The 56790-nt window shown below is 68.9% G+C and carries 46 protein-coding genes and 14 pseudogenes (2 of these 60 only partly in view); 33 read left to right on the top strand and 27 right to left on the bottom strand.

Annotation, left to right across the window (positions count from 1 at the left end; all coding sequences use genetic code 11):
• The 3 genes and pseudogenes from OG819_RS51270 to OG819_RS51260 all read right to left on the bottom strand — a co-directional run.
• Positions 1–59, bottom strand: a pseudogene (locus OG819_RS51270) (IS5/IS1182 family transposase); its annotated part reaches 160 nt to the left of the window's first position; the annotation flags it as partial.
• A 189-nt stretch (positions 60–248) separates the two neighbouring features.
• A complete protein-coding gene (locus tag OG819_RS51265) occupies positions 249–596 on the bottom strand; it encodes a hypothetical protein (protein ID WP_266656781.1) in 348 nt (115 codons plus the stop codon).
• On the bottom strand, positions 587–784 hold the full coding sequence (locus OG819_RS51260) for a helix-turn-helix domain-containing protein (RefSeq protein ID WP_266656779.1): 198 nt from the start codon (positions 782–784) through the stop codon (positions 587–589). Before OG819_RS51260 ends, OG819_RS51265 begins: the two co-directional genes overlap by 10 nt.
• A gap of 485 nt (positions 785–1269) precedes the next feature.
• Between OG819_RS51260 and OG819_RS51255 the strand changes: the two genes are divergently transcribed.
• A complete protein-coding gene (locus tag OG819_RS51255) occupies positions 1270–4647 on the top strand; it encodes a S8 family serine peptidase (protein WP_266656777.1) in 3378 nt (1125 codons plus the stop codon).
• 144 nt (positions 4648–4791) lie between these two features.
• Here the strand turns inward: OG819_RS51255 and OG819_RS51250 are convergent, their stop codons facing one another.
• Positions 4792–5790, bottom strand: a complete 999-nt coding sequence (locus tag OG819_RS51250; protein ID WP_266656775.1) for a helix-turn-helix domain-containing protein — start codon at positions 5788–5790, stop codon at positions 4792–4794.
• Positions 5791–5988: 198 nt separating this feature from the next.
• Entirely contained in the window at positions 5989–6468 is a 480-nt protein-coding gene (locus tag OG819_RS51245) for a helix-turn-helix domain-containing protein (RefSeq protein ID WP_266656773.1), read from the bottom strand.
• Between the two features lie 59 nt (positions 6469–6527).
• Between OG819_RS51245 and OG819_RS51240 the strand changes: the two genes are divergently transcribed.
• The 3 genes and pseudogenes from OG819_RS51240 (at position 6528) to OG819_RS51230 (ending at position 9598) form a co-directional block, all read left to right on the top strand.
• Positions 6528–7991, top strand: a complete 1464-nt coding sequence (locus OG819_RS51240; protein WP_266656771.1) for an MFS transporter — start codon at positions 6528–6530, stop codon at positions 7989–7991.
• A 52-nt stretch (positions 7992–8043) separates the two neighbouring features.
• A pseudogene (locus tag OG819_RS51235) lies at positions 8044–9279 on the top strand (SMI1/KNR4 family protein); the annotation flags it as partial.
• A gap of 55 nt (positions 9280–9334) precedes the next feature.
• Entirely contained in the window at positions 9335–9598 is a 264-nt protein-coding gene (locus OG819_RS51230; protein WP_323139483.1) for a beta-propeller fold lactonase family protein, read from the top strand.
• 145 nt (positions 9599–9743) lie between these two features.
• Here the strand turns inward: OG819_RS51230 and OG819_RS51225 are convergent, their stop codons facing one another.
• Positions 9744–10067 (bottom strand): hypothetical protein, encoded by a 324-nt coding sequence (locus OG819_RS51225; RefSeq protein ID WP_266656769.1) that lies wholly within the window; start codon positions 10065–10067, stop codon positions 9744–9746.
• Between the two features lie 232 nt (positions 10068–10299).
• Here OG819_RS51225 and OG819_RS51220 point away from each other — a divergent pair, with 232 nt between their 5' ends.
• Entirely contained in the window at positions 10300–11520 is a 1221-nt protein-coding gene (locus OG819_RS51220; RefSeq protein ID WP_266656767.1) for a metallophosphoesterase, read from the top strand.
• A gap of 106 nt (positions 11521–11626) precedes the next feature.
• Here the strand turns inward: OG819_RS51220 and OG819_RS51215 are convergent.
• Positions 11627–12106, bottom strand: a pseudogene (locus OG819_RS51215) (ISAzo13 family transposase); the annotation flags it as partial.
• Between the two features lie 882 nt (positions 12107–12988).
• On the opposite strand from OG819_RS51215, the gene OG819_RS51210 reads away from it, so the two are divergent.
• From OG819_RS51210 to OG819_RS51200, 3 genes and pseudogenes are all read left to right on the top strand, one after another.
• The gene (locus OG819_RS51210) at positions 12989–16702 is read left to right on the top strand and encodes a S8 family serine peptidase (protein ID WP_266656765.1); all 3714 of its coding nucleotides are present in this window, start codon (positions 12989–12991) and stop codon (positions 16700–16702) included.
• 92 nt (positions 16703–16794) lie between these two features.
• A pseudogene (locus tag OG819_RS51205) lies at positions 16795–16956 on the top strand (DUF488 domain-containing protein); the annotation flags it as partial.
• A 23-nt stretch (positions 16957–16979) separates the two neighbouring features.
• Positions 16980–17165, top strand: a complete 186-nt coding sequence (locus OG819_RS51200) for a hypothetical protein (RefSeq protein WP_266635472.1) — start codon at positions 16980–16982, stop codon at positions 17163–17165.
• A 117-nt stretch (positions 17166–17282) separates the two neighbouring features.
• Here the strand turns inward: OG819_RS51200 and OG819_RS51195 are convergent, their stop codons facing one another.
• From OG819_RS51195 to OG819_RS59400, 5 genes and pseudogenes are all read right to left on the bottom strand, one after another.
• Entirely contained in the window at positions 17283–18008 is a 726-nt protein-coding gene (locus OG819_RS51195; protein ID WP_266656277.1) for an IS6 family transposase, read from the bottom strand.
• Between the two features lie 231 nt (positions 18009–18239).
• Positions 18240–19805, bottom strand: a complete 1566-nt coding sequence (locus tag OG819_RS51190) for an MFS transporter (RefSeq protein WP_266656763.1) — start codon at positions 19803–19805, stop codon at positions 18240–18242.
• On the bottom strand, positions 19802–20113 hold the full coding sequence (locus OG819_RS51185; protein ID WP_266656761.1) for a hypothetical protein: 312 nt from the start codon (positions 20111–20113) through the stop codon (positions 19802–19804). Before OG819_RS51185 ends, OG819_RS51190 begins: the two co-directional genes overlap by 4 nt.
• A 217-nt stretch (positions 20114–20330) precedes the next feature.
• A pseudogene (locus tag OG819_RS59405) lies at positions 20331–20489 on the bottom strand (helix-turn-helix domain-containing protein); the annotation flags it as partial.
• A complete protein-coding gene (locus OG819_RS59400) occupies positions 20423–21001 on the bottom strand; it encodes a DJ-1/PfpI family protein (RefSeq protein WP_353963272.1) in 579 nt (192 codons plus the stop codon). The gene OG819_RS59400 and the pseudogene OG819_RS59405, both read right to left, overlap by 67 nt.
• A gap of 182 nt (positions 21002–21183) precedes the next feature.
• On the opposite strand from OG819_RS59400, the gene OG819_RS51180 reads away from it, so the two are divergent.
• On the top strand, positions 21184–22401 hold the full coding sequence (locus tag OG819_RS51180; protein ID WP_266655822.1) for an IS110 family transposase: 1218 nt from the start codon (positions 21184–21186) through the stop codon (positions 22399–22401).
• A gap of 545 nt (positions 22402–22946) precedes the next feature.
• A complete protein-coding gene (locus tag OG819_RS51175; protein ID WP_266656759.1) occupies positions 22947–23309 on the top strand; it encodes a hypothetical protein in 363 nt (120 codons plus the stop codon).
• 289 nt (positions 23310–23598) lie between these two features.
• On the opposite strand, the gene OG819_RS51170 is transcribed toward OG819_RS51175, so the two are convergent.
• Positions 23599–25164 carry a succinic semialdehyde dehydrogenase gene (locus tag OG819_RS51170; protein WP_266656757.1) on the bottom strand — a complete coding sequence of 522 codons (1566 nt, stop codon included), beginning with the start codon at positions 25162–25164 and terminating at the stop codon, positions 23599–23601.
• A gap of 157 nt (positions 25165–25321) precedes the next feature.
• Between OG819_RS51170 and OG819_RS51165 the strand changes: the two genes are divergently transcribed.
• Positions 25322–25969, top strand: coding sequence for a TetR/AcrR family transcriptional regulator (locus OG819_RS51165; RefSeq protein WP_266635464.1), 648 nt, complete (start codon positions 25322–25324; stop codon positions 25967–25969).
• 37 nt (positions 25970–26006) lie between these two features.
• On the opposite strand, the gene OG819_RS51160 is transcribed toward OG819_RS51165, so the two are convergent.
• A complete protein-coding gene (locus tag OG819_RS51160) occupies positions 26007–26633 on the bottom strand; it encodes a TetR/AcrR family transcriptional regulator (RefSeq protein ID WP_266656755.1) in 627 nt (208 codons plus the stop codon).
• 110 nt (positions 26634–26743) lie between these two features.
• On the opposite strand from OG819_RS51160, the gene OG819_RS51155 reads away from it, so the two are divergent.
• The 3 genes from OG819_RS51155 to OG819_RS51145 all read left to right on the top strand — a co-directional run bounded on the left by OG819_RS51155 (position 26744) and on the right by OG819_RS51145 (position 30039).
• Positions 26744–28165 carry an MFS transporter gene (locus OG819_RS51155; RefSeq protein WP_266656753.1) on the top strand — a complete coding sequence of 474 codons (1422 nt, stop codon included), beginning with the start codon at positions 26744–26746 and terminating at the stop codon, positions 28163–28165.
• Between the two features lie 152 nt (positions 28166–28317).
• Positions 28318–29193, top strand: a complete 876-nt coding sequence (locus OG819_RS51150) for an NmrA family NAD(P)-binding protein (RefSeq protein ID WP_266656751.1) — start codon at positions 28318–28320, stop codon at positions 29191–29193.
• Between the two features lie 15 nt (positions 29194–29208).
• Positions 29209–30039, top strand: a complete 831-nt coding sequence (locus OG819_RS51145; protein ID WP_266656749.1) for an oxidoreductase — start codon at positions 29209–29211, stop codon at positions 30037–30039.
• A gap of 142 nt (positions 30040–30181) precedes the next feature.
• Here the strand turns inward: OG819_RS51145 and OG819_RS51140 are convergent.
• Positions 30182–31323, bottom strand: a pseudogene (locus tag OG819_RS51140) (IS701 family transposase).
• 303 nt (positions 31324–31626) lie between these two features.
• Here OG819_RS51140 and OG819_RS51135 point away from each other — a divergent pair.
• On the top strand, positions 31627–32424 hold the full coding sequence (locus OG819_RS51135; protein WP_266656747.1) for a YwqG family protein: 798 nt from the start codon (positions 31627–31629) through the stop codon (positions 32422–32424).
• On the opposite strand, the gene OG819_RS51130 is transcribed toward OG819_RS51135, so the two are convergent.
• On the bottom strand, positions 32390–33337 hold the full coding sequence (locus tag OG819_RS51130) for a hypothetical protein (RefSeq protein ID WP_266656745.1): 948 nt from the start codon (positions 33335–33337) through the stop codon (positions 32390–32392). The genes OG819_RS51135 and OG819_RS51130 overlap by 35 nt on opposite strands.
• A 237-nt stretch (positions 33338–33574) precedes the next feature.
• On the opposite strand from OG819_RS51130, the pseudogene OG819_RS58910 reads away from it, so the two are divergent.
• A pseudogene (locus OG819_RS58910) lies at positions 33575–33955 on the top strand (IS6 family transposase); the annotation flags it as partial.
• Entirely contained in the window at positions 33895–34155 is a 261-nt protein-coding gene (locus OG819_RS59395; RefSeq protein ID WP_353963273.1) for a DUF5958 family protein, read from the top strand. The pseudogene OG819_RS58910 and the gene OG819_RS59395, both read left to right, overlap by 61 nt.
• 179 nt (positions 34156–34334) lie before the next feature.
• Here the strand turns inward: OG819_RS59395 and OG819_RS51120 are convergent, their stop codons facing one another.
• Positions 34335–35921 carry a Na+/H+ antiporter gene (locus OG819_RS51120; protein WP_266656741.1) on the bottom strand — a complete coding sequence of 529 codons (1587 nt, stop codon included), beginning with the start codon at positions 35919–35921 and terminating at the stop codon, positions 34335–34337.
• A 277-nt stretch (positions 35922–36198) separates the two neighbouring features.
• Positions 36199–36642 (bottom strand): hypothetical protein, encoded by a 444-nt coding sequence (locus OG819_RS51115; RefSeq protein ID WP_266656739.1) that lies wholly within the window; start codon positions 36640–36642, stop codon positions 36199–36201.
• On the opposite strand from OG819_RS51115, the gene OG819_RS59390 reads away from it, so the two are divergent.
• From OG819_RS59390 to OG819_RS59385, 3 genes and pseudogenes are all read left to right on the top strand, one after another.
• The gene (locus OG819_RS59390; protein WP_327138545.1) at positions 36532–36897 is read left to right on the top strand and encodes a DddA-like double-stranded DNA deaminase toxin; all 366 of its coding nucleotides are present in this window, start codon (positions 36532–36534) and stop codon (positions 36895–36897) included. The two genes, OG819_RS51115 and OG819_RS59390, sit on opposite strands and share 111 nt — an antisense overlap.
• Complete coding sequence (locus tag OG819_RS51110) at positions 36894–37400, top strand: Imm1 family immunity protein (RefSeq protein ID WP_266635442.1); 507 nt, start codon at positions 36894–36896, stop codon at positions 37398–37400. Before OG819_RS59390 ends, OG819_RS51110 begins: the two co-directional genes overlap by 4 nt.
• Positions 37401–37509: 109 nt before the next feature.
• Positions 37510–37824: pseudogene (locus tag OG819_RS59385) on the top strand (hypothetical protein); the annotation flags it as partial.
• A 740-nt stretch (positions 37825–38564) separates the two neighbouring features.
• On the opposite strand, the gene OG819_RS51105 reads toward OG819_RS59385, so the two are convergent.
• The 6 genes from OG819_RS51105 to OG819_RS51080 form a co-directional block, all read right to left on the bottom strand.
• Positions 38565–39176, bottom strand: a complete 612-nt coding sequence (locus OG819_RS51105; protein ID WP_266656737.1) for a hypothetical protein — start codon at positions 39174–39176, stop codon at positions 38565–38567.
• A 189-nt stretch (positions 39177–39365) separates the two neighbouring features.
• On the bottom strand, positions 39366–40754 hold the full coding sequence (locus tag OG819_RS51100; protein WP_266656735.1) for an IS1380 family transposase: 1389 nt from the start codon (positions 40752–40754) through the stop codon (positions 39366–39368).
• Positions 40755–40857: 103 nt separating this feature from the next.
• A complete protein-coding gene (locus OG819_RS51095) occupies positions 40858–41133 on the bottom strand; it encodes a hypothetical protein (protein ID WP_266656733.1) in 276 nt (91 codons plus the stop codon).
• A 4-nt stretch (positions 41134–41137) separates the two neighbouring features.
• Positions 41138–42970 (bottom strand): methyltransferase, FxLD system, encoded by a 1833-nt coding sequence (gene fxlM / locus OG819_RS51090; protein WP_266656731.1) that lies wholly within the window; start codon positions 42968–42970, stop codon positions 41138–41140.
• A gap of 81 nt (positions 42971–43051) precedes the next feature.
• A complete protein-coding gene (locus OG819_RS51085; RefSeq protein ID WP_266637048.1) occupies positions 43052–43687 on the bottom strand; it encodes a lanthionine synthetase LanC family protein in 636 nt (211 codons plus the stop codon).
• Entirely contained in the window at positions 43684–45147 is a 1464-nt protein-coding gene (locus OG819_RS51080; RefSeq protein WP_266637050.1) for a lantibiotic dehydratase family protein, read from the bottom strand. Before OG819_RS51080 ends, OG819_RS51085 begins: the two co-directional genes overlap by 4 nt.
• On the opposite strand from OG819_RS51080, the pseudogene OG819_RS51075 reads away from it, so the two are divergent.
• The 5 genes and pseudogenes from OG819_RS51075 to OG819_RS51060 all read left to right on the top strand — a co-directional run.
• Positions 45056–45816 (top strand): annotated as a pseudogene (locus tag OG819_RS51075) (IS6 family transposase). The gene OG819_RS51080 and the pseudogene OG819_RS51075 overlap by 92 nt on opposite strands.
• A 109-nt stretch (positions 45817–45925) precedes the next feature.
• The gene (locus OG819_RS51070; protein ID WP_266656729.1) at positions 45926–46408 is read left to right on the top strand and encodes a transposase; all 483 of its coding nucleotides are present in this window, start codon (positions 45926–45928) and stop codon (positions 46406–46408) included.
• 51 nt (positions 46409–46459) lie between these two features.
• Positions 46460–46891: a DUF4259 domain-containing protein gene (locus tag OG819_RS51065; protein WP_266656727.1), complete on the top strand. Its 432-nt coding sequence runs from the start codon at positions 46460–46462 to the stop codon at positions 46889–46891.
• Positions 46892–46976: 85 nt separating this feature from the next.
• Positions 46977–47069, top strand: a pseudogene (locus tag OG819_RS59380) (hypothetical protein); the annotation flags it as partial.
• A gap of 125 nt (positions 47070–47194) precedes the next feature.
• A pseudogene (locus tag OG819_RS51060) lies at positions 47195–47418 on the top strand (peptidoglycan bridge formation protein FemAB); the annotation flags it as partial.
• A 56-nt stretch (positions 47419–47474) separates the two neighbouring features.
• Here the strand turns inward: OG819_RS51060 and OG819_RS51055 are convergent.
• Positions 47475–47936 (bottom strand): ricin-type beta-trefoil lectin domain protein, encoded by a 462-nt coding sequence (locus OG819_RS51055; protein ID WP_266656725.1) that lies wholly within the window; start codon positions 47934–47936, stop codon positions 47475–47477.
• A gap of 168 nt (positions 47937–48104) precedes the next feature.
• Here OG819_RS51055 and OG819_RS51050 point away from each other — a divergent pair.
• Positions 48105–48314 (top strand): annotated as a pseudogene (locus tag OG819_RS51050) (Tn3 family transposase); the annotation flags it as partial.
• Positions 48315–48413: 99 nt separating this feature from the next.
• Here OG819_RS51050 and OG819_RS51045 read toward each other — a convergent pair.
• A complete protein-coding gene (locus OG819_RS51045; protein WP_266656723.1) occupies positions 48414–48998 on the bottom strand; it encodes a DinB family protein in 585 nt (194 codons plus the stop codon).
• A gap of 134 nt (positions 48999–49132) precedes the next feature.
• On the opposite strand from OG819_RS51045, the pseudogene OG819_RS51040 reads away from it, so the two are divergent.
• From OG819_RS51040 to OG819_RS51015, 6 genes and pseudogenes are all read left to right on the top strand, one after another.
• A pseudogene (locus OG819_RS51040) lies at positions 49133–50089 on the top strand (ISAzo13 family transposase); the annotation flags it as partial.
• Between the two features lie 81 nt (positions 50090–50170).
• A complete protein-coding gene (locus OG819_RS51035; protein ID WP_266638246.1) occupies positions 50171–51517 on the top strand; it encodes an IS4 family transposase in 1347 nt (448 codons plus the stop codon).
• 17 nt (positions 51518–51534) lie between these two features.
• A pseudogene (locus tag OG819_RS51030) lies at positions 51535–52278 on the top strand (ISAzo13 family transposase); the annotation flags it as partial.
• A gap of 768 nt (positions 52279–53046) precedes the next feature.
• A complete protein-coding gene (locus OG819_RS51025) occupies positions 53047–53325 on the top strand; it encodes a hypothetical protein (protein WP_266637063.1) in 279 nt (92 codons plus the stop codon).
• A 12-nt stretch (positions 53326–53337) separates the two neighbouring features.
• Positions 53338–53571 (top strand): hypothetical protein, encoded by a 234-nt coding sequence (locus tag OG819_RS51020; protein ID WP_241756912.1) that lies wholly within the window; start codon positions 53338–53340, stop codon positions 53569–53571.
• A gap of 1135 nt (positions 53572–54706) precedes the next feature.
• Complete coding sequence (locus tag OG819_RS51015; protein ID WP_266656721.1) at positions 54707–55477, top strand: hypothetical protein; 771 nt, start codon at positions 54707–54709, stop codon at positions 55475–55477.
• 44 nt (positions 55478–55521) lie between these two features.
• Here the strand turns inward: OG819_RS51015 and OG819_RS51010 are convergent, their stop codons facing one another.
• Positions 55522–56061 (bottom strand): hypothetical protein, encoded by a 540-nt coding sequence (locus OG819_RS51010; RefSeq protein WP_266656719.1) that lies wholly within the window; start codon positions 56059–56061, stop codon positions 55522–55524.
• 533 nt (positions 56062–56594) lie between these two features.
• Here OG819_RS51010 and OG819_RS51005 point away from each other — a divergent pair.
• Positions 56595–56790, top strand: partial view of a hypothetical protein gene (locus OG819_RS51005; RefSeq protein ID WP_266656717.1) — the 5' portion only. Its footprint extends 140 nt past the window's final position; 196 of the gene's 336 nt are visible here — the first part of the coding sequence; it begins with the start codon at positions 56595–56597; the stop codon falls past the right edge of the window.

Genomic DNA, 56790 nt, shown 5'->3' with positions numbered 1-56790 from the left:
ACGCCCAGCGCGCGAGTGCCCTTGCGGGTCCCGAGCTGTTCGCGGTGCCCGCGCAGCAGCTTCGCGAGATGCTCGGCGGTCGCCCTGCGGACATGGAGCACGGCGGTGTAGGTGATACTGGACGCCACGTGGAGCCTCTGGTTGTGCGGAACGTGATCTTCGCAGACCCGTTCCTACCAGGGGCTTCACTCATGTCTGACGCCGAGTCACCATCCCGCGCCGTCCGGCAGCGTCACACACCGCAACCGTCACGTTGCTGAGAAGACTTCAGTAGCCAAGGCGTCTGCAAGGGTGCGGCGCGTATTTCCCGGGGTTCGGTCCCACCGTTGCTCGATGTACTCCCGGGCCAGAACGTACCAAGTGGTCCGCTGCTTCAAGGCCCGGATTTCGGAGGCCGGCAGACCTGACTGGGTGTCGAAGGGTTCGCCGTCGCGAGCGGCGGTCATCAGCTTGGCACGCCGACTCTCCGCGAGCTCTTTGGTGAGAAAGGACTCGGACTTCTCACGTCCACTAACAGTCCAACGGACCTCAAATCCCTTGCGCCGATCCGGCCGCTCGCGGATCTCCCAGAACCGGACCTTGTAACTCATCGCCATGCAGGCGTATCCCTTTCACACGCGTCCCACCACGCGTCCAGGTCGGCGCGGCGGCAGCGCAGTTCACCATTGGGTAGCTTGATCATTCGGGGTGCCTGACCGCGAGCGCGTAGGCGATAAAAGGCCGACGGGCTCATCCGGATTTCCGCTAGGACTTCGGCGAGCTTGAGCGCAGATGGACGAGCCATTGATATTTCCTCGGGCATTCCGGATTTGCCGGACACCCTAGCGGCAGCGCGCGGCTTGCACCCACTCCGCCACAGCTGACGGGCAGGCACTGTCAGTTACCGGGGCTGCAGGGCGCCGACATGAAGGGCCATAGTGTCCGAACGGCTCCACCACCAAGCACAGCCGCTGCGAACACCCTCATGTGGGGCGGCCTCCGCTGCGGCGTGGCTCTGGACTCTGGGCTGCGGCACAGTACTCGCCGCCGAGGGCAGCCGAAGGGCTTCCGGTCGAGCCGGGAAGGAAAGACTGTGCGTGATCTCCGGCGGCCGGCTTGACACCACCCGGGGAGCGGCTCGCTCGGTTCGTCCATGAGCCGCCGACCTGGCCACTTTTACCCTCTTTATGAAGTATAGGGGTTGGCGTAAAGGTGACTTGACGCCTGGTGGACAGGGCAAACTGCTGACCTCGGCACTTGACGGCACCACGCTGTCCTCCCATGAGAGACATGAACAACAGGTGGCGCCGCGGGATCCACCCTCCCCGGCCTCGGCATACGGTGGCAGCCGCCGCCCTCGTGGCGCTCGTGGCCGGTCTGACCGCCGCCCCCGGCGCCGCTCAGGACCTCGGCCCGCACACCGGGCGAACGGAAGCCGCCGCGCAGACCGGAGCGGCCCGGTCGCCGATCACCTCCCGGCATCAGCTCACCCTGATCACCGGCGACCGCGTCACGCTGGAGACGGACACCTCGGGCAAGCAGAGTGTGTCGGTCGAGCCCGCCGAGGGCCGCGAACGAGTCGCGTTCATCAAGCGCCAGGCCGGTCGCGACTGGACGGTCATACCCGCCGACACGCTCCCGATGCTCGCGACGGGCCGCCTCGACAAGGCGCTGTTCAACGTCTCCGCCCTGCTCCGGGGCAAGTACGCACAGCGGTCGAGCCTGCCGCTGATCGTCGAGTACGCGGGGGACGCGGGCACCGCCCGGCGACAGCTGACCGCCGCCGGTGCCGACACCGTCCGCCCCATCGGCGGGACCCCCTTCGCGACCCTCGGCGAACACCGCGCGGACGCCGCCGGATTCTGGAAGGGCATCGCCCCCGGCCGGGCGGACGCCACGTCCTTCGGAGCGGGTGTGCGCCGGGTCTGGCTGGACGGCCACTCAAGGATCCAGCTCGACAGGACGGTGCCGCGCATCGGGGCCCCGCACGCCTGGGAGAAGGGCTACACCGGCACCGGCGTCAAGGTCGCCGTGCTCGACACCGGTTACGACCCCAACCACCCGGACCTCAAGGGCCTCGTCACCGAGTCCGCGAACTTCACCACCGAGCCGAACACCGACGACCTGAACGGTCACGGCACCCATGTGACCTCCACGGTCGCCGGTTCCGGCGCGGCCTCCGGCGGCCGCTACAAGGGTGTGGCACCCGGTGTGCAGATCCTGTCCGGCAAGGTGTGCACGGCGGACGGCAACTGCGACAACTCCGACATCGTCGAGGGCCTGGCCTGGGCCGCCCAGCACGGCGCCAAGGTGATCAACCTCAGCCTGGGCGACACGGACACACCGGAGACCGACGCCCTCGAGGCCATGGTCGACACCGTGACCCGTGACTACGGCACGCTGGTCGTGGCCGCGGCCGGCAACAGCGGTCCCGACAAGGTCTCCTCGCCCGCCTCCGACGACCGGGCGCTGGCCGTCGGCGCGGCCGAGGAGGACGACGACCTCGCCGTCTTCAGCTCGGTCGGCCCGCGGGTGGGCGACTCCGGCCTCAAGCCGGACATCATCGCCCCCGGCGTCAACGTCGTCGCCGCGAGGGCGGGCGGCACCACCGCCGACGACGGCTATGTCGCGATGAGCGGCACGTCCATGGCCACGCCCCATGTGACCGGAGCCGCCGCCATCCTGTTCCAGGAGCACCCGGACTGGACGGCGGAGCAGGTCAAGCGCCAGCTGATGCAGTCGGCGACCGGCGCCAAGGAGCACGGCGCGTACTTCCAGGGCGCCGGACGCGTCGACGTCGCCCGGGCGGTCGACCAAGACGTCACCGCCGACACCACCACACTGGACTTCGGGCTGATCCGCTGGACGGACGGCAAGCGTCCCCCGGTGACCAAGACCATCACCTACCGCAACCCGGGCGCAGCGCCGGTCACCCTTCAGCTGAAGGACAACCCGAGCAGCGGGAAGAAGGACGTGCCCGCTCCCGCCGGCCTGTTCCGGCTCAGTGCCGACACGGTCACCGTGCCCGCGCACGGAACCGCGGCCGTCACCCTCACCGCGACCCCGGAAGCCACCACGACGTACGCCGCCTACAGCGGTGTGGTGACCGCGAGTACCGCGGACAACCAGGCGTCGGTGCGCGTCCCGTTCGGCATGGACGTCGAGCAGCCGTCCTACGACCTGCGCCTCGACATGAAGAGCCGCACGGGCGCCGCCCCCGACAACGCCTACCTGCTGGTCAACTCGGCCGACGGCAAGGCGTACGAGGTCGAGGCGCTCGGCAAGAGCAGCACGGTGGTGCGGCTGCCGAAGGACACCTACTCGGTGAGCGGCTTCTACTTCGACGCCTCCTTCACCGAGGGCACCATCGTCGGTGTGCCGAAGGTCGTGATGAGCGCCGACCAGCAGGTGACCATCGACGCCCGGAAGGCGAAGCCCGTCACGGTGTCGGCACCGAGCCGCTCCGCGCGCATCATGTCGGCCGAGATCGGCACGATCAGCATGGCCGACCAGCTTCTCTCGGTCACCATGTACAACGCGATCGGCACGGACCACATCGACGGCGTGTACGCGGTGCCGACGGCCCAGTACAAGGACTCGAAGTTCACCTACCTCGTCACCAGCGTCTGGGGCGACCCGGCCGGCGCGGACGGAAACCCCGCCTCGGTCTACTACCTCACGCGACCGGTGCACGGCGCCATCCCGGCGGACCCCGCCTACAACCCCCGTAAGTCGGAGCTGGCCAGGGTGAACACCACGTTCGCCGCCACCACGCCGGGAACCACGGCCACGCGCATCGTGTGGACGTACGTCGGCAACGTCCGCTTCAGTGGACGGGCGATGGAGGGGATTCCGGTCCCGGCCCGGCGCGTCGACTACTTCTCGGCGGGCGACGGCGTGCGCTGGCAGACGGCCTTCGACCAGAACAGCTTCCTCGACCCGAACGCGCACGGGCAGAGCTACCTCAGCGACCTGCACGGCTACAAGGCCGGCTCCCAGGTCGAGGAGCGCTGGAACGGCGGGATCCAGGCCGTGGGCCTCTCCTCCCAGATGGCCGCCTTCCGTGAGGGCGACACGATGTTCCGGCCCTTCCAGTCGGCCGCCAACGGCAACCTCGACCTGGTGGCCGACACCACGTCCGGCCTGCCCGAGGTGAAACTGTGGCGCAACGGCGAGCTCGTCTCACAGGACTGGAGCATGAGCGACGTCCCGGCCGACGCCACCCCCGCCGACTACCGTCTGACGGTCGAGCACAACCGTGACATGGCCCCCAGCTCCGTCTCCACGAGTGTGCGGGCGGAATGGCGGTTCCGGTCGCAGACCACGGCGACCCGGCAGGCGCTGCCGCTGTACGCGGTCCGTATGTCGCCGAAGCTGGACGAGTGGAACCGGGCCGAGGCCGGCCGCAAGCTCGACATCCCGGTCCTGATCCAGCGGACGGCCGGCGCCCCGGCGTCGCCCATCCGCGTCTTCACCACCGAGGTCTCCTTCGACGAGGGGAAGACCTGGCAGTCGGTGCGGGTCAAGGGCTCCGGCATGGAGCGCACCGTGACCGTGGAGCACCCGCGCCACGCCGCGGGCGGCTCGGTCAGCCTGCGCGTCTACGTCAAGGACGCGGCGGGCAACTCCTTCAAGGAGACCGTCATCAAGGGCTACTTGCTCAAGTAGCCGCCGTCGCGGAGCAGTCACGTCCTCGAGTAGCTGCTTTTGCGAGTAGCGCAGGCTGGCCGCAGCGGCCGCAACGCACACGAACAGGGCCCGCCGGACACGTCCGGCGGGCCCTGTTCGTGTGCGTTGCGGCGTCCGCCGTGCTCAGAGCCAGTCGCGGCGCGCCGCGTGCCAGCCCAGCTGCATACGGGTCGCGACGCCCGCCAGACTCATCAAGCCCTGGATGCGCCGCTGGACGGTGCGCTTGCTGACCCGCAGCTGTCCGGCTATCGCCTCGTCCGTCATACCGGCGACCATCAGGGAGAGCAGGTGCCGGTCCTCCCCGACCGGCGAGGCGGCATCCGTGGTGCCGGCGCCACCGATTTGGCCCTCCTCGGTCACCCGGAGCGGGGCACCGATCTCCCAGTGGTGTTCGAACAGGGCGATGAGCGCGTCCAGCAGGCTGCTCTCCCGCACCACCACGGCCCGCAGTTCCCGGGGGTTGCGGGACGTGCCCGAGGCGGCCAGCGGCAGGATGGCCACCGAGCGGTCGGCGATCGCCATCCGCAGCGGCAGCAGAGGCACCGCCCGGGCGACCTCTCCGGCGCACACGCCCTTGACGACGTAGTCCACCGAGTCGGGGTCGTCGAAGTACGCCTGTTCGTACAGGGCTCTGTAGAGCACGCCCCGGTCCAGCGCGTCGAACTCCTCCTGATTGCTCTCCGGTGACATGGCCACGTACTGGGCCTTCACGAACCACATCATCTCGCTGCCGGCGCCGTGCTGGAGCTGGCGCAGATGCTGGCGCAGTGCCGCCGCGCCAGTGATGATCTCGACGGCCTCGCCCGTGCTCCGGGCCCATGCGCTGCGGCGGTGTGTCTCCGCCAGTTCGTAGACGGCGGCCCGGGTCTGTTCCAGAACGTCGAAGTGACGTTGGAGCCGGGGCATGAGGGCCACCTGCGGCGGCACGGCCGTGAACCATTCGGGACTGTCCTCGACCGCCGACGCCAGGCCCTTGTGCTCCAGCGCGCGCAGCAGTAGCCGCGCGGTCACGACGTCGAGGGCCGAGCGGCCGGAGATGTCCTGAGCGGACGCCGTCCCGGTGGCGACCAGAAGACGGTACACCTCGCTCTCGTCGGCCGTCAGGCCCACCGTCTCCAGCATGTCGCCACCTTTCTCACCATCCGGGCCGCCTCCGCCCGGGTTTCCGCGGGGGGAACGCGGTCGTCCCGGCGAATGATTCCACCAGCCCCTGCGACCAGGCACCACGCGTGGTCGGCCTCCGCGTCCTGGCTGTAGAGGATGACGTGGGCGCCGTTGATCATGCCGGACCTTCGTTTCGCCGCGGTGGGGCCGTTCGGTCTACGGGGTCGTCACCGGGCCCGACTGGTCCCAGCCGGGCACGAGGTCGTCCCGGTGGACATCTTCCCCGTGGACCCGCTCGCCGCAGGTCTCGCACACCGTGTGGGTGACGAGGTCGTGATCCCGGTGCCGGATCCGGGCGGGCGGTGCGGTGACGACCCAGCGGTCGCCCCAGCCGATCAGCTCGCGGGTGATGGCCCCCAGATCGCGCCCGGCCTCCGTCAGGTAGTAGCCGCTGTAGCGGGCGTCGTCCGGCAGCGGGCGCCGTTCGAGGACGCCGCTCTCCACCAGCGCCTTCAGGCGCGCGGCGAGCCGGTCCGTGGGAGCGCCGGTGTTTCTGGCGATCTGCCGGAAGCGGTGGTTGCCGAGCATGACCTCGCGGATCGCCGGCAGGGCCCAGCGGTCACCGATGATCTGGAGGGCCGCGGCGAGGGAGCACGGGCGCCCCGCCATGTCCCGGGGGTCGATAGGCGTGGTCATCTTCCCAGTATCACCCGGCAGGGTTTGATTTTCAAACCACCCTGTGTTTGGGTTGCACCATGTCCACACTGCTTCGGTTTTCAAAGCACCCCCGGGCGGCCGCCGCAGTCGTCCTGGTGGCCGTCTTCATGACCAACCTGGATCTGCTGATCGTCAACGTCGCGCTGCCCGCCGTGGGAGAGGACTTCTCCGGAGGCGGCGGCGCAGCGGGCCTCGGATCGCTGTCCTGGGTCCTCAACGCCTACGCGATCACCTTCGCCGCGCTGCTGGTGGTGGCCGGGCGTGCCGGTGACCGCATAGGGCAGCGGCCGGTCTTCCTCGCCGGGATCGCCGTCTTCACGCTCGCGTCGCTGGGCTGTGCCCTGGCCCCGAACCTGGGAACCCTCATCGTGGCCCGGGTGGTGCAGGCCGTAGGGGCGTCGGCCCAGATCCCGACCTCCCTGGCCCTGCTGCTGGCGGCGGTGCCGGCCGAGCGCCGCACCCAGGCCACCCGCGGCTGGGCCGGGGTCGGCGGACTAGCCGCGGCCGCCGGGCCCGTCGCCGGTGGCCTGCTGACCGAGGTGGACTGGCGGTGGGTCTTCGCCGTCAACCTGCCCATTGGCATCGCGGCGTTCGTCGTCGGCCGATCCGCACTGCCGAAGCCGGCCGCGCGGGAGACCGGGCCGCTGCCCGACCTCTTCGGCGCCCTGCTGGTCATCGTCTCGATCGCGTCGCTGTCCGGGGCGCTGGTGCAGGCACCCGACCAGGGCTGGACGAGCGGCGAGACCGTACTGCTGCTGGCCGTCGGCGTGATCGGCGGCGCCGCGTTCGTGCTCCGGTCCCTGCGGCACCCCCGTCCGCTGTTCGAGCTGGACCTGCTGCGGCTGCCGCGCTTCGGTGCGGCGAACGCGGGCAGCCTCCTGTTCGGCGTGGCCTTCTCGATCATGCTGCTGTCGAACGTGCTGTGGTGTCAGGAAGTCTGGCACTGGAGTGCGCTGCGCACCGGTCTCGCCCTGGCTCCCGGCCCCGCGCTCGTGCCCGTCGTCACCGTGCTGACCACCCGCGCCGCGCAGCGCTTCGGGCAGGGACCGCTGATCGCGGCGGGCGGCGTGCTGTTCGCCGGTGGCATGGTCTGGTTCGCGATCTTCGCGTCGGTCACACCGGACTACGTGAATGAGCTGCTGCCCAGCCAGCTGCTGACCGGTGCGGGAGTGGGCCTGGCCCTGGGCACACTGGTGGCCGCCGGCGTGCACGCGGTACCGGGACACCGTGCGGCGACCGGGTCGGCGCTGGTCAACTCAGTGCGCCAGATCTCGGCCACGATCGGCGTCGCCGTCCTGGTCGCGGTCGTCGGCTCCCATGTCGACGCCACCTCGCACCACGACTTCCGGGTCGTCTGGTACACAGCCGCGGCGCTGAGCCTGGTGACCTCGGCGGTCGGGGCGCAGCTCAGCCGAGGGCGGGGCCAGGGCCCCGAGCAGGCGGGACCCGCCGCGCCGAAGGAAGCCGAGGCGACGGGGCGAGCTCTGCCGCAGACACCCTGACCGGCCGCTGCCCGGCGCGCGAGAGCTGTTCGCCGCCCGGGACGCCGTGGCGGCCGCAGGGCTGGGCGACCAGATACGCCGCCTGCTCGGACGGACCTACATGGTGTACTTCGACGACCTGGTGACGGACCCGCAGTGCGCGCCCGAGCTGCTGCCACCGCTGGTCGCCGAGCACGCGGCGCACTCGTACCGGGACGACTCCACGCTGACGTTCCATCTGCGGGGCGCCGACGACGACGTGGTGTCGCTCGCTTACGCGACGCTGGATCAGGTGAGGAATGGCACGTACCGGTACACGGCGGCCGGACCGTTCGGGGAGGGGGTCGAGCGGGCGCGGGAGCTGGCGCGGTGGGGAGACACCGACGGGGCATGGCGGGCGCTGGTAAATGCTCTGCCCCTGTGGGAGCCGCTGGGACCGGACCACCTGGCGCCGCTGGGGTGGGTGGCCGACCCGGTGCTCGGGCCGCTGCTGACCCCGGAGCGGGGCCGGGAGCTGCTGTCCACGCCGAGGGGCGGGCAGGCGGGTGAGGCACCGAGGCCGACGGCCGGGCTCGACCCGAGCGACCTGGCGTGGCTCGCGGAGCCGGACCCGGGCAACAACCGCACGTCCTACCGGTTCGTCCTGGTGGAGGGGGTGGAGCCGGAGGAGTTGCCCGGACGTCTCGCGGACGGGGACGGCACCGTGCTGAACGGACCCACGACCCTCTGGGAGGCGCGCCACAGATCGCCGCACAACCAGAGGGAGTTCTCGTCCTACGACGACAGGGCTCTCATGACGGTCGGCCGGACCGGCACCGGTTGGAGCTTCGCCTTCGACGGCGATCCCGCCCCGTTCGACCAGCGTCGGTTCGTCTCCCCGGCCGCGGCCGCCAGCGCGGGCACCCGTGCGGTGGTGGTGTGGAGCGGCCTGAGGACATGGCGCGGGGAACCGTTCTTCCACCTTTCGGTGGCGCAAGACGGTGCCGAGCAGTACGCATTCACGTACGTGGACAGGGAGATCCGGCAGAGCGGGGAGATACCGCGGGCGCTGGACCCGAGCCGGTTCTTCCGCGCCCTGGAGGACGGGGCCGAGGTGGAACGGTCGCTGTTGGAAGCGGTGGCCGGGGAGTTCGGTGCGTCTCTGCCGCGTCATGCCATCACGAACGGGCGGCTGCACACATTCACCACCCGTTCATGGACGCGGCCGCCGAGAGACGGCGAGACGTACGCGGTGATCCGCATGCACCGGGCAGCCGCGCGCCCGGCGGACGGCGAGCGGACGGGAGAGGACGGGCCGGGGAGCAGGTAGAGACCGGCCAGGCTGCGCACGTTCTCAATACGGTGAGAGTCGAGAGCACGTAGACCTGGGATGTCGGAGGACGATCACCGGCTACCGGATCGACCGCCCGACCGGGATGCTCTCCGTCATCGGCCACACCAGCCAGGGCGTGAGCGGTCCGGCCAACTTCGTCATCGACCCCAGTGGACGATGGCTCTACGTCAACAACAGCACAGCCGACAGCGTCGCCCAGTTCGCCGTCGGGCCGGAGACGGGCGAGCTGACGCCCGCCGGCCGGACGACTCCCGTCCCCGTCCCCCTGATGTTGGCGCTGCGCCACCAGGACTGAAACGGCAGTACCCGACGTCAGCTGCTCGGACCCGCGCAAACGAAAGCCACTTAGCCCTTGCCCTAACCAGCATGCCGGTGGTTCTCGGCCTCCCTCCGGGGTCCAGCCATGCTCTGGGCTACTGCGTCGGCCTGGGGCGTCAGGGTCAGCTGTCCGATGTGGGTTCGATGGCGCTCGCTTCGATCAGGAACGGCCGGTCGAACTGCCAGAAGATCTCCGTCACATCGCGTGCCTGGGTCTCGAACAGGCACGCGGTCCGCAGGGCGAGCTTGGGTACTGCGCTCACGCGCGTGCGGCCGTCGAGGGCCGCTGCGGCGGCGTACTGTCGGCCGGTCAGAGGCTTGGGAGAGGGCAGGTTCCACGCCCGTCCCCATGACGCCTCGCTGTCGGCCAGCACCACGAGTGCCCGCGCGAGATCCGGCAGGTAGTGCAGGGCGTGCGGTTGGTCGAGCTTGTCCGGCCAGAACATGCGCCTCCCGGCGACCGCCCGTGCGAACAGGGTGTTCCCGGGGACCGAGATCAGCCCCCCCGGGGGTCGGGGCCGTAGTAGTCGGCACCCCGGCCGCCGCAGCGGAGTCTTGCCGCCCGGCAAAGACCCCTTCGCTGCATGGGGCTGCCCACCATGAACACCCCGTCCGTCCGGCCCGAAGACGGCCGGATACAGTGCGCGACGGCAGCCCGGTTGCTTAAGGAGGGGAAGCGTGACCGACACCAGCGAAACCCGATCCGCCGACAGTGCAGCGCACGAGACCCAGCGGAGCCGACTGCACCGCCTGATGCGCTACCTCCCCCTGATCGCCCCCGTCCTGCTGTGGACCGTGCCCTGCTGGCTGCTGCTGCACGCCGGCCAGCACTGGCCGCTCCCCGTCACTCTGGCCGGCACCGCCCTGTTCGCCCTCGGCCTGATCGGCATGCCGCTCGCGATGGTGCGCGGCCACGGCCGACGGCAGCAGGACTGGGCGGCGATCGTCGGGGACACCCTGCTGGGCACCATCTGGGTCCTGTTCACCTGGTCCGTCGTGCTCGGCGTCCTGCTGCGGCTCGCCCTGACCGTGAGTGGCGTCGGCGACGGTCAGGACCGGGCCCGGATCGTCACTTGGGCGGTCCTCGGCGTATCCGCCGTGCTGCTCGCCTGGGGGTACGCCGAGGCCCGCCGGGTACCACGGGTACGCCGCCTCGACGTGCAACTTCCGCGCCTGGGGGCCGGGTTGGACGGCACGCGCGTCGTCCTCATCACCGACACCCACTACGGCCCGCTCGACCGCGCCCGCTGGTCGGCGCGGGTCTGCGAGACGGTGAACACTCTGCAGGCCGACCTGGTCTGCCACACCGGCGACATCGCGGACGGCACGGCCGAACGCCGCCGCGCCCAGGCCGCCCCACTCGGCACCGTGCAGGCCACCCGGGCCCGTGTGTACGTCACCGGCAACCACGAGTACTACAGCGAGGCCCAGGGCTGGGTCGACCTCATGGACGAGCTGGGCTGGGAGCCGCTGCGCAACCGCCATCTGCTGCTCGAACGCGGTGGCGACACCCTCGTGGTCGCCGGCGTGGACGACGTCACCGCCGAATCCTCCGGCCTCGCCGGCCACCGCGCCCACCTCGCCGGAGCCCTGCACGGCGCCGACCCCGACCACCCCGTCCTGCTCCTGGCCCACCAGCCCAAGTTCGTCGACAGGGCGGCAGCCGACGGCATCGACCTCCAACTCTCCGGCCACACCCACGGCGGCCAGATCTGGCCCTTCCACCACCTGGTCCGCATCGACCAGCCCGCCCTCGCCGGCCTCAGCCGCCACGGCACCCGCACCCTCCTCTACACCAGCCGCGGCACCGGCTTCTGGGGCCCGCCGTTCCGCGTCTTCGCCCCCAGCGAGATCACCCTGCTCGTGCTCCGCTCCCCGCAGCGGCCCCCCTCGCCGTAGCGCTGGGCGGGCCAGCAGTTCCGCCTGGAGATGCCGCCCCTCGGCAGCCTCGCTCCGCTCACGCGACGGAGATCGTGGCGGACGACCGGGTCTCGGAAGTGACCATGTGTTGGCTGCCTTCCAGGGTCTTGGCGTTGCTCTGCAGGCTGAAGCCCTCCTCGCGCAGAAGGTCGCCCACCGTGTCCGCGCAGATCCGGTGGCCCTGCCGGGTGAGCTGCTCGGCGAGCTTGCGGGTGGATTTGGTGGTCCAGCGCAGCGGCGACATGGGGTCTCCGCGGACGTCGGGCTCGACCAGCGTGAGAAGCGCCTTGCGGACGGCCGGATTCAGGTCGGCGACACGTTTGCGGCCTCCGCCGGGCCGACGGACCCGTCCCAACGGAGCCTCTCCGGAGTCGAGTTCCCGCACACCGACAGACACCGTGGCCTCACGGGCACCGGCGGCACGGGCGACTGCTCTGATCCCGCCGTGGCCGAGGGATTGGGCTTCCGCCCCTATCAGCAGGCGACGCTGCCGCTCGTCGAGGCGCGGCAGAATCGCCCCGAACTTGGCTGCCAGCACGGCCCGTTGCTCTTCCAACCCGCTCATGCCAGACCAACGAACCACCGAGCAGAAAGCCACGAGTTAAAGATCTGCACGCCCATAGAAGGCGCGTTGCGAGTAGAGCATCGTCCACAGGTTGAAAACTGCGCCGATTCCGCAACTGGGCGTCCCGGTAAGCGGACTTCGACACGGATTCGACAGATACCCGCTCCCTGCCCGGGTCGATGCCGTGTGGAATTGCGCGAACCCCCCGACCGTGCCGAGCCCGGCAACCAGACGGCGGCAACCGTGTGCGAACGTGAGGAGGCCGCCCGAGACCTCGAAGCCTGACGGCAAAGCGCGATGCCACGACCACATCGCCAAGATCGTGTTACGAGCTCTGGGACCGTCAACAAAGTGCGGGAAGATGCCCTCCGACCAGGCGAGGATCTCTCACTACTCGCCGACGAAAGGGCACGGTCAGCGTATGAGCGCGCAGCCGAGGGTCAGGAAGGCGTCGTGGACGTCGTCGCGGATATCCAGGGGATCCGCAGTTGACGCAACCAGTGCGGGTGGGCGAGGGCACGCGCTGAGTGACGGCGAGTGGGTACCGGCTGTGAGGCTGTCGGTCCCCCGCGGGAAGGCCCATCACCCATCGATGACGTGAGAGCGCGGGCCCGCCGCACCTGGCGTCCGCCCCGGCGGAGGGCATGCGCCAAGCCGCCGACCGGGATGCCCCACAGGCCCGTTGCTCCGTCCCTCGACACGCCGAATTCATGGGGCGGTCCGCCGCCGTCCCCCCGGACGCGCGGTGGCCGACGACCCCGTCTGCTCGCGGCGTAACTGTGCCATGGCACAAGAGCGACATGTGTGGCCCCTTGAACGACGGCGGGGGAGGCCGGAGGATCCAGTGATCTTTCGCTCTTCGTCGCGTCTCAGGAGTCTTCCTTGCCCAAGGTTTCCATCCCCCGGCCCGGGCCGATCGCCCTCGCCGTGGCGGCCGCGCTAACACTCGGCGTCATACCCGCGACTGCCGCTGTGTCCGCGTACTCCGCCGGTGAGGTGTCGCACAACGACGCCGGACACCAAACCCCCGGCGATGCCGGCACGCACACCGTCACCCTGATCACGGGTGACAAGGTCACCATCGGGACCGCCGCCGACGGCACCGTCGTGCGCTCCTTCCAGGCCGCGAGCGGAGCCACCACCGGCTTCCACCGCGCTGTCGTGGACGGCGCCACCTATGTCTACCCCGACGCCGCCCTGCCGTACGTGAGCGCCGGCAAACTCGACAAGCAGCTCTTCAACGTGACGCGGCTGATCACCGAGGGCTATGACGACGCGCACAGCTCCCGGCTGCCGCTGATCGTGCGCTACACCGGAGCCGCCGCCAAGGCCCGCACCCGGACGAAGATGGCCGGCTCGACCAACGTCCGCCGCCTGGACAGCATCCAGGGCGCGGCCCTCGCGCAGAACCACAAGCAGGCACCGGAGTTCTGGTCCTCGCTCACCGGGGGTTCCGGCGCGGCGGCCCGGTCGGCGAAGCCGTCCTTCGCGGGCGGCGTCGCCAACGTGTGGCTCGACGGCAAGGTGAAGGCCGACCTGGCCGACTCCACCGCCCAGATCGGCGCGCAGAAGGTATGGGCGGAGGGCGACACCGGCCAGGGCGTGAAGGTCGCGATGCTCGACAGCGGCGCGGACACCGAACACCCGGACATGGTCGGGCAGGTGTCCGACAGCGCCAGCTTCGTCCCCGGCGAGGACGACATCGCCGACTACAACGGCCACGGCACGCACGTCGCCTCGACCATCGTCGGCACGGGCAGTGCCTCCGACGGCAAGGAGCGGGGTGTCGCCTCCGGCGCCCGGCTGGCCGTCGGCAAGGTGCTCAACTCCGAGGGCAGCGGCCAGGAATCCTGGATCATCGCGGGCATGGAGTGGGCCGCCCGCGACCAGAAGGCCAGGATCATCAGCATGAGCCTGGGCGGCGGCGGTGACAAGACCGACCCGATGAGCCAGGCCGTCGACGAACTCAGCCACGACACGGGCGCGTTGTTCGTGATCGCGGCGGGCAACGGCGGCCCGCACTCCATCAGCAGCCCCGGTGCCGCAGACTCCGCGCTGACCGTCGGCGCCGTCGACTCCACCGACACGCTCGCCGACTTCTCCAGCCAGGGCCCGCGTGACGGCGACGGCGGGCTGAAGCCGGAGATCACCGCGCCCGGCGTCGACATCGTCGCGGCGCGCTCGCACTACAAGCGTGGCTCCGGCTACTACACCACGATGAGCGGCACGTCGATGGCGACGCCGCACGTCGCCGGTGCCGCCGCGCTCCTCGCCTCGGAGCACCCCGACTGGACGGGCACCCAGCTCAAGGAGGCGCTGGTCAGCAGCGCCAAGGCAACCCCGGCGTACACCCCGTACCAGGCGGGCGCCGGCCGACTCGACGCGCTGGCGGCCGTGCACACCACGGTCTTCGCCACCACGAGCGCCTACTCCGGCTTCCACACGTGGCCGCCGAAGCCGGGGCAGACCGACGTCCAGACGGTGACGTACACCAACGTCGGCGACGCACCGGCCAACCTCAACCTGGCGGTCAACGGCACCGTTCCGGCAGGGTTGTTCAGCCTCTCCGCCGACCACGTCACCGTGCCCGCCCACGGCACCGCCACGGTCACCCTGACGGCGGATCTGGACAAGCTGGGCGGCGACCAGTCGGTCAGCGCCATGATCATCGGTACGGACGGCAGCGGAGCGGTCCGCGCCCGGACCCTGATCGGCGCGGCCCGCGAGGGCCAGCGGCAGAATCTGACCGTGGTCGCCAAGGACCGTTCGGGCAAGCCGCTGGAGGGCCGGGTCGTCCTGACCGCCGAGCACCTCTTCACGGTGATGGACCTCGACGCGTCCGGCACCGGCACGGCGCGGCTGCCCGTCGGCAGCTACAGCGGCTGGCTCACCGGTGACGTGGAGGGCGCCGAAGGCCCGCGCTCGCGCGGCATGGTGCTGCTCGCCTTCAACGACGTGAAGCTGGACCAGGACCGCACCGTCACCCTGGACGGCCGCAAGGCACGCCGGATCCTGGCGCGCGTGCCGCAGCAGACCACCGCCGTCGCGCCGCGCCTGGACGCCCACCGGTCCTTCACCGACAGCCTGGTGGAGACGTCGATGCTGCCGGACCCGTCGTACGACAGCATCTGGGCGCTCCCGACCGGCAAGAAGGTCACCGACGGCGAGTTCGAGACCGGCGCCCGCTTCCGCCTCGAGCAGCCCGCGCTGACCGTGAGCACGAAGTCGACGACCTTCAACGACCCGCTGGTCAAGCGCGCGGCCACGCCGCTGCCCGCCGGTACCCGGAACCTGACGGCGGTCTTCGCCGGTGACGGCACGGCCGAGGAGCTCGCGCGGCAGAACGTGCGCGGCAAGGCCGTCGTGGTGCGCGGCGCCGGCACGGAAGGGATCAAGGCCCAGGCGGAGGCCGCCGCGGCCGCCGGCGCCCGGCTGCTGCTGGTCGTCAACGACGGCGTCGGCCGCCTGCAGCCCTGGGACGAGAACCCCTGGAGCCCGGAGAGCCCGGCCCCGGTGACGGTGGCGACGCTCAACGCCGACCAGGGCGCCGACCTGCTCGGCCAACTCCGGCACGGCGCGGTCTCGCTGAAGGTCACCTCGCACCCCACGACCGACTACGTCTACGACGTCGTGCACCACTGGACGGGCGCCGTTCCGGCGGACCCGACCTGGCGTGAGGAGTCCAAGGACCTCGGCCGGGTGAACGTCTCCTTCCGGAACTACCGGCAGGGCAAGGCGATGGAGTTCCGTCCGGACGTCTGGCGCGGCTGGGCCGTCGGCAACCAGCTCACCGCGCCCGCCCAGGGCGAGCGCACCGACTGGGTCACCGCCGGCACCACGTGGCTGGACGACGCCTTCATCCAGGGCGAGACCGGGCAGCACTCGATCGACCCGCTGAACTACCCGGCGCGCAAGACCGGCAAGGTCAGCTGGTTCGGCCCGATCCAGCGGCCCCGCATGGGCCCGGTCAACTACCAGCCGGTGCGCTACCTCGACACGATGTACATCACCGCGCCCGGCTGGGGTGACTCGGGCTCCGGTCACGTCGGCGAGGCCGGCGCGAACTTCGACGTCAAGGACTGGATGTCGCTCTACCAGGGCGACCAGCAGCTCGACTGGGGCAACGCCGAGTACCTGCAGGTTCCCGGCCTCGGCGCCGAGCGCCTGCCCTACCGGCTGGTCCTCGACAACGACCGCGGCACCTGGGCCAACCCGTACTCGACGCACACGCTGACCGAGTGGGACTTCACCTCCGCGGTCACCGGCAGCGATGCGGCGGTGTCCCTGCCGCTCATCCAGCTCGACTACGGCGTGGACACCGACAAGTCCGGCCGTGCCGACCGGCACGCTGGCCTGACGGTGACCGCCTCGCACCTGCCGGGCACCACCGCCACCATCGGGAAGCCGACCGTCGAGGTGTCGTACGACGACGGTGCGACCTGGCAGCGGACCGACCTGAGCCGGTGCGACGACGGATGGCGGACGAACCTGCGCGCGCCGCGGTCCGCCGACTTCGTCACCCTCCGGGTCGGCGCCCGGGACAGCGCGGGCAACACCGTCTCGCAGACGATCACCCGGGCCTTCGGCCTGCGCTGACGTCACACCCCGGGAGGTCACCTGGGACAGCACCGCGTGGGTGGGACCGCAGCCGGCGGCCCCGCCCACGCGGCGTTCCCAGTTGTCAGAGGATCTATGAGGACACCTCGTCGCGGAACGGCAAGCGAGTGCTCGTGGACCGCCTGTGGCCCCGCGGAATGAGCAAAGAACGGGCCCACCTGGACGAATGGCTCCGCGACGTGGCGCCGTCGGCGGACCTGCGCCACTGGCACCACCACGACCAGGAGCGCTTCGGGCACGCGCCCGCCGCCTCCTCATGCCTGCCTCGTGGCTCGCCCACCGGCTGACCGGCGCCTACGTGCTGGACCTGCATTCCGCCAGCCAGTGCACCCCGCTGTTCGACATCCACGAGCAGCGCTGGATCCCCGAGTGGGCCGAGCACATCGCACCCGGCATCGAACTCCCCCGCTGCGCTGGTCGGGCGAGGAGACCGGCCGGATGAGCACGCCCGCCGCGGGCGTCCCGGCCGGGACGCCGATCAGGCGCTGTCACGTTGTTAAGTGCGTGGGTTTCTGACGTCGTGTCGGGGCGTGGCGGAGGTCGGGTCTCGGGTCGGTGCTCAGGCTTCGGCGGGCAGGCCCGCGATGCCGGTGACCTGGTCCCAGATCGCGAAGCGGATGGTCATTTCGGATCGGTAGTCGGAGGCTGTCATCAGATGGCGGCGGGGCCGGAAGTGCGGTGAGATGCCGCTGAACGCGGACAGAAACCGCTGCGCTGCGCCCACACTACGGAAGCCTTTCATCGCCTGTTCACGCTGCCTGGTGGGCTGATGACTGTTCTCCGCCCGGTTGTTCAGACCCTTGTGTGAGCGGTGTTCGACCGAGGGCATGCCCTCGCGGTGGGCCGCGCCGTAGGAACGCAGCCTGTCGGTGACGATCACCCGCGGCACCGCCCGGGTCCTCTTCATCAGACGACGGAAGAAACGTCGAGCCGCGGCCTTGTTGCGACGGTTCTGGACAAGGATGTCGAGGACGTTGCCGTCCTGGTCGACGGCCCGCCACAGGTACTTCAGCTCCCCGTTGATCTTGATGAAGACCTCGTCCAGGTGCCACTTGTCGCCAGGCCGGGGCCGGCGGTGGCGCAGCGCGCCTGCGTAGCCCTGCCCGAACTTGACGCACCATCGCCGGACCGTCTCATACGAGACGACGACACCGCGCTCGAGCATCAGCTCCTCGACCTCGCGGAAGCTGAGCGGGAAGCGGTGGTAGAGCCACACGCAGTGGGCGATGATTTCCGCCGGGTACCGGTGCCCCTTGTACGACGGCGGCGCGCTACCCACGGACAACCCCCCTCCACCATGATCAACCAGAAGATCATCCCATCCGGTCAGCCAAACGTGACAGTGCCCTCGTCGGTGTTCAGAAGGAAAGGCATCGCGTCGGCCTTTCGACCCTCGCCACGCAGAACGAACGTGTGCTGACGGAACCGCCAGCACAACATTACCCTCGCTTCCATCGGGCGGTGCCGGTGTTGACGGTTGTGTTCGGCGATCAACACCGGCTGCTCGGCGTACCTCTTACGCTTCGGTGGATGTCCGAGGACCGTGAACCTTCTGCCGGACGAACAGTGCCGCGGGCACGGCCATGGCGATCAGTACGACGCCGCCGATCAGGTTTCCCAGGTGCACGGCGTCGGTGAACGCCCTCGGTACTGCCGCTCCCACCACGCGGGCGAGGGACGCGGGCATGCCCGTCCCGCTGCCGCCATGTGACACGCCCTCCACAATGCCTTCCGCCTGCCGCGAGGGGATGCCTGCCTCGACGAGACGGTCGTTCAGGTTGCGGGGGAAGCGACTGGTGACGATCGTTCCGAGCACGCTGGGGCCGAGCACCGTGCCCAGCTGACGGGCCATGTTCACCGCTGCTGATGCCATGCCCTGCTGCTGCGGCGGGACGCTGTTGACCGCGGCTGCCGTCGAAGGCGCGGTGAGCAGGCCCGCTCCGACGCCCGCCACGAGCAGCCCGGGCCACACCGCCCCGTACCCTCCCGAGGCATCCGTCGCGAGCAGCCCGAGAGAGCCGGCTCCGATGAGGACCAGGCCCGCCGTGATCAGGACCGTGAGGCCGACCCGGTGCACCAACACCCGGGCGGCCACCACAGTGACCAGGAGAAACGTCCCGAACAGCGGCAGCAGCCGCACGCCGACATCGACGGGGCTGGTGTGTCCCACACGTTCCATGTAGAGCACGCTGAGCAGGGCGACACCGACCAGTCCGAAGACGCTGACGGCGGCAACGCCCATCACGGCCGAGAAGGAGGCGCTCCGGAAGAGCCGCAGGTCCAGCATGGGGTCGGGGTGACGGAGTTCGACGCGTACGAACAGGAACAGGGACACGGCGAAGACCACGTACATGGTGATGATCGGCGGCTTGGTGTATCCCGTGGCGCCGCCCTGAATGATCGCGTAGGTGGCCGAGGCCGTCATCACCGTGCCCAGGACGAGGCCCGCGAGATCGAGCCGGCGTGTGGGATGTCTGGATTCGGTCACGAAGGCTGGGGCGAGGAGGAGGGCCGTGCCGGCGATGACGAGGTTGGCGATGTAGACGGCGTGCCAGGAGAAGTGTTCGAGCAGGGCACCGGCGAGGATCGGGCCGATGGCCAGGCCCACTCCGGAGCACGCGGCCCAGATGCCGATCGCGGCCGTGCGCTCGTGCGGGTCGGTGAAGGTGGCACTGACGATCGCCAGGCTCGTCGGCAGTACGGCCGAGCCGCCGAGACCCGCGATCGCCTGGGCGGTGATGAGCATGCTGGCGCTGTCGGCGAAGACGGCGAGCACGCTGCCGGCCAGGAAGACGGCGGCACCGAGGCTGAACACGCGCCGACGCCCCACGAGGTCGCCGAAGGTTCCGGCGGACATCACGAAGCTGACGACAGCGAGGCTGTACGCACTAGTGATCCATACCAGCGTGCTGGCGGTGACGTGGAGGTCGCCCTGGATGTCGCCCAGGGCGGAGATGGTGGAGGTGACGTCAACGAAGGCCATCATGACGCCGAGGCAGACCACCAGCAGGCCGAGCCAGCGGGACCGGCCGCCGCCGGGGGCCGCGGTGCGGGAAGCCTGAGCAGGGACGGAAGTCGTCATCGGACAGGCACCGCCCTTTTCTGCGATACGCCCCGCGACACCCTGGCCGCGGCGGCCGTGCGGGCCGTCATGACCGGCCAGGCGTGTCGGTAGGTCTTCAGAGAGGCTTCGCCGGAGGCGGTGGCGAGCATGACGATCGGGATGCCGATGCCGGCGACCGATCCGATCTGCGTCGGCATGGTCACGAGGGCGCCACGCGCGCCGGTCTCTTCGGGGCGCAGACCGATCGTGGCGGAGGCGTAGTTCGGGTCGCTGTCCGGGCCTCCTCTCTGCGTTCGTGGAGGGGTCATCCGATCTTGCGAAGACATGCGTCTTTTCCGTTCTGCGGGATGCGCGGGGTGCCGTGAACAACGGACACCAGAGTTCTGGACCGATCCGACAAGAACCGTATGGACTTGTGGAACGAAATGTCAAGAACGCATGTGAAGGGGGAGAGGCAACCGACTGCGCCTTGTGGCGGAACTGAGTCCGGTACTCCTGGGGCGAGGTGCCAAGATGCCGGTGGAAGACAGCCCGCAGGGAGGCAGGGGCACCGAGGCCGGTGAAGCGGCCCACGCGTTCCACCGGCACGGAACTCGCCTCCAGCAGCTCGCGCGCCCGATCGATGCGTGCGCCGGTCAGCCAGGCCATCGGCGTGGTGGCGGTCTCCTCGCGGAAGCGGCGGATGAAGGTCCGCCGTGACATATGGGCCCGTTCCGCGAGGTCGTCGACGGTGAGGGGGTCTGCGAGGTGGTCGAGCATCCACTCCCGCAGCAAGGCGAGCTCGTCGCCATCGGCCAGGGACGGAACTGTTCGATGAACTGAGCCTGGCTGCCCTGCCGCCGGGGCGGCGCGACGAGATCCCGTGCCCGTGTGTTCGCCGCCGCCGCACCCAGGTCGGTGCGGATCAGATGCAGGCACAGGTCGATCCCTGCCGTCACGCCGGCGGACGTGAGGATGTCACCGTCGTCCACATAGAGCTGGTTCGGCAGGACGTTGACGAGAGGGTAGCGCCTTCGCAACTGCTCAGCCTGCCGCCAGTGCGTGGTGGCCGGGCGCCCGTCGAGCAGTCCGGCCGCGGTGAGGACGAAGGCTCCGGTGCAGATGGAGACGAGCCGGGCGCCTCGGGTGTGAGCCCCCGTTATGTTTTCCGCGGTCCTGCAAGAGGGCCGCTGGCCTCCGGGCCCGGCATGACTGTGTCCCCCTGTCGAAGGCATGACCTGGGGGGTGGTGTCACCGGGCCCGGGAGGTGCCGTCGGAGACGCTGATGAGAGGTCCGGCCACCACCCGGTCCGGCGCAATGCCGGACAGCTCGCGGGCGGCAGGTCTGCATAACGTGGATGCGCGCGTACGACACCACCGCCGAGGCCGGCACGTTCAACTCTCCTGGAAGGGCGCGATGTTCGACACCGAAGACGTGGGCGTGTTCCTCGGCCTGGACGTCGGAAAGAGCTCTCATCACGGGCACGGGCTGACTCCGGCCGGCAAGAAGGTCTTCGACAAGCAGCTGCCCAACAGCGAGCCGAAACTGCGGGCCGTGTTCGACAAACTGGCCGCGAAGTTCGGCACCGTACTGGTGATCGTGGACCAGCCCGCATCCATCGGAGCCCTCCCGCTCACGGTCGCCCGGGACGCGGGCTGCAAGGTTGCCTACCTGCCCGGACTCGCAATGCGGCGGATCGCCGACCTGTATCCGGGCGAGGCCAAGACCGATGCGAAGGACGCTGCGGTCATCGCGGATGCGGCCCGCACCATGCCGCACACCCTGCGCTCGCTGGAACTCACCGACGCGATCACCGCCGAACTCACGGTCCTCGTCGGCTTCGACCAGGACCTCGCGGCCGAGGCCACCCGCACGTCCAACCGGATACGCGGCCTGCTCACCCAGTTCCACCCCAGCCTGGAGCGCGTCCTGGGCCCTCGCCTCGACCACCAGGCCGTCACCTGGCTGCTGGAGCGCTACGGTTCCCCCGCCGCACTGCGCAAGGCCGGCCGCCGCAGACTCGTCGAGGTCATCCGGCCCAAGGCCCCGCGCATGGCCGCGCGGCTGATCGACGAGGTCTTCGACGCCCTCGACGAGCAGACCGTGGTCGTGCCCGGGACCGGCACCCTCGACATCGTGATCCCGTCCCTGGCCCACTCCCTGGCCGCCGTCCACGAACAGCGCCGGGCCCTGGAAGCCCAGATCAACGCCCTGCTGGAGGCCCACCCTCTTTCCCCCGTCCTGACGTCGATGCCTGGCGTCGGCGTCAGGACCGCCGCAGTCCTGCTCGTCACCGTCGGCGACGGCACCAGCTTCCCGAGCGCCGCCCACCTGGCCTCCTACGCCGGACTCGCCCCGACCACGAAGTCGTCGGGAACCTCGATCCACGGCGAACACGCACCCCGAGGCGGAAACCGCCAGCTCAAGCGCGCCATGTTCCTCTCCGCCTTCGCCTGCATGAACGCCGATCCCGCCTCCCGCACCTACTACGACCGCCAGCGAGCCCGCGGCAAAACCCACACCCAGGCCCTCCTCCGCCTCGCCCGCCAACGCATCAGCGTCCTGTTCGCCATGCTCCGCGACGGCACCTTCTACGAATCCCGCACGCCCGCGGACGTCGAGCTCGCCGCATGACCCCAGCAAGACCGAACCATCCCAAACCCGACAGGGGTGCCTTGACGAAGGACATAGAGGCACCCCCCGCAGCGCCCTCAAGGTGCGGGGCGCCGGGGTCGCGTCGATGTCGTCGTAACCCGGGATGATCACGGTGTCGGCGTCGTCCAGTGCTTCGAGGCCAGCGGCGACGGTGACCGCGAAGCCGGACCCGGGCACGGGTCCGGGACCGCTCTCGGCGCACAGGGTCAGCGCGTAGTGCGGGTCCGTCGAGAAGATCTGCGTCACGGCGCCGAACTCGAGCGCGAGTACACCGGGCAGTACGAGCACTGTGACGCGATGCCTGTTCGTCATGTGGCCCCTATGTAGCGATGGTCAACGTCCGTGCCATTTCTTGCCCGCGAGCAGCTCTCGTGGCGCCACATCGCCAGGTGGCAGGCCGAGGCGGGTCACACCGTGAACTGGCACACCGCCTGCTGCGGTTCGAGAGGGGTAGTGCCGATCTCGCCGCCGCCGTACTGAACGGTCTTGGCGCTGCGGCCCGGGGATGTCGACAAGGGCCCGCCGTGCTGACCGGTCTCGGCGCCCCGGCCCGGGATGTCGACACGGTCTGGGAGGCCATCGCCTTGCACACCACTCCGCAGATCCCCGAGCGAATGGGGCTGCTGACCTACCTGACCTACGAAGGCATCTGGATCGACTTCGGAAAGAACGCCGACCTCGTGGCCGAGGAGCAGAGCCGGATCCATGCCGCTTATCCGCGGCTTCAGATGGTCCGCCATCTGGCCGACGAAGTCCTCGCCCATGGTGCCCGCTCCGAGACGGCCGCGCCGCCCTACACGCTCACCTACCAACTCGCGCAGGAACGGGCGGCGGACGGCGTCACATCCATGGAACGTGGCGTGATCAATGGACCATGGGGAGAGTAGCAACACTGTCGAATTCCGCTGCACGCACGTCCCGGACACAGCCGGGTACGAGGGAGCAGTGCCTCACCGCGGAGAACAGTGACCGTCGTGTGAGATCACGACCGGCACACCGGCTTCTCGTCGCTGTACGACTGGGACGGCATGTCCGTCGCCGACTTCGAGAAGTCGCCGTCTGCGACCTCCTGACAGCCAGGGCACGCCGAAGCACATCGAGATCTGCGGCCCCTTCTGTGACATCGACTCCGGCGAACTCGCCGAGCACGTCCGCGACGTTCGCGCCGGGGTCGCATCAGGCGAGCCTCAGTGCCTTCATGACGCGCAGGCTCAGGCTGATGAACGCGGCGTACCGCTGATCGTCCATGCCCATCGACGGTGCCAGCGGAAGCATCCGCTGCGTGGCGACTGTCTGCGCCTCCGTGTAGCTGAGGATGCCTTCGAGGCCGTGGCGGCGGCCAAGTCCGGAGTCCTTCATGCCGCCCATCGGGGAGCGGAGGCTGCCATGGGCGGATGCGTAGCCCTCGTTGACATTCACGGTGCCGCTTTGCAGACGGGCCGCGATGCGTTCACCGCGCCGTGTGTCCTTCGTCCACACACTGGAGTTGAGTCTGTACAGCGTGGCGTTCGCCCGCTCGATCGCCTCGTCCTCGTCGGTGAAGCGGTACACCGATACGACTGGTCCGAAGGTTTCCTCCGCGTGGACGGCCATTGTGGGCTCCACGCCGTCGAGGATGGTGGGCTCGTAGAAGAAGGGGCCGATATCAGGGCGAGGCCTTCCTCCGGTGAGGGCTGTGGCCCCTTCGGCGACGGCCTGGTCGACGTGCCGAGAGACCGTTTCCAGTTGGCGGGGGCCCGCCAGCGAACCCATGTCGACCCCGTAGCTCAGCGATGTACCGAGGCTGAGTGCTTCCGTGCGGCAGACGAATCGTTCCAGGAACTCGGCGGCTACCGAGGAGTGGACGAAGATCCGCTCGGCCGACAGGCAGAGCTGGCCGGCCGAGGAGAAGCACGCGCGAACCGCGCCCTCGGCGGCCTTGTCCAGGTCCGCGTCGGCCAGCACGAGTAGGGCGTTCTTGCCGCCCAGCTCGAGTGACGCGCCGACCAGACGGGCTGCCGCACGGCTCGCGACGTCCCGACCGGTGCCAACGGAGCCGGTGAAGGCGACATAGTCGGCCTGATCCACGACCGCGGGCCCGACGACCCGGCCGTCGCCGATGACGATCTGCCAGACATCGGCCGGCAGCCCGGCCTCGATGAGCTGCCTGCGCGCCCACAGCGGCGTCAGGGTGCTCTGCGTGTCCGGTTTCGTCACCACGGCGTTGCCCGCGACAAGAGCAGGCAGCGCGTCTCCCAAAGAGAGCTCAAGGGGGTAGTTCCAGGGGACGATCTGCCCGACCACGCCTCGCGGGTGGTGCGACTCGGTGACCTTTGTCAGCACCGGAAACGCGCCAAGGTGTCGCCGCGGCCGGAGATATGCCGGGGCCCTGCGCCCGTAGTGCCGGGCGACCACGGCGACTGACTGCACTTCCTCGTGTGCGTGCAGACGGGCCTTCCCCGTCTCCACCTGGATCAGGTCCATCACCTCGGCCTGCTTGTCCAGAAGACTGTCGTGAAACCGGAGCAGCACTTCCGTGCGCTTGCGCACCGGAAGCGCGGCCCATTCCCGCTGCGCCTTTCGCGCCTTGGCGAATGCCGTCTTGACATCGTCCGGTGCCGACTCGGGCAGCTCCGCGATGATCTCGCCCGTCATGGGGGTGCGGCTTACGACCCGGCCGCCGCCCTCCACCCCCAGAGTGAGTCGAGACACCAGGCCGGGGGTGACCACGTCGGTCACCGTCCGGCCGTTTCGTGCTGCCACAGTGTTGCTGTGCGGGGACATGCGTCTCATCCGTTCTGCGGGATGCGCGGGATGCACTGAACAACGGTCACCTCGTTCTGGACCGATCTGTCATGAACCGTAGGAACTTGTGGAACGGAATGTCAAGAACGCTTGTGCGGGCTGTAGGCTGGCCGCCATGGGGCGCCCACCAGGATTCGACAAGGACGAGGTCGTACAGGCCGTCGAGCGACAGTTCCGCCGCACCGGATACGCCGGCACCAGCGTCGACGACATCGCCAAGGCCGCCGGGCTGGGCCGTGGCAGCCTCTACGCCGCCTTCGGCGACAAGAGCTCGCTGTACCTGCGGACACTGGAGGCGTACTGCGGCCGAATCGAGGCGGCATGGGCGGCCGTACTCGAAGGCCCCGACGACACCGCGCTGGAACGGCTGCACGCGTACCTCGTGAAGTCGGCGCGGTTCGTGCACGAGGACCCGGACGGACTCGGCTGCATGGTGACCGGCTTCGTCGTCGAAGGAGTTGACCACGATCCGCAGGCCGCCGCGCGCGTGCAGCAGGCCCTGGACAGGATCGAGAGTTCACTGACCGGGTGCGTTCGGGCCGCGCAGCGCCATGGCGACCTCGATCCTGCGGCGGACGCCCAGGGGATCAGTCACCTGCTCATGGCGGTCAACCGGGGCATGGAAGTACTGGCCAGGGCCGGGTCCGACACGGCCGCACTGGAACGCGTCGCGGATCAGACGTTCGCCGGGCTCCCGCTCACCGCACAGGCCCGGTCCCGGCAGGAGCACCGCCCCGGTCCGGTCGCCTCCCGCACCCCCTGAGCAACTCCCGCCCGGGGGACGACACCCCGCGACGCGATCAGCGTTCCGCGGCGAATGACTCGATGTAGGCCAGGGCTCCGTACAGCGCGTCACGCAGCGGCGTGCTGTCGTCGGCCGCCTGGTCCAGCAGTGCTCCGCCCTGGAACGCGGCGGTGAGCAGGTGGGCGAGCGCGGCCGGGTCGGCCTCCGGTCGCAGTTCGCCGTGCTCGCGCATCTTGCTCAGGCCGCGCTTGAACAGCTCCTGCCACCGTTCGAAGCCGTCGGCCACCGCGTCCCGGTGGGAGGGCTCGTTCTTGACGACCTCGGCGGCCAGGGAGCCGAACGTGCAGCCGCCGCGCAGCATGTCCTGCGAGGCGATGTAGGAGTCGGCCCACCGGTAAAGGGCGGCGAAGGTGTCCAGCTCGCCCAGCTCGGGCGCCTGGTGGCGGGCGACGATGCTGTCGGCCTGCCAGGCGAGCACCGCGCGCACCAGGGACTCCTTGGTGGGGAAGTGGCGCGTCAGCTGCGAGCCGCTGACTCCGGCTGCCTCGCGGATCTGCTCGTTGTTGGTGTTCTGCGCGCCGTGTTCGTAGATCAGCTCGGCGGCCGCCCGGACGATTCGTTCGCGTGTGGCCAGGCCCTTGGCGGTCAGCTTCTGACCCGGCGCTTCGCTGGTGGTGGTCATGGCTACAACCCTACCGCAAAAAAGGGCTTGACAACCCTTTCTGTGAGGTGTTCCCTGGGGGCAGGCCAAAAAAGGGCTGCCAAGCCCATTCTTCTGAGGAGGCGGACGGGATGTCCACACAGGTGGCACCGCAAGCGGTCGCGACGACAGTGCACGATGCCCCGGCCCCGGCCGTCGCCGAGTCCGGTCACCCGCGCCGCTGGAGCATCATGGCGGTGCTCGGTGCCGTCGCCTTCATGGCCCAGCTCGACTTCTTCGTCGTCAACGTCGCCCTCGACGGGATCGGCTGGTCGTTCCCGGGCTCGGGCGTCGCGAGCGTGTCGTGGGTCCTGTCGGCCTACGCCATCGTCTTCGCCGCCGTGCTCGTGCCCGCCGGCCGCATCGCGGACCACTGGGGACGCAAGAAGATGCTGCTGTCCGGAGTGGCACTCTTCACCCTCACCTCCGCCGTAGCGGCCGCCGCACCCAGCCTCGGCGTGCTGGTCGCGGCCCGCGCTCTCCAGGCCGTCGGCGCAGCGATGATCGTGCCGACCTCGCTCGGCCTGCTTTACCCGAGCTTCCCCAAACGCCGGCACACCCTGGTCGTCGGCCTGTGGGCGGGCGTGGGCGCGATCGCGGCCTCGACGGGCCCGCCCGTCGGCGGACTGCTCGTCACCCTCGACTGGCGGTGGATCTTCCTGATCAACGTTCCCGTCGGCATCGCCACCCTCGTCGCCGGTGCGCTGCTGCTGCCCGAGGTCCGCCAACCCAAGGGCGCCGCCCTGCCGGACCCGGTCTCCGCCCTCGCACTGCTGCTGGCCGTGAGCCTGCTGGTACTCGCCACCGTCCAGGGACCGGGGTGGGGCTGGACGGACATCCGCACCGTGACCCTGTTCGCCGCGGCCGCGCTGGCCGCCGCCGCGACCGTGCAGCGCACCCTGCGCGCCGAGGCACCGGTGATCGAGAAGCAGCTGTTCGCCGGCAGGGAGTTCACCGCCGCCACCGTGGCCCTGTTCCTGTTCTCCTCCGGGTTCGCCATCGTCCTGCTCAGCACCGCCCTGTTCATGCAGGAGGTCTGGCACTTCAGCCCACTGCGCGCAGGGGTCTGCATCGCCCCGGCGCCCCTCGCCTCGATCGCCTTCGCCATGAACGCCGGACCCCTCCAGAGCCGCTTCGGACGCACCGCCCCCGCCGTGACCGGCACGCTGGCCATGACACTCGCCGCCGTCTACTGGCTCACCGCCATACACACCACCCCCGACTACTGGGGCGGCATGTTCCCGGGCCTGATCCTGGTCGGCCTGGCCGGCGGTCTGGCCCAGGCGCCGCTGTTCGCCGCCGCCGGCACCCTCGCACCCGAACGCGCCACCACCGGCAGCGCCGTACTCAACATGAGCCGACAGATCGGTAGCGCCGTGGGCGTGGCCCTTCTCGTCGCCCTGACTCCCCAGGCCACGACCACCGGGTTCGACCATGCCTGGTGGGTCCAGGCCGGCGCCGGACTCGCTGCGGCCGCCGCGCTGATCGCCCTCCGGCCCCGCCGCACACCCTGACTACAGGGCCGCGCCCACTCGGGGCGGGCCCGCGATCGCAGCCTCCTGCAAGACGGGCGTCGCACCGCCGCACTCACCTTCTGCGACACCCGCTCGAAGGACTGACGCTGGAGTTCCCGCCAGCGCCCTCTCAAGAAACGGAGATCACCCTCATGGAACGCAACCTCCTCGTGATCGGGGCCACCGGCAAGACCGGCGGCCGTACGACCGAACTCCTGCTCCAGCGCGGTCACCGCGTCCGCGCACTCGTCCGCGGCCTCGACGGGCGAGCCGAGCGGCTCGCCGCCCTCGGAGCCGACGTCGTGGAAGGCGACGTACTCGACCTGGACACCCTGGCCCGCGCGACCAAGGGGATCGACGCCCTGTACTTCACCTATCCGATCCGCCCCGGCCTGATGGACGCCACCGCGAACGTGGCCCAGGCCGCGGAGGAGAACGGGGTCCAGGCGATCGTGAACATGTCGCAGATCTCCGCCCGCCGCAACACCGCCAGCAACGCGGCACGCCAGCACTGGGTCGCCGAACGCGTCCTGGACCACGCCCCGGTCCCCGTCACCCACATCCGCCCGACCTTCTTCGCCCAGTGGCTGATCGACACCTGGGCCGACGGAACCGGCGAACTGCGCCTGCCGTTCGCCGACGGACGCCACGCCCCCATCGCGGAAAGCGACCAGGCGAAGGTGATCGCGGCCATCCTGGAAGACCCCGCCCCGCACGCGGGCCAGATCTACCCGCTGTACGGAGCCGAGGAACTCAACCACTACGAGATCGCCGAGAAGATGTCGCGGGCGCTGGACCGCGACGTCACCTACGTTCCCATCGAACTCGACGAATTCGCCGCCATCCTGCACGGGCGCGGCGCGCCGGACCACCTGATCCAGCACCTGCTCGCCGTGGCCGTCGACTACCGCAACGGCGTCTTCGCCGGCACCAACGACCTCGTGAAGACGATCGGCGGCAGCGACCCCCTCGACGTCGAGGGCTTCATCGCCCAAAACCGCCCCGCCTTCGACCTGACCACCGCCTGAACACCGGAGAAGACAATGAGCGTTTGGTTCATCACGGGATCGTCCCGGGGCTTCGGCCTGGAGATCACCCGCGCGGCTCTCGCCGCCGGTCACCAGGTGGTCGCGACCGCCAGGAAGGCCGAAGCCGTCCGCGAGCAGTTTCCCGACGCCGGCGACGCGCTGCTCGCCGTGCCGCTGGACGTGACCGACCCGCAGAGCATCCAGGCGGCCGTCGACGCGGCGGTCGAGCGGTTCGGCCGGATCGACGTCCTGGTCAACAACGCCGGCACCGGCCTGCTCGCTGCCGTTGAGGAGTCCGACGACGCTGCGGTGCGTGCGGTGTACGAGACCAACGTGTTCGGCCCACTCGCCGTGCAGCGCGCCGTGCTGCCGGTCCTGCGGCGCCGGCGTTCCGGCCACGTGATCAACATCAGCTCCATCGTGGGCTTCGCCACCGCGCCGGGCTGGGGCATCTACGCCTCCACCAAGTTCGCCGTCGAAGGCTTCACCGAGACCCTCCACACCGAACTCGCACCCCTCGGCATCCACGTGATACTCGTGGAACCGGGCTTCTTCCGCACCGACTTCCTAGACGCCGCCAGCCTGCACACCGGCCCCGACACCATCGACGACTACGCGCCCACCGCCGGCGCGATGCGTGACGCCGTCCCCGGCCTGAACCACGCCCAGCCCGGCGACCCGGTCAAGGCCGCCCACGCCATCGTCGAGATGGCCGCCGCCCCCGAGCCGCCCCTGCGCCTCCAGCTCGGCACCGACACCCTGCAAGCCTTCGACGCCAAACTGGACACCTTCCGCAAGGAGATGGACGCCTGGCGGCATGTCGCCCTTTCCACCGATCACGACTAGTACTGCAACCGCATCTGGAGAATGTGGCCTCGGCGTTTATAGTGGGAGCGGCGGGCTCGGGCTTGGCTGCGTCGTCGGAAGCGTGACCAGTGCAGATGGTGCTCGTTGCTGTGACAGTGGCGCGTGACGACGACGTGGCCCATCAACCGGCGGATCTCCGGGACGCTGAGGGGTATGAGGTCTTGCTCGTCGTCGAGAGTGCCCCTTTTGTGGCTTCTGCGGCGCGGACGGCGGTCAGGTAGGCAAGGGCGGCCATGGCCAGGGTGATGTGGCGGTACCAGGCCCGGTAGAGCCGCACCTGGTAGTGGTCCAGACCGCACTCTCCCTTCGCGGTCTGGAAGCACTCCTCGACCGCCCACCTCGCGGCAGCTACTTTGACCAGGTCTTTCAGTCGGGAGGCGACCGGGCCGTAGCAGACGTAGTAGGCGATCTCGCTCGGGTCGCTGACGCTGCGTCGGGCCAGCACCCAGTGCCCGAAGCCGTTTTCCCAGGACGGGCGGATCGCGACACGCGCCCAGTCGTAGATCCGCTCACCGTGCGCGCCGGCCCCGCCGGAGATTCGTTTCCACCGCTGGCGGGGCAGCGCGGCGACCAACTGGTCCACCCGCGTGTCCGCCCCGTGCGTGGTGATCACAGTGTCGTTGACCTTCGTGGCCAGCACGTGCGCGACCCGACGTTCCTCCAGCCACACTCGCAGGTGCTTGACCTGCCCGTATGCCTCGTCAGCGGTGACCCACGCGAACGGGACACCCGCGTCGATGGCGCGTTGCAGCATCCACTTGAAGTGCTCGTTCTTGGTCGCGAAGGGGACCTCGTCGTCGATCCCGGCCGCGCGGCAGCGGTCACGGTCATCCGTCCAGGAGACGGGGATGTAGAGCTCGCGGTCGATCAACGCCCGCCCCTGGCGGAGGCGTAGGCCAGGAATGTTCCGATCTGGCTGTTCTCCGTGCGGCCGGCTGTGCCGGTGTACTGCCGCTGGACGCCGGCGGACTTGGTGCCCTTCTTCAGGAAGCCGGTGTCGTCGCCGATCAGCACCGCGTCCTTGGCGCCGATGGTCTCCACGACGAAGTCCCGGACATCGTCGCGGACCGCGTTCTCGTCCCAGTCGGAGTGGTTGAGCAGGCGCTGGACGCCGTCGGGGCGCAACTGCCCGACCTGCTCCGACAGCGTCCACCCGTTCTTCTTCTCAAGCGGCGCGAGCAACCCGTTCAGGTAGTCCGACGCCCGCTCGCGGGGCTCCGACCTGCCGAAACGGTGGGCGAACCGGGCATGGAACCCGGCTATCCCCTCGGACCACGACTCGACCTGCTCAACCGTCAACGATTCATCGCACAGTCGGAACAACGAGCCAACCCAGCACCTGTCACGGCAGATGCGGTTGCAGTACTAGGACGACAACGCCGGATACACGCTGGTCGCATACGGCGTGATGGAGAAGGTGCCCTGCCGGGAACCGGGAGAGCGGGCTCGCTTCTCGTACGTGCTCACGGATGCGGGCCGGGATCTCCTCGTCGTCCTGCTCGCCCTGCAGCAATGGGGCGACAAGCACCTGCCGTGGCCGGACGGGCCGAGCATCCTGCGCCAGGCATGGAATTCGACGACCCTGTCGGCATGCGCCGGGTATGCGCCGAACGGCTCGGTGAGGACGCCGGCCAGCAGTTCGTGGCCATGGGCCGTCGCGGCTTCCGGCTGGAGCCTGCGACAGCTGACACCGAGGCGACCGGCCGATGCCGGCTCGGTGGGCCTGCCTTGCTCGAACCGGGCACGGCCTGGCCCGAACTCGACGGTGTCCCATTGTCCTTGCACGCCGTCCTCGATAGCGACGCCCTCGCGCTTTGGCTTGCGCACGAGCTGCCGACGCGGCCGGGTCTGCTCAACTTCTTCTACCTCGATCCGGACGTGCCTTACGAGGAGTACCGCGTACTGGACACATCCGGGCCCGAGGTGTGCCGGGTGATCCCCGCGGACCCCGCTCTGGCGGTCGAGACAGCCGCACCCGAACCGGCACGCGGCTATCAGGTCCAGCCTCTCCACGCCGCCGAGGTGACCATGCTCCCGGACTGCTGGGACGTTGAGGACGACGACCTCGACTTCGACCCGGACGAGCACTGGGGCGCGGCATCGCTCATCCTCACCGCGATGGGCGATATCGACGGGAACACCACAGGCCGTCATCGCGCCTTCGGGTGGCCTGACACCTCGTATGGGTCTGGGGTGACCCGTCGCGATGCCGACGGTCCTGCCGTCCATCTGCTCCAGCTCACGGAGGACGGAGAGCTCGGATGGGGCTGGGGCGATGCCGGGACCATGTACTTCACGATTCCGGCGAAGGCGTTCGCAGCTGGCGACTTCAGCAAGGCCGAGGCGAGCGGACGCTACTGCTGACCTCCGTCTTCTGGCGATCGGGCGTCGTCCTCACGACTCGGGCGACGTATCCGCTGTAGGTGCGGCCGGCGAGATCCGACCAGCGGACTGCGGTGCGCGGGGTGATGCCGAGAGCCTGTGCGAGGAGGGGGGCTTCGATGCGTGCGGCCAGATGGAGCAGGGCCCGTGACCGTGCGGGCCCGGGATGCAGTCCCAGTCTGCGCAGGCGAACCCCGGCTCGGGCGTGGCTGAGCGGCTGGCCAGCTTTCATCCCGGGGAAGAGCCAGGGGCCCGTCACGATGGCCGCTCCCACGTGCGGCAGGCGATCTTGTCGCAGGTGTTGGACGACGAGTTGGTCGAGTAGTGGTGGTAGGCGGAGCTCGGTCGCACCCAACCGCAGGTGGACGTCGACGTCGTCGTCGTTGTCGGTGATCCGGATGTCGTCGGTGCGGATCATCAGTGTCTTCGTCAGCGGGGCGGCGTAGGTCAGGATGATCGCGCCCATGACGCGGTCGGCCAGGTCGAGGCTGCCGTCGTGGAGTAGGCGTCGAAGCAGTTGACACCGCTCCTCGGACGTGATGGCGGGCATGGGCTGGTCAATGCGCTGTTTGCGACAGGAGAGCTTGCGGGTCTTGCGGGTCCGCGTCGTCCATCGGAGAAACGGTTCCATGGCGCCAAGGAGCTGCGGGTTCTGGGTGATGAACTCCTCGACGTCCGCCTGGGTGGCTTTCGCAAGTGGTGTGTCGCGCTGGGCGAGCCAGGCGAGGAAGGACTCGGCGGCTTTGATCCTGCTCTTGGCGTACTGAAGGGTCGGGTAGGTCTGGGGTCTACTGTCCCGAGGTTGACGGATCCTGGGGAGAAGCCGCCAGATGCCGTACTCGTGGAGGTGAAGCCGGTGGTCTGATACTGCGACATCGACGAGGTAGGAGTTCAACCAACTCTGGAACTCCGCAGCGTAGTTGTTGCGTTTCGGTAGACATCCGGTGGCGACGAGCTGGCTGCGGAAGGTCTCAGTGGCGCGGCTTCTCGGGAGGGCGTCGAGGGGGCGTCGTCAACTTGGCTGAGATCTGGGATGATCTTGGGGTTGTGCTCGCGGGGAGGGCAGTCTTGGACGCGGGGTCGCCGTCGTGTAAGGGGTTCCGGTACCCGGCGGAGATCATCGCGTACTTGCGTGTGGCTGTATCACCGTTTCCCGCTGAGCTTCCGCGAGGTGGAGGAGCTCATGCTCGCCCGCGGCGTGATCGTCTCCTGCGAGACGATCCGCCAGTGGTGCGCCAAGTTCGGACCCGCGTACGCGGCCGGGCTGCGCCGCCGAAAGCCCCGGGCCGGTGACAAGAGGCACCTGGACGAGGTGTTCGTGAAGATCAACGGCGAGCGGCGGTACCTGTGGCGCGCGGTCGATCAGGACGGCAACGTGCTGGACGTCCTTGTCCAGAGCAGGCGCGACGCCAAGGCCGCCAGGCGGTTCATGGCCAAGCTGATGAAGAAGCAGTGCCGGGTGCCGCGGGCGCTGGTCACCGACAAGCTCCGCAGCTACGGCGTCGCCCACCGCTCTCCGTGTTCGCCATTGCAGACACTCGCCGCCGCGAGACGTACTGCAAAGGCACCTGCGGACATGCATGGCACAACCTGCCAGCGGCAACCGAGCAGCCGTGGCATCGGCCAGGCCATCATCTCCACTCCCAGCCTCCTCCTGGTCGTCGCCGCATGCCTTCGATGCTGGAAGGGCGCGCGAGGCGGCCAGGGCAGTGAGCCGGCGATCAAGGTGCCGGTGTCGATATCGGCCGCACACCATCGCCATGCGAGCAGCAGGACATCCCCTCGGTCATGTCAGCAGTCCGCTGGTCGCACGAGGCAGACAAGCCGGCCGCTCTCGTTCGTCCATTGGTCGGGGCAGAAGGCTTTGACCTAGGGGTTACCGGGGCTGGCAGTCAGCCGCGGTCACGGAGGCTGGCTTCTTCGAGGTCGAGTTCGTGCTGGATCCGGCGTCGGGTGGCGTTGCTGATCTTGTTCGCTTCGTAGAGGTGCTGGAGCTCGGCCGCCTCGATGGCGATGAGTGTCTGGCGTATCTCGCGGTAGGCGTCGGCAGGACGGGCGTCCGGGTCGCTGTAGTGGGCGTCTTCAACCTGGTGGATGCGCGCTTCCAGATGACGACGGGCCTGTTTCAAGGCGGCCTCGGCGGCGGCACCCAGATCAGCGAGCTGATCCAGATCGCCAAGCTGTTTGAGCTCTTCGAGAGCGGCGTTTGCAATGTGTCGGCGGGTCCGGGCCTCCTCACGGGCGGTGCTCTCCGGTTCCAGAGCGATGCCGGAGCGGCGGACGACGGGGACCAGGGTGAAACCCTGGAAGATCAGAGTGAGCGCGATGGTCCCGGTGGTGAGCGTGAGAATGAGCGCCCGGTGCGGCAGCGGCGCCCCTGTGTGGGTGACCAGGGGGATGGAGAGCGCGGCTGCCAGCGGCATGACGCCTCGGGTGCCCGCCCAGGACAGGACAGCCGGGACACGCCAGGAGAGGCGGTTGTCGCCCTCCCTGTGCCGGTGGTGGATCAGGGCGGACAGCGGGAAGATCCACAGCAGGCGAATCGCCAACAGAGTGAAGGCGATCACCGGCACCCACAGCGGCCAGCCGTGCTCGTCGCGCGCGAGATGACGGACGGCCGAGGGGAGCTCGAGGCCGATCAGGGCGAAGACGACGCTCTCCAGCAGGAAGGTCACGGTGTCGTAGACGGCGTGGACCTGGAGGCGGACGGGGGCGTTGCTGAGCTTGTGGCCGGTGCTGCCGAGGACGACCCCGGACACGATGACGGCGGTCACGCCGGAGGTGTGCGATTGCTCCGCGATGACGTAAGAGGCGTACGGCGTGACCAATGCGATGACGGTCTCCAGCATGGGGTCCTCGGTCCGTCTGCGGATCAGGGCCACCACTGCGGCGACCGCCGCGCCGATGAGGCCTCCTCCGCCTGCAAGGATCAGGAACTGCTCAACGGTCCCGGGCACACTGATGGCGCTGCCGGACACCGCGGTGGCCACGGCGACCTTGTACAGGACCAGTGAGGTGGCATCGTTGAACAGGCTTTCCGCCTGCACCATGGCCTGCACGCGCGGTGGGAGAGACAGGCGCCGGCCAAGCGCGGTCACGGCCACGGGGTCGGTGCTGGCCAGGACAGAGCCGAGGATGAACGCGGTTGCGGCCGTGAGCGGGGTGATCGCGTGGGCCACGTACCCGACGGCGATGGCCGAGGCGAGGACCAGGCCGAAGACCAGGCCGGTCACAGGCCGCCACACGGTGCGCAGGTCGCGGACGGAGATTTCCCCAGCCGCGGCGTAGAGCAGCGGTGGCAGCACCAGCACGTTGATCACGTGAGGCGGCAGGCGCACCTCTGGAACCCAGGGCATGAGCCCCACGACCAGACCGGCAACTACGAGGAGCGAGGGGGCGGGCAAGCTCCAGCGTCGGGCACCGGTCGCCACGGCGGTGGCCAGAACCACGAGCAGCAGGATGACGGTCAGGCCGGTCATGGAGTGTCCCAGGTGGGTTACGACTTGTTACCCCCCTCTGACCAGGTGCTTTATAAACGTAACCGACCTCGGGCGGTGATGCAGCTGACTTGGCGCCGCGACCATCCAGGGCGCGGCAGTCGTTGCGGCGGCGCACCTGCCCATGGTTCAGGCCCTGCCGGCGGTGAGCGCTCCGGGCTCGCACATGCGATCGACGATCGCCTCGCGGTCGGGGTGACTGGCGAACTGGTGGAGAGGCGGTATTCCGGAAGCGTGCTATCCGGTGCCCGTCAACTTGTCAGCCGGTCAACTTTTCAGCGAACCCAGGAATTCCAGCAGCGTCGCATTGACCTGGTCGGAGTACTCCTCGGCGATGCAGTGGCCGCAGCTGGGCAGGATGTGTGCCCGGTCCGATGCCCGGGCGAAGCGTGGGCAGGGCGGGGATCAGTTGGTCCATCCCCGGGAACCCGTAGACCAGGTCACGGTCGCCGGTGACGTAGCGGCCGGGCATCCGGTACCGCGCGCCCTCCCACGGGGCGGTCAGCTGCCAGTTGCGGTACCAGTTGAGAGCGCTGGTGAACCCAGCTTCGGTGAACTCGGTCGCGAGCGGAGTGAGCTTTCCTCTAAGCGCGTGACGACCGGTCGAATCTTCGATTCGTCGGGAAATGCCATCCATGACGAGATAGAAGCTGGCGACAGCAGCGATCTCGTTGAGGCTACTGATAAATATCTTAGGAAACATGGAGCCCCCATTAATCCGAGAGCTGCACGTTACCCGGCGTCACAGCATGTTGAAGCGCAATATGCAATGTGGATGCGGCAAAATGGCGTAAACGACGCAACGGTTGTCATGAATAACTCTGAAGGCGTATGCGGCGGCATGTATGGGTGCCGAAACGCAATTAGGGAAATCCTGCCCGAAGGTTCAGCGATGACCGTATGGTACCTTGGCGCAACAGAGCCAGCAGTTATTCCGGGAAAGGCCGCCGCGCCGTGATTCTGAATGCAGTGATCCATGGGCGCTATTACTATGCAGAAAGCTGGTCGGAAAAGGCTGGAATAGTTGCCGAGGTCATGGAGAACCTGCGATCAGAGCGTCGTGACCAGCCATGGATCAGTCCGGGAGAGGTTGCATCGTTTATGTTCGCGGACGGGCGTCATTCGGAGTCCGTCCGCGACTGGTGGCCTGACAACACCCTTCAGGTCGCAGTGAACTCGGAGACTGGTTACGGCGGGCTCGTTTGGTTCGCAACTCAAGAGCGTGCGACGAAAGGCGATATTTCGGAACACATTTGGGTTTCCAATAACCCAAGTCCTCCTGATTTCGATCCGCGCGTCGTGTCCGACCCTGGGGTCCCATACTTCTTTGACCCCAGAAGTTCTCTGCCGCTCGATCAGGTTCGGGCCGCACTTGAGGAGTTCTGCCGACTTGGAACCGGCGATCGGCCCGAGTGTATCGAGTGGGTTCACGGAGAGATGAATGGACAGCGGCACGACTGATTCTGTTGGGATTTTGGCGAGCATGGAGGCGCGAACCCCGACCTGGGCGGATCTCAGTGAGCCTTCGGGATATCGCGTGCAGGTCAAAATACTTGACCGTTCCTGAAATGTGCCAGAGGCCCCGCCGGGTGATCTTCCGGTGGGGCCTCTGTGGTGTCTGACGGCAGTAGTTGACGGCAACGTCAGCGGACGGGTGCTGCGTAAAGCGGCGGGTTGTCGCCGTCGTCGGGCTCGGTGGCGGGCAGCGCGGCAGACGGGGGAATCACTGACGCAAGTGACCTCGAAAATCACTACGGATCGACCTTCAAGGCAACGAGTGGCCGTGATGGCATGGCCGGTGAGCTGCTGCGAAGGGGGAGACGGATCGCGCGGTATCGTATACGGATTCGACACCGACGGTGCCGGAAACATCCCGTATCCGGGACATTTCTTCAACGCGGTGAACGACGGAGGAAACGTCAAGTTCCTCGACGGTCAGACCGGCCGGTACGCCGTGCTGGACTGGGAGTACTACGACTTCATGTATACGGGAGGAGGAAAGTAGAGTGCAGCAACAAGAGGCGGCTAGCCTTGCCGAAGAATTCGGCAGGTCTAATATTCCCAAGTGGGATGAATGGGGATGTCACATTCTTCCTGCCGACAGGTTGCACCTGCCCGGCCACCACGTCTTCGTCTACCCGCCGAGCGCGGAGAGTGGCGCGCGGCTGGGCGGGAACTGGCCCATCGTCGTCAACCAAAGGACCGGCGAGTGCCGGTTCGTGCGAGGGGTCGACGAGTACAGGAAGCTGAAGGCGGCGCGTCCGCTGTAGCTCCCCGCTGCTGACCGCGACCGGCCCGCTGAAGCGCCAAGAGGGATCCACTGTCGACTCTGTTGGTTATTGCTGGCGCCATCGTGAGGCCCGTTGCCGTCAGGCGGCGGGTCTCATTGTTAAGAAGCCGTATCTCAACCGATCTTGGAACGGGCAGATCGAACGGAAGCCCTGGTCGGGTGATCTTCCGGCTGTACGTGCACGAAGGCAGACACCTCACGATGCCAACGAGTCAAGCCGCGGTGGCGAGTTCGGCGGGGAACGCGGTGTGTTCGTCGAACAGCTTGCGGTGCCGGAGGCAGTGGTAGAGCTGGCCGATCATGCGGTTGAAGAGACACCTCAGGCGTCTAACTCGTCAAGTCAGGGCGGTCGTTGTTCGAGTGTGCGGCGATAGCATCCTGGACATGCCCGATGTGTGGATCGGCTTCAGCTCTGCTGATCGGCAGAGGTACTGGTGGCGGACCGGCATCATGATGCTGGCGCTCGCCGGTGTGACGGTGGCGGCGGGCCTGACCACGCGTGCACCTGACCGTTGGTGGTTGATCGGTGGCAGACCCGCTGTCGCCTCGGCGATGGGCACCGCCGCTACCCCGATGTCGGTGCCGAGCCCGAGGCCGGCCACGAGGCCGATCCGTACGCTCGCCGTACAGACGACCAGAAGCGTGGCGTGCCGCACACACCCGTAGCCGCGCAGGCTGGACGCGCAGAGCTCCGCCCCGATGGCCAGCAGATTGGCGACGCTGGTCCAACGCAGGAAGGAGACGAACGTGTCCTGCTGTTCGGCGTCCACATGGAAGAGACCGGTCAGCAGGGGAGCCGCGATGGCGAGGAACAGGTACAGGGCCGCGCCGAGCCCGAGCCAGACCTTGGCCAGGCTGGCGGCGTTCGCCATGACGTCCCGGGGGCGCCCGGCCCCCTTGCTGATCGCGGCGGCGACCTGGTTGGAGACCGCGAAGCCCACGGTCACGGCGATGACGATAAGGCTGACAGGCTGATCCCGGATCCACCGGCTTGATTGTGGTGTGATCGGTTCGGGGTCGTGCAGGGCGTGTCGGGGCTGAGTTGCGGATTCGGGCGTGGGGTGGCCGCTGGTCTGCCCAGCCTTTCCACTTTTCCGCAGTTCTCGGGCCCTTTCGGGCAGGTCGGTCGGGGAGTGTCAGGGGGCTGGTGGCGCGTGCACGATGCTGAAGAGCTGGGTGAAGTCCGTGCTCCAGGGCCAGCGGTCGGGCAGGTGCAGGGTGAGGCGGCGGGCGGAGCGGGCCAGGCGGGCGGGCACGTTGATCAGGTGGTCACGGATGGTGGCGGTGGTCGCTCTGGCATGGAACGTGCCGGCCAGTGCGCCGGCGGCGCGGGTCAGGTTGTGCGCCAGGGCGGCCAGGGCGAGCCACGCGGCATTGGCCTGGAAATGCCCGGAGGGTGCGTGGGCGAAGGCGCTGTTCTTGACATCCGCGATCACCTGCTCGACGACAGCGTGCCGTCGGTGATCACGCTCGGCATCGTTCAAGGAGAGCGGGGAGTCGGTGAACGCGGCGTGGTAGCGCCAGGTGTCAAACAGCGTGCCCTGTCCGGCGGGGACGGTGCCAGTGTTCAGGCGTTTGACGCGGCGCACGATCAGACGGGCGGTGACCTGCTGCTTCTTCGGCTTGGAAGTGAAGGCGGTGTAGCCGGTCTCGGCTATCTCGGCGTCGGAGATCCAGCACTGGCCCTCCTCGTCCCAGACCGCCTTGGGGTACTTGATCGGCATCCAGGCGTCCTCATCGATGCGGGCGATGGCGGCCTTGACGGAAGCGTTCATCCGCACGGTGATGGAGAACCGCGCGCCCAGCGCCCGGCAGGAGTTGACGACATCGGCGCCGTAGAACGCCGAGTCCGCGCGCATCACCAGCAGGCCATTCGCGCCGCAGGCGCGGGCGGTGCGGATGGTCTCGGCGACGAACGCTGCCGCCCCGCGCGCGGAGTTCGATGGTCCCTTGCGCAGCCTCGTGGCGGCGATCACCGGGGCGGCCAGGGGTGTGGAGACGATGCCGAGCAGCGCGTTCAGGCCCTTGACCTTGCTGTATCCGTAACCGGTGCCCTGCTTGGCGTAGCCGTAGGTGCGGCGGATGGTGTCATCGATGTCCACGTAGGCGACCTGGTCCGCGCCGGGCAGCAGCGGGGCGTGACGGGCCAGTTCGGGAAGGAACCGGCGGGCCACGGCGTGCAATTGCTTCACATGCCCGTGCGTGAAGGAACGCAGAAACGACCCCAGCGTGGACGGGGCCCGCACACCGGAGAACAGGCGGCCCATCGCGCCGTGCCGTAGCCGGTGCATGTCATCGATGCTGTCGGCGCCCGCGACCATGCCGCCCACCAGCGACATCACTTTCGCTGTGGGGAAGGCACCGGTGCCGTCCTTCGAGGCCGGCAGACGGATGTACTCCCCGACCAGTGCGGGCAGACCGCACCGCTCGGCCAACCGCACCACCGGCTCCAGGCCGCCGTACGCGATTAGGTTCGGGTCGTCGAACGCGGATGAGACCGCCGCTGCGGCATGGGAAGATTGCATCTCGGAAGTGCCTTGCTGATCGTGCCTGATGTGGTCCTAGAGAAACCCCATCATCGCAGGTCACAAGGCACTTCTTCGTTCCCCGAGAAACTGTCCACAGACATCAAGCCGGTGGATCCAGGTTGAGGCGTCCGGCGTTGGCGAAGACTTGGTGCTGCCCCCAGCACAGATCCTCGGCCAGGTCGGGCAGGCCGACGTCGGAGGCGATGAGCGCGGCGTAGTTGAGGACCCCGCAGGTGCGGGCCACCAGGTCATGGTGGCCCGCACCTGCGGGCGCGACGGTCAGCCCGGTGAGATGGTTGATGCGCTCCTCCAAGGGGAGTGCGGGCGCCTTGGTGCGGCGGACCAGGGGGATGCGGCTGGCTATCGCGGGGATCATCGGCTCAGCCCTTGCGCGCCCAGTCGACGACGAGACGGCTGTAGGGCTTGTCGACGACGAAGCGCGGGTCGTCCGCCGTCAGCCGGTCACGCGAGTCCGCGACGGCCATCCGGAAGCCCGGTTCGGGGGCGTCGTTGCCGCCGGTCGCGTCCCAGGCGCGGATCTCGCTCACGACGCGCTCGGCGAGGTCGGCGCCGCCCTCGCCGTGGCCGATCACGCCGACCTCCCAGTACCGGCCCTTCTCGTCCTCGCCCTCGCGGATGGTCAGGTACGCGAGCGACCCGCCGTCGAGGGCGGCCATGGACCCCCACCCGAAGTGCGGAGTGAACCCGGGGCGCTGGCCCGGCAGCCGGGACAGGCCGTTGGGCAGCACGCAGGCCAGGTACAGGTACAGCCACTCCCACGCCGAGCCCTGCCGGAACTTCACCCCGGTGTAGAGCTTGGTCTGCTGCTGGTCGAGGACGGTACGTAGCGCGTCGCGGTCGACGTCCTGCTCGCTGAACGTCTCCAGGCGCACGTTGCCCTCGCCGGCCATCGGCACGAGGGTGTACACGTCGTCGCAGACGCCCTTGCGCAGCGGGATGAAGGTGGCCATCTCGCAGGAGACGGTCTTCCACGTGTCGCCGTCGCGTTCGAAGGCGAAGCTCCGGGAGATGCTGCCGCGGATGCGCATCGGCAGGACCAGGCGTCCGCCGGGGGCGAGCTGGTCGAGGATCTTCACGGGGACGTCGCCGGCGCCGACGGTGAAGATGATCCGGTCGTAGGGGGCGTGCTCGGGCAGCCCGGCCGCGCCGTCGGCCATCACCGCGGTAGCGTTGTCGACGTCGGCTTCGGCAAGGTGCTGGCTCGCGCCGGCGACGAGGTCCTGGTCGACGTCGAGGGTCCACACCTGCCCGCCGGGGGAGACGATCTTGCCGAGGAGGGCGGCGTTGTAGCCGGTTGCGGCGCCGGCTTCCAGGACCTTGTGGCCGGGCTGGGCGCCGAGCTGTTCGAGCTGGGTGGCGACGATGGACGGCGCGGAGATGCAAGAGATCATCTCCCCGTGCTCGTCGTGCTTGATCGGGACCGCGTCCTCCTTGTACGCGCTCTCCAAGTCGACGCCGGGCAGGAAGGCGTGCCGGTCGGTGGTGCGGAAGGCGTCGATGGCCGCCTGGCTGCGCAGGTGGCCGCTGTCGACGAGCCGCTGGGCGAGGGCTTCGCGCAGCTGGTTGGGGTCGATCACGGGTGTCACGGTGGTCTCCATTCGAGGGAGGCTGGAGTCCGCGGATGCGGACTTGCGGGTAGACACGTCAGCTCCTTCTCCGGCGGAGAAGGCGACGTGACGGCCGAGCCACGCGGTGGCGGCCTGCGCGTCGGCAGGCACGCCCGCGCGGTTGAACGCGAAGATCGCGTGATGGGCGATGACGCCCCGGATTCCGCGTATCAGTCGGCCGTCGGCGACGAGTCGGCGCAGGCGGCGGCCGGCGTCCTCGAACGCGGCGACGCGCTCGCCCCAGCCCGCCTCCGCGTCGGGGCGCCGGGCGGCGTCCGCGTTCATCAGCCGCCGCATCGCAGAGACGGCATGCTCCAGCGCGGTCCCCTGGGGCGGGGTGACGGGGGGCCGCAGGGCGGCCCACCGGGCGTACACGTCTCCGGCTTCGAACGGGTCCAGCCCGGCCTCGCGGATCATGGCGGACAGCAGCATCACGCTGCGCTCGCGGGCGCCGGGGGTGCCGGTCTCGGCGAGCGCGGCCGGGCTGTCGGCGCAGAACACGTCGTGCGCGACCTCCATGCCCTCGGGGCCGCCGAAGGCATGGGTCTCCGGCTCGTAGATCCCGCCCGTCCAGCCGGTGATCACGCGGTCGGCGACGAGCTGGGCGCAAGGACGCCGGCGTGCGCCTGCGCACCGAACAGCCCGCCACCGGCCTGCTGGACCAGCTCAGTGGGCGCCGTGCCGGTCGAGCCAGGTCGCGAACGTGCCGACGGCTTCCTCCTGGCCGGGGACGCTGACTCCGGCGCGCAGGGCGAGGGAGAGCACGGCCAGGGGCCCCGCGATGCCGTGGGCCATGCCGTTGTTGCCGTGCCCGCCGGCCATCTCCTTCCCGTCCGGGCCGACCGCCGACCACCACCCGGGCAGCATCCGGCCTTCACCACGGGCGGGGTGGGCGAGCGCGACGAGGCAGGCGAGCACGTCGGGCAGCCGGGGCGCGATCGGGCGGCGGGACAGCAGCAGGGCGGCGAGTCCGGTCAGGCCGCGGATGAGGTCCCATTCGGCGAGGTGGGGCAGCGCGCCGGCCGCCTGACGGCGGTGGGCGGCGGCGAGCCGGGCGTCCACGACGCGGTCGACGGCCGCGCGGACGTCGTCGCCGGCCCCGTGGGCGCGGGCCAGGACGAGCTCCAGGGCGGGTGCGCCGTGGAAGAGGCTGGCGTTGCTGCCGGTGCTCACCCCTCGGACGGTGGCCTGGGCGAGGTGGCGGCGCGCGGTGGACAGGTCCCGGCGCTCGATGTCGAGCAGGGTCATCCCCAGGGCGCCCTCGGACAGGTCCTGCGTACGGGGCACGGTCGTCGTGGTCATGAGCGCCTGGCCAGGGGGACGACGATGCTGTGGGCCCGGCCGCCGATCCACCCGTCGGCGTCCGGCGGGGGCGCGTCGTGCAGGGTGGCGATGCCGAAGGGGCTGGCGTCCAGGTGCGCGCGCAGGAGGTCCAGGTCGACGTCGCGGGTGAGGTCGAGGGGCAGCTGCTGGTCGTCCTCGGCGAGCAGGACCCGCTCCGGCACCCGGAACCGGGCACGCCAGGCGTGGAGTTGGTCCGCCCACTGCTGGAGTGGGGCGGTGCGGGCGGGTAGCGTGCGGCTGCGGATCTTCCACCGGGCGGTGGTGAGGATGGTGCGCCGGTAGGTGAGGGCTGGGGTGAAGGGCAGGGTCCAGGCGGCGCCCCAGTCGAACCAGGTTACCTGCGGGGACGCGGCCCGGCTGATCTCGCCGAGGAAGCGGGCCATCGGCGGGGTGTAGTTGTTCCACAGGAAGTTGATGGCGGTGGGGGCCAGCAGTTCCAGCGGCTTGCCCGTCGCGGACTCCACCAGCTGGGGGCGGCCGTCGGCGACGGTGACCGACAGGTCGCGGGGGAAGAGGACGTGCGGTTCGGGGCGGCGGAATTCGCCGACGCTGACGATCCGGGGCAGGGCCTGGGGCGCGCGGGTGAGCAGGTCGGCCGGCACGCGTCCGGCGTGGAAGGAGAGCTGCGCGAGTTCCGCCTCCGGATCGACGGTGGGCAGGTTCGCGTACGCCTCCTCGGCGCCGGGGAACAGGTGCCAGAACCGACCGGTCATCGATCCGGCCGAGCGGGAGACAGTGAGCACGCGCAGCCGGAAGTCGCCCCGGTCGAGGGCCGGAACAGAGGTGGCGTGGACCTGTGCGGCCAGTTCGAGGTGAGGCGCCAGGCCGTGGGGCTTGTCGCCGGCCGCTGCTTCCAGTTCCTCGATCATCGCCCCGGTCACCGCGACGGTGCGGCTGCCCTCGGCGGCGGCGGTGCCGGCCAGCTCCAGCAGCAGGCGGTCACGCCGGGACATCGGCCGGGGCGGTTCGCTCGCCGTGACGAAGCCTGCAGGGAAGCCCACGCCCCGGTCAGGGTCCGTCACCGCTTCCACCGGCACCGCGGTGTTCTCGCCGTAGCGCTCGGAGAACTGCTCGATCCACCGCCGCCAGGTCGGTGTTCCGGTCGGATGGGTGACCAGGCGGGCCAGGACGGTCGCGGCGGTCTCCACTTCGGTCAGCACCTGCTCGGGCAGCCGCACGTCGGAGTTCAGCCGCAGGTCGCACGGGGTCCGCAAGCCGGCTGCCTGAGCGCGCGCCGCGGGCGGTAAGACGTCGGTGGGGTCGGCGACGGTGGCGGGCGCGCGCAGCGAGGAGCGCAGCAGCCGCACCCGCAGCTGACGGCCTGAGATGGTCTCCAAGTCGATCACGCTCGGGAGGGGATCGCGCGTGGCGAGCACGCGGCCGTCGTACAAGGGCCACCGGTACCCGGTGGAGATCATCTCCCACTGCGTGTGGCTCTGTACTTCCGGTTCCCGCTCAGCTTCCGCGAGGTCGAGGAGCTGATGCTCGAGCGCGGCGGCATCGTCTCCTACGAGACGGTCCGCCGGTGGTGCCGGAAATTCGGGCAGTCCTACGCCGACGCGCTGCGCCGACGCCGCCCCAGGCCAGGCGACAAATGGCATCTGGACGAGGTCTTCGTCAAGACCAACGGCGAGCGGAAGTACCTGTGGCGCGCGGTGGACCAGGACGGCAACGTCCTGGACATCCTGGTCCAGAGCCGCCGCGACAAGGACGCGGCCAGGCGTTGCTTTCGGAAGCTGATGAAGAAGACCCGGTCGGTGCCCCGCGTCATTGTGACCGACAAGCTCCGGTCCTACGGTGCCGCCCACCGCGAGGTGATGCCCTCGGTCGAGCACCGCTCCCACAAGGGCCTGAACAACCGGGCCGAGAACTCCCACCAGCCCACCCGGCAGCGCGAACGCGCGATGAAAGGCTTCCGCTCCGTCGGCGCAGCCCAACGGTTCCTGTCGGCCTTCAGCGGCATCTCACCCCACTTCCGATCCTCGCGCCACCTGATGACCGCCACCGAACACCGCCTCGAGATGACCATCCGCTTCACCATCTGGGACCAGATCACCGGAGTCGTCGGCCAGCCCGCCAGGGCCTGACCCCGGGACTGCCACCCGGCCCGACCCGCGCTGACGCGACCTCAGACACCTCACACCCTCAACAACGTGACAACGCCGTACCAACGCCTGGAAGCTATGGGAGGAGATCATGCCGCTCGGCTACAAAGGCAGCTACCAGCGCGTCCGCGCCTACCTGCACAAGAAGCGCACCTCCCCGCGGCCGGTGACCGCCCGGCCGCCCTCGCCCCGGACGGTCGCGGGATGGATCCTCAGCCGCCCGGAGACCCTCACCGAGCCCGAACAACTCCACCTCAAGACCGTCCGCGCCCACTGTCCCGAGCTCGATGCTTTCACCCGGCACGTCCGCTCCTTCGCGGTCATGCTCACCGAGCGCCAGGGCGAGCGTCTCCCGGACTGGCTCGACGCCGTCCGGCAGGACGACCTGCCCAGTCTCCACACCCTCGCCGCCGGCATCGACCGCGACCTCGACGCCGTCACCGCCGGATTGACCCTGCCCTGGAGCTCAGGCGCGGTCGAGGGGCATGTCAACCGGATCAAGATGCTCAAGCGCCAGATGTTCGGGCGTGCTGGCTTCGCCCTTCTGCGTAAGCGAGTACTGCTCGCACAGTGATCGCAATGTCAGCGGCTGATGCGAGGATCCCGGCGACACGAGGAGATCAACATGGGCACCTGGGACACTGGCCCCTTCGACAACGACACGGCCGCGGACTTCGCCAACACTCTCGACGACGCCAAGCCCGAGGAGCGCGAGGCGCTGATCCGTGGCGTCCTCACGCGCACCGTCGACGCCATCGGCTGGCTCACCGAAGGAGAAGAAGCGGTGGCCGCCGCCGCACTGATTGCGACCCAATGTCCAGGCGGCGACCCAATCGACACACCCTACGGCCCTGAGAAACCCATGCCCGCCTTTCCCAACGATCTTCGGGCGCTCGCGGACGAGGCCCTCGCCCGCGTCATCAGCGACGAGGCCGGGCCAGCCTCGAACTGGGTCGACCCGGCAGACTGGAAGCAGTGGCGAGCCAACCTCACCCGCCTCCGCACAGTCCTTGCCCCGCCTCCACCGTCCATCCCGGTGTTCGATGTCGAGCAATGACAGAACGTCACCCGCCACAAAACCTGAGCAGAACCGCTACTCGTGAATAAAGCCAGCCGTGGGGACCGTGATGCTGCCGTAGACCCGCGGCACCATCCACCAGGCGTACCGGGACGGCATGGAGGACCAGCTCGGCTCGCTCGGCCTGGTCCTCAACGCCATCGTGCTCTGGACGACCCGTTAGAAGCTGTGTGATTGGCCACGGGCAGTGAGGTGTGCCAGGTGGGCGGGGTGTCGTCTGAGGAACCTTGGGGTGACGGCGTTTCTCCGTAGGCTTGCGCATCAAGCAAAGGAGCACTGCGCATGAGTTGTCGCCTGAAGGCGGTCACCCGCGAGGAGCATCTGGCCTTCGTTGCAGCCCAGCCCTCGGGGAGAGGTGAAGCCGGACTGGCGGGCGGAGAGTCTGGGGCTGGTTCGACGAGGATGACCGCCTCGCCGGCGCCGGGCTGGTGCTGCTGCGACCGTTGCCGAAGTTGAAGCGGTACCTCGCCTACCTGCCCGAGGGCCCGGTGATCGACTGGGCTGCCACCGACTCGCCGCCTGGGTCAGAAGGGTAGGCCGATTGGCGGTGCCTTGCAGGGAGTCAGGTGGTCTGCATCTCCCACTGCTGGGAGTTGCCGCCTGAGCACGGGACGAGTTTGACGAGGTGCTTGGCGTCCGCCCCTTCGCCGAGACAGGTGTCGGTCACGTTGTTGACCAGCTGGAACCCGACGGTCGTGGGGGCCAGGACCCACAGGGCTGCCGGGTCGCTGGACAGGCACGGCTTCATCGTGGCCGCACCGTTGCGGGCCACCAGGCAGAGCCGGTCGCCCGCGTTCTGCCGCATGGTGGAGAGCTGGAAGGCTTCGTTGTTGATCAGCCAGGTTTGGTAGCCGCTGCCGTTGCAGTCGGTCGCGTAGGGTCCGTAGTCGGCTCGGTAGTCCAGGCAGCGGCCCGTGGCCTCGTTCTTGAAGTGCACGTAGGCCGATGCCGCGTTCGCCGTCGTCGGACTCAGGCCCCACGCCAGCACAGCGGCCGTGCTCACCGCGATAACCCTCTTCAGCAACGCCGTCTCCCTCGACCTCGTCCGATGCTCCACTGACGCTGAACAGTAAAGCGCCTTTGCCGGCCGCGGGTGCAGCTTCTGAGCCATGCCCCTGGAGAACGATCGGCGGCCGGGCATCATCTCGGGAATCACAGAGCGTCACGGATCATGGGATGTGACACAGGCATTTACATCGACGCCGCCGTCGCCCAGCTCCAGGCCGAGGGCCACGAGATCCGCGAGGAGGACATCACCCGGCTCTCCCCGCTCAAGCACCGCAACCTGAACCTGCTTGGCCGCTACAGCTTTACCGCCTCGACCCCGGCCGCCGTCGCCCTGCGCCCGCTGAGCGACGCGGACGCGCTCGAGCTGGACGAGGACGACGAAGGGGTGGACTGAACGCCCACATCGGGTGACGCGGGCATATCGGGTGGCCGGGTGCTCGGAAATCGCAAGTGCCGGTAGGGGAGCTGATGTCAGGCTGCCTGGTATGTCCGACTAAGCCTTGATTGATGCGGCCGACCTGGCGGCCTGCTCGATCTTCGCGCAGTAGGCTGCACGGGCTTCCTCGTCGATCTGCTTCTCGTGTTCGGCGCGCAACCCGGTCCGGCCGTCGAGGCCCTCGCGCAGGATATCGGCGTGCCCGGCATGCCGGATGGACTCGCCGAGGACATGGACCATGACGGCGAACAGGTTCGTGTCGGCATAAGGCTCCGGCCACCACGGCACGTGGCCGGGGGCGTCCAGGGGAAGCTCGTTGATCGTCGCGTCCGAGTGTTCCCACGTGCGCCGGTAGAACCCAATGATCTGATCGCGGGTCTCGTCCTCGGTCGCCCACAGATCGCTGCCGTTGGAGTCCTGCCACCGGGGCAGCGGTTCCGGGGAAGGGCGGTCGAAGACCTCGCCGAAGTACCTGGCCTCGACGGTGGCCACGTGTTTGACCAGGCCGAGGAGGTTGGTCCCGGTCGCCGTCAAAGGTCTGCGGGCGTCGTATTCGGACAAGCCGTCGAGTTTCCAGAGCAGCGCCTTGCGGTCCCGCCGCAGTCTCCCGTGCAGGTTGTCTTTCGCGAATTCATCGATCATGCGGCAGGAGCCTGCCATGGGCTGCTCGTGGTCTCAAGATCCCGTACGTGGTCCGCAACGACTGGCAGAGCCGAGGCTTAGGGCCCGTAAAGAATCAACACGTTGCTTCACGGTCTTCCTATCGTTGGTGTGGTATGCGTATACCGAGCGAGGTCCGTGACCAACTTGCCCTGAGGTTCGGGGTGTTGTTACCTCATCTGAATGAGCGGCAGCAGCGGCTGGCGTTGGCCGCCGAGGCCCGGCTGCTGGGGCACGGCGGGGTCCGGGCCGTCGCGTGTGCCGCAGGGGTGAGCGAGACGACGGTGCGGAAGGGTGTGTTCGAGCTGGAGGGCGGTGAGGACCCGCTGCCCGATGGCCGGGTCCGACGGGACGGCGGCGGTCGCAAGAGCGCCGAGGAGCTTGACCCGCTGCTCGTTCCGGCGTTGCTGGCGCTGGTCGAGCCGGATGAGCGGGGCGATCCGATGTCGCCGCTGCGGTGGACGACCAGGTCACTGCGGTCTCTGGCCGGGGAGCTGACGCGGCAGGGCCGTGCCGCTTCGGCGCCGACCGTGGGCAGGCTGCTGATGGAGAACGGGTTCAGTCTGCAGGCCAATGCCAAGACCCTTGAGGGCGCTCAACACCCAGACCGGGACGCTCAGTTCCGGTACATCAACGACCAGGTCAAGGACCATCAGGCGGACGGCGAGCCGGTGGTCAGTGTGGACACGAAAAAGAAGGAAGTCGTCGGGGAGTTCAAGAATGCGGGATGTCAATGGCGGCCGGCCGGTGAACCCGTGCGGGTTGACGTCCATGACTTCCCCGGTGATGCACTGGGCAAGGCCCTGCCCTACGGCATCTACGACCTGGCGGCGGACACCGGCTGGGTGAACGTCGGTACGGATCACGACACCGCAGCCTTCGCGGTCGCGTCGATCCTCCGTTGGTGGAACGGGCAAGGACGTCTCGACTACCCGCAGGCCAGACGTCTGCTGATCACCGCCGATGCCGGCGGCTCCAACGGCTACCGCACCCGGGCCTTCAAGACCGAGCTGGCTGCGTTCGCCGCCCGGACCGGCCTGGCCGTCACGGTCTGCCACATGCCGCCGGGCACACAATGCCGTTGCTTGAACTCGTCAAGCAGTTCGCAGTGACGCCGGAGGAGCGCGGTCGTTGGGCCCGGCATGCATCCTTGGGTGGGGTTGTCCGACCATGTGCGACTGGGGGTGGTGACCCGGTGGGTGACTCCGGAACTGGTCGCCGAGGTGCTGGAGAAGTGCCGGGTCCGGGACAAGAAGCCCGGCGCGCTGCCGGCCGGGTTCATGGTCTACTTCACGCTTGCCTTGGCGCTGTTCCAACAGGACTCCTATGACGATGCGGCGGAGCAACTGGTGGGCAGTATCAGGGAGTTGAGCGGGAGCATCCCGAACAAGTCCTCGTTCACGCGGGCGCGCAGGCGTCTGGGACCGCTGGTCCTGGAGGCCGTCTTCCGCGAGCTGGCCGACCCGTTGGCCCCCGTCGGCCTGGAGGGCTCCTTCTACCGCGGGATGCGGCTGGCCGCGGTGGACGGGTTCGTGCTGGACGCGCCGGACACACCAGCCAACCGTGCCGCGTTCGGTGGGCCGGTCAAGAACGGCCAGCCGGCGGGGTTCCCTCAAGTGCGGGTGGTGACACTGACCGAGTGTGGCACGCACGCGCAGATCGACGCGGCGGTGGGCGGATTCAACGGCGGTGAGCGGGAGTTGGCGATCACTCTGGCGACCTCGGCGAGCAAGATGCTCGTCATCATGGACCGGGGCTTCCCCGGGGTCGAGTTATGGAAGGCCTATCTCGGATTCGGGGCCCATCTGCTGATCCGGGCTCGCTCGCCGGTGGCGCACCGGCCGGTTGAGTATCTGCCTGACGGGACCTACCTGGGGAGGATGAACCTGGGCGGGCAGAAGGGCGCGCATCCTGGCGGGGTGCTGGTCCGGGTGATCGAGTACCGCGTTGACGGCGGCGAGGTGGTCAGGCTGTTGACCGATCTGTTGGACCCGGTTGCGTATCCGGCGGCGGAGTTGGCAGAGCTCTACCATGCCAGGTGGGAGGCGGAGTCGGCGTTCCGGCAGATCAAGACGTTCCAGCGCGGGCCGGTCGAGGTCCTGCGCTCGGGAGACCCGGATCTGGTGCGGCAGGAGGTCTGGGCGCACCTGGTCGTGCACCACTGCCTCACGCGGGTCATCATGTGTCTGGCCGACGACAACGGCATCAACCCGGACCGGGTCTCGTTCGTCAAGGTCCTCAAGCACACGCGGCGCAGCGTGGTCCGACAGTGCGCGGATACGCCCAAGAAGATCAAGAAGTTCCTGGCTGTGCTGGCGGCGAAGGTGCGCCGGAAGCTCGACAACGGCGCCAGGCGCCTGCGTGAGGCGGACCGGCACCTCAAACGGCCGGACTCGAAGTACTCCTCGAAGCTCTCCTACCGGATCAACACCCGGGACCGGCAACCGACACGGCGGATCACAGCCAAGGCCATCACGCTGCACACCGCGATAGTCCAGTAATCAAGCAACGGCATTGGCCGGGCACATCGAAGTGGAACAAGGTGGAGCATCGGCTGTTCTCCGCGATCACCATGAACTGGCGTGGCAGACCGCTGAGCAGCCACGAGGTCGTCGTGCAGTCCATCGCCGCGACCACCACCCGCACCGGTCTCACCGTCCACGCCGAACTCGACACCGGCGCCTATCCCACCGGTGTGAAGGTCAGCGATGCCGAGCTGAACGCAGTGCCGGTCACCGGCCATGCCTTCCACGGCGAATGGAACTACACCGTGCACCCCCACTCCTCCAGCCCGACAGGCCCCACCGGACCAGCGCCTGGGCCAACGGCGGTCTTCGACCGCGGTGCTCTGTCACATCCCGCGCTGACCGGTATGACCTGCACCGCACTGACCGAGCTGACCGCGACCCTGACCGCCGACTGGCAGACGCTGCAGAAACAGGACCCCGCCACCCGACGCGACGGCGGCGAGCGGCGCCGGGCCCCGGGCGGCGGCCGCAAAGCCAAACTCGACCTGGCCGACCGGGTCCTGGTCACCGTGCTGCAACAAAACCTCGCCCTGCCGCCCACCGTGCTGGCCCACCTCTTCGCCGTCAGCAAGGACACCATCCGCCACACCACCAGCGAGATCCGGCGACTGATGGACCAGCACGCACACACACCCCGGCCCCCAGCAGCACACCTCAACACCCTGGCAGGACTCCTCGTCCACGCCGCCGCACACGGCGCGACTCTCACGACAGAGACCAAACCAGCATGTTGATTATTTACGGGCCCTTAGGACTCCTTACACAATGAGATACCGGGAATGACTATCTGTCAGAGAGACGTGGGGTGGGGGTGGGGTGCGTGACGGCACGCGGCCGACCGGCTCCCCCTTCTCGTACCGGAAGTGGCAACTGCCCGCTGGAGGCTGCTTCTGCACGGTGTAGGTGCTCTGCGGGCCGGCCCCGACCGCGATCGCCCCCTGCGGGCCGCCGCGCGCGTCTGTACCCGAAGGCTTCGTGGCCGCAGTTCCGGCCGGGGACGCGGTCGATCCGCCCGTTGCGGCCGGTGAGCAGCCCGCCAGGAACACCGCGGCAAACAGCACGGATGACGCGGCACGGTAGCTGGAGTGCATGACGACCCCTCACGAGCAGGCAATGGCTGGGCACATACTGCCCGGCCGGCGCATCAGTACACCGGCCGGGGCCCGCGCCAAGGAGCACGACACTAAGCGGGATGCGCCACTGCGCAGCGCGTCGCTTGCGTCCGCGCTCACCGAAGCGGGTTCCCGCTGTGTCAGTGGATCAGCGGCAGGGTGCCGGCGAGGTGCCCAAGGCTTTTGAGACCTTCGCCGCGGCCACGTTCTTCGGCTCAAGTCCCAAGCGAAACTGCGGCTTTGGGCAAGGCTCGCCCATGCCCTGGTATGGAGAAGGTGCAGGTCACCAGATGTTCACCGCCTGCATCTACCCGCATAGATCCGGCGGGTGCTGTCATTCCGTCAGCCGCCCGGTGCCTCGCCTCCGGGCCCGAAGCGGGAGACCCCCAAATGCGACCTCTGCGCCGCGTCACCGCCACCACCACCGCCCTCGGCATGGCCGCCGCCGGCCTCATCATCGCGGTGAGCGGCACCGCGCACGCCTCCGCCTGTTCCCAGTCCTACCTGCCGTTGCCCGACTCGTCCTGCACGCCCGGCTCGTACAACCCCGACGTCACCCAGTCGAACATCCACAGCACCATCTGCGTGTCCGGCTGGACCGACACCGTCCGGCCCTCCACGTCCTACACCAACCCGCTCAAGGCGCAGGGCATCATCGACTACGGGTAGTCCGACACCAACATGTCGGACTACGAGGAGGACCACCTCGTGCCGCTGGAGCTCGGCGGTGCGCCCCGTGACCCCGGCAACCTGTGGCCCGAGCCGCACTACGGCACGAAGACCGCCTACACCAAAGACGGCACCGAGACGAAACTGAAGAACGCCGTCTGCAACGGCACCATCACCCTGTCCGCCGCCCGCAGCGCCATCAAGAACAACTGGACCACCGCACTCCAGGTCACCGGCATCGGCTGACCTCCAGCGAGGCCGTAGGCCGCGCCGCGTGATGGGATCCAGAGAGGACCGGCTGCGCCCCTGCGCGCGGAAGCCCAGCAGCTCTGTCCCAGGAGCGCGGCGCGAGCGGCCAGGGTCTGCAGGAGGCCACGCCCATCACCGTCACCCTCGCCCGCTGACCCCCCTACCACCCGGGTCCGCCGCGTGCAGTTTCTGCGCCACGCCAGGGCGACGGCCTGGATAAGTCCCCGACCTTCGCGGTTGGGGCGACGACCTCGATCAGTCCGGACGGGACCGCGGCCGTCGCGCAGCTTCTGCAGAATCCACCCCGAAGGCCGGCGCTCCCCGAGGACCTCACGGGCCGTCGACTGCGGTGTCCGTTCCAGGAGGTCGATCTCCTCGGGGGTGAGCAGCGCTGAAGTCACGGCTCACCTCCAGGAGCCCAAGGACAGAGCGGTTCGGGGCGGTAGACTCAAGTCGCCCAAAAGGCCCAGTAGTTCGAGGAAGAGATTCGGTCGCGGCAGCGGGCCTCCCCTGTGGGAGGCGGACGGCCTGGAGCCGCCTCTGGCTCTTCCGGAAGGAGCTACATGGAAATGGCGGGCTGGGTGACTGTCGGGACAGCAGCGGTCGTAGGGGGTTTCACTGTTGTGGGACACCTCTTTGACCAGGTCCCCGCGCTTTCCCAAAAGATGATCACGGCGATTCGGTCTGTTCGCGACGTCCGCGAAGAGCTCCGGGCCAGCCGCAAGTGATCAACCGGCCGCGTCAGCAGGCTTCCCACAACCTCTGGCGCGACCGGAATCACACGCCCAGCTCCTGCTTGTAGTCGGCGATGGCGAGCACGGCGGCGGAGGCGGTCTCCTCCTCGGGTCACTCGTCGTAGAAGGCCTCAAAGGTGAGGGCCGCTAGATGTGCCGTCTCATGAGGTTGGTGCCAGGGAACCGCGATCTGCGAAGTTGTGGCCCTCTTCAGGAAGGACGACGAAAACCCCGGATCCAGGCGGGTCCTCCACCGATGCTGTGCGGATGCGAGCTTTCCACTCAGGGGTGGGCCACTGGGTGTCGCTGTCCCATCGGACCCCTGCAAGGTCGACCTCAACAAGATCCACGATGGTGAGATCAGCGCCAATGAAGTTATTCGCCGCACTGATTAGGTTGTGGTGAGCTTCGATGAAGTCGAGGTCGAGGTCGAGGTCATGGTCGAGGGCGGGGTCGAGGTCGCGAACGAGGGCGCGGATGAGGTCGCGGTCTCGTTCGAGGTTGAGGGTACGGGTGCGGTCGAGGAAGAGGTTGCGGTCGTGTTCGCGTTCGAGGCCGCGGGCACGGTCGAGGGCGCGGACGAGGGCGGCGTCGAGGTTGAGGTCGCGGTCGCGCGCGCGGTTCAGGGCGCTGACGAGGGCGAGGTCCAGGTCGCGGTCAAGGTCCCGGGCGAAGTCGCGCGCGCGGTCGCGGTCCTGGGCGAGGTCGCGCGCGCGGTCGCGGTCCCGGGCGAGGTCGCGGACACTGTCGAGTTCGCGAGCGCGGGCGCGGACGTCGTCGAGACTGCTGTCACGGTCGAGGGCGTTGATGATGGCAACTTGAAAGCGGGTGGTGAGGTCGCGGACGAGGTAGCGGTCGTGGCCGAGGTCGTGGCCGAGGTAGCGGTCGAGGGCGCGGGCGCGGGCGCGGACGTCGTCGAGCCTGCGGGCACGGTCGGGGGAGCGGAGGAGGGCTACAACGTCAGACTTCAGGAAATCTGCGACGGCCAGAAGGTCACCACGACGCCGGAGCCGCTCCTGTGGAGGCACAGACTTCCAGCGAGCCGTTACCTCAGCCAGACTCAGCCCTGCCATGGCCTCCTGGGCTGGATCGCCCAGAGAAGTCTCGCCAAGGCCAGACGACAGGCTGGCGGTCTGCAGGGGAGGCCGGAAGCCCGGGGAACGACGTGAAAATACAGCCAGGACACGGCCAGCCAAGGACTCGGCAGCAATCGTCACGTTGCACCCCCTCCGCCCGTCGGATCCTGCTGTGCGGCAACACCTGTATCTGGCCGGGGATTCCCTGCTGCAGGACTACCCGGCCGAGGTCCCGGCAGGCCACCATCCGACGACCCGGGGCCAGGCGGTTGTCCGGTCGCCTCTCCGCCGAGGCCCCCCAGAGCAGCCCGCCCTGCACTCTTGACCATCAACGGCACCAGCGTGGTGGCCTGCTGGACAACGGACAGCGCGCCCAGCCCGATGAGAAACGCCGCCAGGGGATTTGTGCTCCGCGGATACGTGGCCGCCACGACACCGGTCAGGGCACCGCTGACGAGCAGCCGCATTACCCCGGCGACGCAATATGCCTTCCAGCCGGGTGCGGGCAGATGCTCCTCGCCAGGCCGCACATCAGCTCTGCGCCGAGGCGGATCGATGGTGTCCGACTGGACGTTCCACGGCATCTGACGGTGCCACTTGATGGCCTTGACGACGTCGACGGCCTCGATGGAGACGCCGCCAGCCGCCCCCACCAACGCCGCCATGAACCAATCCATGATCCGAGGCTAGAGGCAAATCATGCGACAGGGCAGTAGTCCCGTGTAACCAACGTGCTGAGACACCACAGCTAGGGCCTGTCCGATGAGTCAGGAACAGGGACGTCCACCCCGGCTGCCACGGGGGCGCTTTAATGCCCACGTGGTGAACTGGACGCAGATGCACGACTGCTACGGGGATGTCGATCGCGTCCCCGCGCTTCTGGAACGGGTGGAGCTCGAGGACAACGCCGAAGCATGGGAGGAACTGGGATATCGGCTGGTCCTCGAACACGACCTCGTCTTCCCCGCCAGCTTTGCCGCCCTGCCGGGCCTGGTGCGTCTCGCCTCGAGGAGCGCACGGGCGCGTGGACTGGCCGGGGCGATCCTGCGAGGTGCGGCAGGACACCACGGCTGCGACGATCTGCTGGCGGACTGCGCCGACGCGATCGCGGAGTTCCGCAAGCTGCTGGACCGGCACCTGCAATCGCGGCCGGTCGACTACTTCGCGGCCTTCCTCAATCTGCTTGCAGCCAAGGAGGAGTACCACTGGAGTGCCGTCCTGGGGGGACTTCACGGACGACTTCTACCACGTGGCCTGCCCCCACTGCGCCGTGGAAGTGACGATCGCCATCGGGGACTACGGGCGCTATTCAGCGATCCGGGACTGGAACCTGGGCGACGTGGACCGTCGCGGCCTGCGGCCGGCGTCCTTTCAGGAGCTCTCCGGCACCGGCCGTTGGATGCACG

Source organism: Streptomyces sp. NBC_01549 (genome assembly GCF_026339955.1).
In the GTDB taxonomy this organism is placed as follows: domain Bacteria; phylum Actinomycetota; class Actinomycetes; order Streptomycetales; family Streptomycetaceae; genus Streptomyces.
The sequence above is the reverse complement of the archived record's forward strand: the minus strand, read 5'-3'. Positions and strand labels throughout refer to the sequence as shown.

Excerpts from the sequence above, each read along its gene's own strand:
- OG819_RS51095 (WP_266656733.1), bottom strand. The coding sequence starts at position 41,133 with ATGATCCCCGCGATAGCCAGCCGCATCCCCCTGGTCCGCCGCACCAAG.
- OG819_RS51255 (WP_266656777.1), top strand. The coding sequence starts at position 1,270 with ATGAACAACAGGTGGCGCCGCGGGATCCACCCTCCCCGGCCTCGGCAT.
- OG819_RS51070 (WP_266656729.1), top strand. The coding sequence starts at position 45,926 with ATGCCGCTCGGCTACAAAGGCAGCTACCAGCGCGTCCGCGCCTACCTG.
- OG819_RS51250 (WP_266656775.1), bottom strand. The coding sequence starts at position 5,790 with ATGCTGGAGACGGTGGGCCTGACGGCCGACGAGAGCGAGGTGTACCGT.
- OG819_RS51155 (WP_266656753.1), top strand. The coding sequence starts at position 26,744 with ATGTCCACACAGGTGGCACCGCAAGCGGTCGCGACGACAGTGCACGAT.
- OG819_RS51260 (WP_266656779.1), bottom strand. The coding sequence starts at position 784 with ATGGCTCGTCCATCTGCGCTCAAGCTCGCCGAAGTCCTAGCGGAAATC.
- OG819_RS51100 (WP_266656735.1), bottom strand. The coding sequence starts at position 40,754 with ATGCAATCTTCCCATGCCGCAGCGGCGGTCTCATCCGCGTTCGACGAC.
- OG819_RS51115 (WP_266656739.1), bottom strand. The coding sequence starts at position 36,642 with ATGTTTCCTAAGATATTTATCAGTAGCCTCAACGAGATCGCTGCTGTC.
- OG819_RS51180 (WP_266655822.1), top strand. The coding sequence starts at position 21,184 with ATGTTCGACACCGAAGACGTGGGCGTGTTCCTCGGCCTGGACGTCGGA.
- OG819_RS51120 (WP_266656741.1), bottom strand. The coding sequence starts at position 35,921 with ATGACCGGCCTGACCGTCATCCTGCTGCTCGTGGTTCTGGCCACCGCC.
- OG819_RS51085 (WP_266637048.1), bottom strand. The coding sequence starts at position 43,687 with ATGACCACGACGACCGTGCCCCGTACGCAGGACCTGTCCGAGGGCGCC.
- OG819_RS51225 (WP_266656769.1), bottom strand. The coding sequence starts at position 10,067 with ATGTTCTGGCCGGACAAGCTCGACCAACCGCACGCCCTGCACTACCTG.
- OG819_RS51160 (WP_266656755.1), bottom strand. The coding sequence starts at position 26,633 with ATGACCACCACCAGCGAAGCGCCGGGTCAGAAGCTGACCGCCAAGGGC.
- OG819_RS51010 (WP_266656719.1), bottom strand. The coding sequence starts at position 56,061 with ATGGATTGGTTCATGGCGGCGTTGGTGGGGGCGGCTGGCGGCGTCTCC.
- OG819_RS51145 (WP_266656749.1), top strand. The coding sequence starts at position 29,209 with ATGAGCGTTTGGTTCATCACGGGATCGTCCCGGGGCTTCGGCCTGGAG.
- OG819_RS51240 (WP_266656771.1), top strand. The coding sequence starts at position 6,528 with ATGTCCACACTGCTTCGGTTTTCAAAGCACCCCCGGGCGGCCGCCGCA.
- OG819_RS51150 (WP_266656751.1), top strand. The coding sequence starts at position 28,318 with ATGGAACGCAACCTCCTCGTGATCGGGGCCACCGGCAAGACCGGCGGC.
- OG819_RS51045 (WP_266656723.1), bottom strand. The coding sequence starts at position 48,998 with ATGATCGATGAATTCGCGAAAGACAACCTGCACGGGAGACTGCGGCGG.
- OG819_RS51245 (WP_266656773.1), bottom strand. The coding sequence starts at position 6,468 with ATGACCACGCCTATCGACCCCCGGGACATGGCGGGGCGCCCGTGCTCC.
- OG819_RS51190 (WP_266656763.1), bottom strand. The coding sequence starts at position 19,805 with ATGACGACTTCCGTCCCTGCTCAGGCTTCCCGCACCGCGGCCCCCGGC.
- OG819_RS51025 (WP_266637063.1), top strand. The coding sequence starts at position 53,047 with ATGCGACCTCTGCGCCGCGTCACCGCCACCACCACCGCCCTCGGCATG.
- OG819_RS51135 (WP_266656747.1), top strand. The coding sequence starts at position 31,627 with ATGGAATTCGACGACCCTGTCGGCATGCGCCGGGTATGCGCCGAACGG.
- OG819_RS59400 (WP_353963272.1), bottom strand. The coding sequence starts at position 21,001 with ATGCCTTCGACAGGGGGACACAGTCATGCCGGGCCCGGAGGCCAGCGG.
- OG819_RS51020 (WP_241756912.1), top strand. The coding sequence starts at position 53,338 with ATGTCGGACTACGAGGAGGACCACCTCGTGCCGCTGGAGCTCGGCGGT.
- OG819_RS51080 (WP_266637050.1), bottom strand. The coding sequence starts at position 45,147 with ATGATCTCCACCGGGTACCGGTGGCCCTTGTACGACGGCCGCGTGCTC.
- OG819_RS51200 (WP_266635472.1), top strand. The coding sequence starts at position 16,980 with ATGCCTGCCTCGTGGCTCGCCCACCGGCTGACCGGCGCCTACGTGCTG.
- OG819_RS51065 (WP_266656727.1), top strand. The coding sequence starts at position 46,460 with ATGGGCACCTGGGACACTGGCCCCTTCGACAACGACACGGCCGCGGAC.
- OG819_RS51165 (WP_266635464.1), top strand. The coding sequence starts at position 25,322 with ATGGGGCGCCCACCAGGATTCGACAAGGACGAGGTCGTACAGGCCGTC.
- OG819_RS51265 (WP_266656781.1), bottom strand. The coding sequence starts at position 596 with ATGGCGATGAGTTACAAGGTCCGGTTCTGGGAGATCCGCGAGCGGCCG.
- OG819_RS51185 (WP_266656761.1), bottom strand. The coding sequence starts at position 20,113 with ATGTCTTCGCAAGATCGGATGACCCCTCCACGAACGCAGAGAGGAGGC.